The following is a 54810-nucleotide window of genomic DNA, read 5'->3' as shown; positions in this document are numbered from 1 at the left end:
TCGACATCGCGCGCGGCGAGTTCGTCGCGCTGCTCGGCCGCAGCGGTTCGGGCAAGAGCACGCTGCTGCGGGCGCTCGCCGAATTGGACTACGACGTGCCGGGTTCCGGCGAATTGAGCGTGCCCACCGAGCGTTCGGTGGTGTTCCAGGACTCCCGGTTGCTGCCCTGGGTGCGGGTGCTCGACAACGTGACCCTCGGTCTCGGCGGTACGGACGCCGCCGGTCGCGGTCGCGCGGCACTGGCCGAGGTCGGGCTGGCGGGCCGGGAGAAGGCCTGGCCCAAGGAGCTTTCCGGTGGCGAGCAACAGCGTGTCGCCTTGGCGCGTTCGCTGGTGCGCGAACCCGAACTGCTGCTGGCGGACGAACCTTTCGGCGCGCTGGACGCGCTGACCCGGATCAAGATGCACGCACTGCTGCAGGACCTGTGCGCCGAGCATCGGCCCGCAGTGCTGCTGGTCACCCACGATGTGGACGAGGCGGTGCTGCTGGCCGACCGTGTCCTGGTGCTCGACGACGGGCGCATCGCGGTGGACCAGCGCATCGACCTGGAACGCCCACGCCGCCACGGCGATCCCGCCTTCCTGCGGCACCGTTCCCTCCTGCTGGCCAGCCTGGGCGTCGACGTCGTCGACACGCCCACCGACGAGAAGAAAGCCTCATGACCGCACCGCGCCAACTCAGCCTCAACGCCTTCATCTACCCCTCCGGCCACCACGAGGCGGCATGGCGGCATCCGTGGAGCAGTCCCGAACGGATTTACGACGTCGCCTACTACCAGGAGATCGGACGCACCGCCGAAGCGGCGAAACTGGACGCGGTGTTCTTCGCCGACGGACCCGCCCTGCACAACAACGTGAAGCACAACGCGACCTCCGGCCTGGAACCGATCACCCTGCTCACCGCGATCGCCACCGCGACGACGCATCTCGGCCTCATCGCCACCGCGTCGACCACGTACTACGAGCCCTACAACCTGGCCAGGCTGTTCTCCACGCTGGACCACATCTCCCGCGGCCGGGCGGGCTGGAACATCGTCACCACCGGCACCGATCTCGCCGCGGCGAACTTCGGTCTGGACAAGCATCCCGACCACGCCGAACGGTACGCCCGTGCTCGGGAATTCGTCGACGCCGTGGTGGCGCTGTGGGACAGCTGGGAGGACGACGCCGTCGTCCTGGACCAGGCCTCCGGCGTGTACGCCGACCCGGAGAAGATCCACCAGATCGACTTCGCCGGCGAATACCTGCGGGTGCGTGGACCGTTCAACGCGCCGCGCACGCCGCAGGGCCACCCGGTGCTGGTGCAGGCGGGCGCGTCGAACGACGGGCGGGCGTTCGCGGGCAAGTACGCCGAGGCGATCTTCACCGCGCATCAGCGGCTCAGCGACGCCCAGGCGTTCTACGCCGACATCAAGGAGCGGGCCCGTGGCTTCGGCCGCGACCCCGAGCACATCAAGATCCTGCCGGGGATCAGCCCGTTCATCGCCGACACCGAGGCGGCGGCCAAGAAATTGGAGCAGGAGTTCAACGAGCTCACCGTGCCGGAATACGGCCTGGCCCAGTTGGAGGGCATCGTCGGGATCAGCCTGCGGCACCTGCCGCTGGACGAGCCGATCCCGGTCGATTTGTTCGACGCGGCGGGCGACGTGACCGACAACGGGAAGAGCCGCTTGCAGGTCGTGGCGGGCATTGTGCAGCGCGAACGGCCGACCGTGCGCGGCCTGCTGCACCGCCTCGCCGGTGCGCGCGGCCACCGGGTGTTCGCCGGAACCCCCGAGCAGGTCGCCGACACCATCGAGGAATGGTTCCGCAACGGCGCGGCCGACGGGTTCAACGTCATGCCGCCGTACTACCCGGGCGGACTGGAGATCTTCGCCGAGACGGTCGTGCCGATCCTGCAGGAACGCGGCCTGTTCCGCACCGAGTACACCGGCACCACCCTGCGCGACCACTTCGGCCTGCCCCGCCCCGACAGCCGTTTCGCCCCGCAGCCCGCGCTGGCCCGGTGAGCGGCGCCGACGAAAGCGACTGTCCGCCTGAGCGCCGGGCTGTCCGCCACAGGACCGCACCGGTGCATGCGATGGGTCGGCCCCGCGCGTTCGGTGTGGGGCCGGCCGACGCAGTGCCCCGCTCACGGGTCGGGCATTCGAAGTCGGTCGCGCACGCTATCGTGCGCGTCTTCGATCCACACGCTGTGCTGGTCGACGCGAACCAGCGAGTCGGGTTCCAGGGCAATGCGCGCCAGGTGCGCTCCGGGCGCTGGTGGTCGGCCGGTTCCGAGTCTCGTGCTGTCGAGTCGCGGGTTGCCTCCACCACGCCTACCGCGTGCCGTGAACCAGCTGCCTGCGGCCGCCCTCCGGTAGCGAGGTTCGCTGGAAATGGGGAATGGCAATCGGCGCGCGGTCTCGCCTCGGGCGGCGGCTTCGGGCTGGATGTGATCGGGCGGAGCGCGGCCTCGCGGCATCGATCGGCGATGCGATGAGCGAGCGGTCCGTGGTAGCGGGCGACATCGTCGGCGCGGTGCGGTTGCGGTCGCTGACCTGGACGGTGTTCGTGCCGATGGTGGTGTACGGCATCGGGTCCGGCGCGGCGGCGCCGATGTACGCGCTGCGCGCGCTCGACCTGGGCGCGTCGGCCGGGCTGGCGGGGATCATCGTCGCGTTGTCCGGGTTGGGCATGGTGCTCACCGACCTGCCCGCGGGGCGAGTCGTCGCGACCATCGGGGAACGTGGTGCGCTTGCGGTGGGTTCGGTGCTCGGTGCGATCGGCGTGCTCGCGGCGATCGTCGCGCCGAATGTCGGAGTGCTCGCGCTGGGCATGCTGCTGGGCGGCGCGGCGGGCGCGGTGTGGGGCCTGGCTCGCCAAACCTATCTGGTTGCCGTGGTGCCCCCGAACGACCTCGGCCGCGCGATGTCGACGCTGGCCGGTTCCATGCGGTTGGGGTTCTTCTGCGGACCGTTCCTCGGTGCGGCCGTGGTGCATTCGCTCGGTCCCAACGGCGCGTTGTGGTTGCAGTTGGTGACCACGGTGGTGTCCGGCGCGGCCATGGCGGCGATCCGATCGCCGGAGGGATCGGGCGAGGCGGGCGCGGGGCACGCGCTGACGGCGATCGTGGTCGAGCACCGCAGGACCCTCGGCACGCTCGGCCTGGCCGCGCTGCTGGTCGGGGCCGCGCGTGCGGCTCGGCTGGCGCTGCTTCCGTTGTGGGCCGCGCACATCGGACTGAGCGCGTCGACCACCAGTTTGGTGTTCGGCCTGGCGGGCGCGGTGGACGTGCTGATGTCGTATCCGGCGGGCGTGTGGCTGGACCGCTACGGCAGGCGGGCGACCGGCGTGCCGTCGATGGTCCTGTTCGCCGCCGGTTTCGGTGTGCTGCCGTGCACTTCCTCGGTGCTCGGGCTCGGTTGCGCCGCTGTGCTGCTCGGGCTGGCCAACGGCATGAGCAACGGGCTGATCATGACGGTCGGCGCTGATGTCGCGCCCGACGGGCAGCGGGCCGAGTTCCTCGGGGCCTGGCGGCTCACCCACGACATCGGCATGTTCGTCGGACCGGTGGCGGTCGGCGCGATCAGCGCCGTGACCGTGCTCGGCGGAGCGGCCATCGCGCTCGCGCTCACCGCCGCGGCGGGCGCCTACGCGATGCATCGCTGGTTTCCGGGCGTGGTCGGGGCGCCAGGGCGGCGGTCGGCCCGGACCGGGTAGGCGCTCGCACTCGCCGCCGTTGCGCGGGATTCGAGAATTTCCACTGGTGGCACGTGTCGCTAGGGTCTGGTCATCGGCGTGCGTCGGTATGGTGCTGCGGCATGTCCCTATCGTTCCTTCGGCGATCCGGCCTGGTCGCCGCCTCGATAAGTATGTGCGTCGCGGTCACGCTCGGGGTGGCCCCTGCGACAGCGGAAAGCCCGACGACCGGGCAATTGAGCGGGATCGAGCTGCTCGATCCCGCGTGGACTTTCCCCAAGGCCGCGGTGTCGCTCGGGATCGGTTACACCACGACCGATCAGCACGGCGCACCCGCGCAGGCATCCGGTGCGCTCTATCTGCCCCCGGGCCTGCCGCCGCAGGGAGGATGGCCGCTGGTGGTGTGGGCACACGGGACCGCGGGCATCGGCGATGCCTGCGCGCCGTCGCGCCGCCCGCAGTCCGAGCGGAACATCACCTATTTCGACCAGATACTGGAGAACGGGTACGCGGTACTGGCTCCCGACTACCAGGGCCTCGGCACCCGCGGGCAGTTCAGCTACTACAACACGAACGTCGAGGGCATGTCGATAATCGACGCGGTCGCGGCGATGCGCACGACTCCGATTCCGCTGTCGCGCAGATGGGTCTTGGTCGGTCAGTCGGAAGGAGCGCACGCGGTGATGAGCGCGGCCGGTCTGTATGCCGAGAAAGGCGGTTCCGCTACGGGGTTGAGCGGAGTGGTGGCCACCGGGCTGCGCACCGACCCGAGCAAGAGCCTCCCGGAGATGTTCCGGGCGGACTCGACCGGCTCCAAGAACCAGATCGCCTACGCCGCGTACTACCTGGCCTCGCTGGAGGAACTGAACCCCGGCAGCGTCACCCCGTACCTGTCCGATTTCGGCAAGGACTTCGTGGAAAGAGCGGCCCACGAATGCCTTTCGCATCTGGTCGAGCGCGCCGACGGCCGTCGACCGTCGGCGCTCGTCGCCGACCCCGACCGGCCGACGCCCACCTTCGCCGAAGACATCGCCGCCCTGACGGGATATCCGGAAGACCGGTTCACCAGCGATCTCCTGATCGGCTACGGCACCGCGGACATCGATGTGCCTCCCACCGACACCGAGAGCTACGGGAAAGAACTGCAAGAGCTGAACCCCGGAATACGAGTGACGGTCCAGCAGTACCCCGGCAAGGACCACAGCGGCGCGTTCCTGGCATCGCTTCCGGATGCGCTGGGATTCCTGAACACGCACCTGCGCTGACGCTCGGCGCGCACCCGCGAGGGAACAGTCGCTGTCGACTGCTTCGGAAACGGCCGCTACACCTACTGCGGAACCGTGATCGGGACGCCCCCGGCGTCAGCGGACGCGGGTGCCGAGCAAGTGCCGCACGCCCGCGACGAACAATTGCAGGCCGAAGTCGAAACGGGCGGTGGGGTCGGTGGTCTCCTCCAACGGCGAGGCGCCCTCGGGCAGGGCGCCCGCCGAGTCCATCTGCATCCTGGACTGCTCGTCCACGGTCTCGCCGAGGACGTAGTAGAGCAGCGTGAACGCCGCGAGTTCGGCCTCCTGGCGCGGCATGCCCGCGCGGATGGCGGCGCTCACCAGTCGTTCTCGCCCTTTGCTCGTGGTGAGCCGGGACGCGTAGGTCGCCGACACCAATTCGGCGCCGTCGCGATAGGCCAGCAGGCAGTCGCGCAGCCGGTGCGCCAGTTCGGTGATCTGCCCGGACCACTCCTCGGCCTCGATCGGGTCCTCCATGGGCGCGAGGATCTTGTCCGCGACCGCGCCGAGCAGCGCCTGCTTGTTCGGAAAGTGCCAATACAACGCGCCGGGCTGCACCTGGAGCGAGCCGGCCAACCTGCGCATGGTGAGGTCGGCCAGGCCGTATCGGTCCAGAATCGCGATGGCGCCGTCGACCACGTCCGCCCGGTGCAGCTGCACTCGATGCCCTTCCCGTCGTGCTTTGACTCACTCCTACCGCTACCCTAGCCTGAACACCGTTCAAGTTGCACGGCCACCTCGGCCGGACGAAGGGATTCGTGCAGTGACCCAGGCACCTGTAGACACCGAAATCTTGTCGATCGCCCGCGAGCAGGTGCTCGAGCGCGGGGTGGGGCTGACCCAGGAGCAGACCCTGGAGGTGCTACGGCTCGGTGACGACCGGCTGGAGGAGTTGCTCGCCCTGGCGCACGAGGTGCGCATGAAGTGGTGCGGCCCCGAGGTCGAGGTCGAGGGCATCATCAGCCTCAAGACCGGCGGTTGCCCGGAGGACTGCCACTTCTGCTCGCAGTCGGGCCTGTTCCAGTCGCCGGTGCGCGCCGCGTGGCTGGACATTCCCAGCCTGGTGGAAGCCGCCAAGCAGACCGCGAAGACCGGCGCCACCGAGTTCTGCATCGTGGCGGCCGTGCGCGGTCCCGACGAGCGCCTGATGGCCCAGGTGGCCGCCGGTGTCGAGGCGATCCGCAACGAGGTGGACATCCAGGTCGCCTGCTCGCTGGGCATGCTCACCCAGGAGCAGGTGGACCAGCTGGCCGCCATGGGTGTGCACCGCTACAACCACAACCTGGAGACCTCGCGGTCCTACTTCCCGAACGTGGTGACCACGCACACCTGGGAGGAGCGCTGGGACACCCTGCGCATGGTCCGCGAAGCGGGCATGGAGGTCTGCTGCGGCGGCATCCTCGGCATGGGCGAGACGCTGGAGCAACGCGCCGAGTTCGCCGCGAACCTGGCCCAACTCGAGCCCGACGAGGTGCCGCTGAACTTCCTCAACCCGCGTCCGGGCACGCCCTTCGGCGACCTGGAGGTGCTGCCCGCGTCCGACGCGCTGCGCGCCGTGGCCGCGTTCCGGCTCGCGCTGCCGCGCACCATGCTGCGCTTCGCGGGCGGCCGGGAGATCACCCTCGGTGATCTCGGCGCCAAGCAGGGCATCCTGGGCGGCATCAACGCCGTCATCGTCGGCAACTACCTGACCACCCTCGGCCGCCCGGCCGAACAGGACCTGGACCTGCTCGGCGAGCTGAAGATGCCGATCAAGGCGCTCAACGAAACGCTCTGACCGGCTCGGTTGCGACGAAGAGGCAAGCGAGCATGAGTACTGTCATGGACATGGACGAGCGCTACAACCCGTTCACCGGCAAGCGAATCGTGCCGGGCCTCGACGACGCGATCCCGGCCGCCGCCGCGCTGGGCCTGGAGCCGCCGCGCTTCTGCGAACAGTGCGGACGCCGCATGATCGTGCAGGTGAGCCCGGACGGCTGGTGGGCCAAGTGCTCCAGGCACGGCGTCGTCGACTCGGCCGAACTGGAACGCCGCTAGTGGCGTCGCCGTTGCGGGGTGAGGTGCGGGCGGCGGCTGTGGTCGCCGTCGCCGTGGTGGTGGTGAGCGCGCTCGCCGGTGTCGGCTGGGGCCTGCTCGCGCCGACCGAGCGGCTGCTCGTGGTCGAGCCGGGTCGCGGTGTCGGACTGACCGGGGAGAGCGCGCATCAGTTCGACGCGCTGGCGTTGTTCGTCCTCGCGGGGGCGGTGCTCGGCTTGCTGTGCGCACTGGCCGTGTGGCGCTGGCGCTCGGCGCGTGGGCCGCTGTTGCAGCTGGGCCTGCTGATCGGTTCCGGCCTGGGCGCGGTGGTGATGGCCGGTGTGGGGGAGCAGGTCGCCGAGTGGTCGCATCCGCGCCCGCACGACCCGCCGGTGGGCCAGATCGTCACCTTGCCGATCGAACTCGGCAGCGACCTCGCGCTGATCGTGCAGCCGCTGATCGCGTCGTTCGTCATGCTGTTCCTCGCGGCGCTGAGTACCTCGGAGGATCTCGGCAGTGGCCGCCGCGCCGCCCGGAAGGAGGAGGAAGCCTCCTACGACGGCCATGGCGCCTTCATGCCCTATGGTGACGCTGCGAGCAGCGCAGAGCTGCCCTATGGTGGCTACCAGCCTGCCTCAGAGGGATATTCGCTGCCCGAATATCGCCAGCGCCGCTGACGCGTCGTCCGGCACGTCGCCGCGACGGGGAAGGCTTTCCGAACCACTTCGGGGTCGGGAACTCGTAGCGTGCTGGGAAGGAATTGGGACGTGGCCTTCGTGGGTGGCGGTCCGGTCGTCGAAGAGCTCGACGCCAAGTTCTGGCGGGTGACCGAACCGCTCGTCTATCGCGGTGCGAGTGAGGAATTCGTGGTCCCAGCTGGTTTCCGGACGGACTTCGCCTCGGTGCCGCGCCCGTTGATCTGGCTGATTCCCCGTTACGGCAGCTATACCCGTGCCGCCATCCTGCACGACTACCTGCTGAGCACGAACACGGTCGGCGTGGCCGACGCCGACGGCATCTTCCGCCGATGCCTGCACGAACTCGGAGTCTCCCTGCCACGCCGCTGGATGATGTGGGCGGCCGTGCGCGCGGCGCACCGGTTACGCGGCGCGAGTGCGGGCGACGTCGCCCGGTTCGTCGTCGTCGCGGTCCCTTCGGTGTTCTTCCTCGCCGTTCCCGCGACCGTGGTGACGGTGTTCCTCCTGCTGTTCTGGTTGGTGGAGTTGGCCTTCTGGGCCGGGTCGCGCCTAACGCAGCGGACCGAAGCTCCGCCGCCTGGTCCGCAGATGAAGACCGCCTGACCGACCTGGGGTCTCGGTGCGAACTTCGTGCGCGCTGGGCGAGCCTCGCGCCGGCGAGCCCGGCCGGGTCGCCGGATCCGCGCGGGCAACCCGCCACCGGCGCGGACGAGTTCTCGGCTGCCGCAGCGGCGCACGAGTTACGGTGCCGATATGAGCGACGGATCGCCCAGGCTCCCCACCCTCGTCGTCGTCAGTGGCCCGCCGGGGTCAGGCAAGACGACGCTCGCGCACGCTCTCGCCCGGGCGATCGGCTGCCCAGCCATCTGCCGGGACGAGATCAAGGAGGGCATGGTCCACGCGACGGAGAACTACGCCCCGAGCCGCTCGAACGAGCTGAACCTCCGCACGCTGCCGGTGTTCTTCCAGACGCTGGAACTGCTCCTGCGGGCCGGTGTCACGGTGGTGGCCGAAGCCGCCTTCCAAGACCGGCTGTGGCGTCCCGGCCTCACGCCGCTGCGCGCTCACGCCCAGCTCCGCATCGTGCACTGCACGATCGATCCAGCTCTCGCGACACAGCGAATCCACCAGCGCCACCGTTCGAATCCGCTCCGCCGCGCCCACGACGATCCAGACCACCCCGCACCCGCCGCCTTCCAGCGCATCTCCCTCGACGCGCCGACACTCGAGGTCGACACCACCTCCGCCTACCGCCCCGACATCCCGGCGATCGTCGCCTTCCTCGACGCCTCCTCATGATCAACGGCCCATGACGGAGGGGCCTTCTCGCGAAATGCCGCAACCATGTGCCGCTGATCTTGAAAAACCCGTTGGAGCCGACGTGGGCGCGAGGATATGGTGGGCGGCCGGAGTGGCCGAGGGTTGTCGGAAAGGGGCTGGGGTGGTGAAGACCGCGCACGCGGTGGAGGACGGGGCGGCTTCTGCGCGGGGCGAACGGGCCGATCTGGCGGCGTGGCGGCGGCGGGATGCGCTGCGGCGCGGTAATGCGGCGCGGCCCATTCCGAGCAAACGGCAGTACCGTCGCCGGGACAAGCATCGCAAGACTGCGGCAGAAGGCTGAGCAATGCCTGACCGCCGCTTCTGCGGCCGGCATCTGGCCTACCCGCCGAGATCGCCGGCTTTCCGGCCGGTTACGAAGGGCCGGGTGGGCGCAGCGCCGCGAATTCGTCTGTCACGCGCAGGCCGGAGTCGGTGAAGCGGTACACCGCGGCGGGGCGGCCGCCCGCGCGGCCGGGGGCGGCGGTGGCTCCGGTGGGGGTGATCACCTTGCGGCGGGAGAGAACTCGCTGAAGGTTCGTAGTGTCCACGTCGTAACCGAGTGCAGCGCAATAGATTTCGCGCAGGGTCGACATGGTGAACCGGTCCGGCGCGAGGGCGAAGGCGATGTTGGTGTAGGACAGTTTCGCCGCCAGCCGAGTGCGGGCGTGGTCGACCACCGTGCGGTGGTCGAAGGACATGTCCGGCAGCGCCGACACCGGGTGCCAGGCGGTGTCCGGGGGCAGCTGCGGGTCGGCGGTCAGCGGGACGAGTCCGAGGTAGGCCGAGGCGATGCGGCGCGGCTTCGGCACCCGATCGGGAGCGCTGAACACGGAGAGCTGTTCCAGATGACTCAGCTCGCGCACGTCGACCTTCTCGGCGAGCTGGCGGCGCGCGGAGGCGTCGAGGTCCTCGTCGTCGCCGAGGCGTCCGCCGGGGAGCGACCAGGTGCCCTTCTGCGGGTCGAGTGCGCGTTCCCACAACAACACCGCGAGTTCGGCCCGCTGGTCGGGCGGGCACCGTAGCAGCATGCCTTCTGCCCGGTCGGCGAGGGCGTGACCTGCGGCGATGTCCCGGGGAAAGCGACGAACCTGGAACACCGCGGTGAGCGATTCGTGGATGGTGCTACTATGGGCCACGTTTTCGATTATAAGTCGAAAACCTGGTTTGGTGCGAATCGGCGGTGTAGCCGACCGCACGAGGAAGGGAGCCATCCATGGCGACGACGGGTGCGAAACTGGCGCCCCCGCTGATGGGGCAGGTGTTCGACGGACCCTCCGGGTTCGCGGGTGTCGAGGCGACGCCGGAGTGGGCGCAGGAAGTCAAGCGTCTGGCCAGGGAGCGCAACGCGACGATCCTGGCGCACAACTATCAGCTGCCGGAGATCCAGGACGTGGCCCACCACGTCGGCGACTCGCTGGCGCTGTCGCGGATCGCGGCCGAGGCGCCCGAGGACACCATCGTGTTCTGCGGCGTGCACTTCATGGCCGAGACCGCCAAGATCCTGAGCCCGGCGAAGACCGTGCTCATCCCCGATCAGCGTGCGGGATGTTCGCTCGCGGATTCGATCAGCGCCGACGAACTGCGCGCCTGGAAGGCCGAGCACCCGAACGCGGTGGTGGTGTCCTACGTGAACACCACGGCCGAGGTGAAGGCGCTCACCGACATCTGCTGCACCTCCTCCAACGCGGTGGACGTGGTCGCCTCGATCGACCCGGACCGCGAGGTGCTGTTCCTGCCGGACCAGTTCCTCGGCGCGCACGTCAAGCGGGTCACCGGCCGCGCGAACATGCACATCTGGGCGGGCGAGTGCCACGTGCACGCGGGCATCAACGGCGACGAGCTCACCGAGCAGGCGCGTACCCACCCGGACGCGGAACTGTTCGTGCACCCCGAATGCGGGTGCGCCACCTCGGCGCTGTACCTCGCGGGCGAGGGCGCGTTCCCGGCCGATCGGGTGCACATCCTGTCCACCGGAGGCATGATCGACGCGGCCAAGGCGGCGAAGTCGAATCAGGTGCTCGTGGCCACCGAGGTCGGCATGCTGCACCAGCTGCGCAAGGCCGCCCCCGGCATCGACTTCCAGGCCGTGAACGACCGGGCGTCGTGCAAGTACATGAAGATGATCACTCCGGCGGCCCTGCTGCGCTGCCTGGTCGAGGGCCGTGACGAGGTCCACGTCGATCCGGAAACCGCCGCGCTGGGCCGCAACTCGGTGCAGCGGATGATCGCGATCGGCAATCCCGGCGGCGGTGAATGAGTCCGACCGCTGCCCTCGCGGCGGCGGGTCGCTCTCCGGCGCAACGCGCTGACCACAGCGCCCGCGCCGCAGAACGTTCGCGGATCGGAAGACAGAGAGGCGCGGGGCGATGACAACCCGGGTTTCCATCGACTGGGAGGCCGAGGCCGATCTGGTCGTGATCGGCGGTGGCGTCGCGGGACTGACCGCGGCGCGCACCGCGTCACTGCGCGGGCTGCGGGTGCTCACGCTCAGCAAGGGCGGGCCGACGGATACGTCCACCCAGTACGCCCAGGGCGGCATCGCCGTCGTGGCGCCGCACGGTGACTCGGTCGAGTCACACGTGCACGACACGGTGGAGGCGGGCGTCGGCCTGTGCGACGTGGACGCCGTGCGCTCCATCGTCGAGGGCGGGCAGGACGCGGTGGCCGCGCTGACCGACCTGGGCGCGGTGTTCGACCTCGGCCGCGACGGCCAGATCTCGCGGACCCGTGAGGGCGGGCACAGCACCCGCCGGATCATCCACGCCGGGGGCGACGCCACCGGCGCCGAGGTGCAGCGGGCGCTGAACGAAGCCGGCTTGCCGGTGCTGTTCGGCGCGGCCGTCGGCGAGATCGTCACGGGGCCGAACGGTGTGCGAGGCGTGGTCGCGCTGTCGGACCGGGGTTTCGGTGTCGTGCACGCGCCCGCTGTGTTGCTGGCCACCGGCGGGCTCGGCCAGTTGTACGCGCTGAGCACCAATCCGCCGGGCGCCACCGCCGACGGCATCGCGCTCGGGCTGTGGGCCGGTGCCGCCGTCGCCGACCTCGAATTCGTGCAGTTCCACCCGACGGTGCTGTACACCCCGGGAGGTATCGGGCGCAGGCCGCTGATCAGCGAAGCGGTGCGCGGCGAAGGCGCGACATTGGTCGACACCGAAGGCAACCCGGTGACCGAGGGGGTGCATCCACGGGGCGATCTCGCCCCTCGCGATGTCGTCTCCCGCGCCATCGCCGCGCGCATGCGGGCGCTGGGCACCGAGCACGTCTATCTCGACGCCCGCTCGATCGACGGTTTCCCGCAGCGGTTTCCGACGATCACCGCCTCGTGCCTGGCGGCGGGCATCGATCCGCGCACCGACCTCATCCCGGTCGCGCCTGCCGCGCATTACCAGTGCGGGGGAGTCGTCACCGACACTCACGGCCGTACCGGAGTGCCCGGCCTGTACGCGGCCGGAGAGGTCGCGCGCACCGGACTGCACGGGGCGAACCGGTTGGCGTCCAACAGTCTGCTGGAGGGGCTGGTGGTCGGCGAGCGTGCCGGAGCCGCCGCCGCCGAGCGGCTCGGTGAGCGAGCCCGGGTGAGCGAGATCCCCACTCGCGTAGCCGAATACGTCGACCGCGACGTGGTGCAGCACCTGATGACCACGCACGCCTCGGTGGTCCGCGACCGCGCCGGACTCGCGGAAGCGCTCAAGCGACTCGACGACGTGGTCACCAACCGCGACACGCTCGCCGCCGCCACCCACCCGATCGCCGGAATCGAGGACGCCGCACTCACTCTCGCGGCCCGCGCGCTGCTGCTGGCCGCGCTCGCCCGCACCGAGAGCCGCGGCTGTCACACCCGGTCCGATCACCCGGACGCATTGCCCGAACTCCGCCACAGCCTCCCGATCCGGCTCAACGGCGACGGCGTCCCCGAGTACGCCCCCATTCCCTGACCACACGCACCGAGCGCGGCATCCGGTGGACCGCGAGAACCCCGCTCGGTCAGAGAGGAACGCTTCGATGGCTCTGGACGACGCCCTGGATCGCGACGAGGTGCTGCGCGTCATCCGCGCCGCGCTGGACGAGGACCTGCGCTACGGCCCGGACGTCACGACGACGGCCACCGTGCCCGCGGACGCGGTGATCAAGGCATCGGTGGTGTCGCGGGAACCGGGAACCGTGGCCGGGCTGGACGCCGGGCTGCTGGTGCTCGACGAGGTGATCGGCGCGGACGCCTACGAGATCACCGACCGCGTCGCCGACGGCACCCGGGTGTCGCCCGGACAGTCCGTGCTGACCTTGATCGCGCCCACCCGTGGGCTGCTCACCGCGGAGCGCACCATGCTCAACCTGGTGTGCCATCTGTCCGGCATCGCGACGGCGACGGCCGCCTGGGTGGACGCCGTCGCGGGCACCCGCTGCCGCATCCGGGACAGCCGCAAGACGCTGCCCGGACTGCGCGCGCTGCAGAAGTACGCCGTGCGGGTCGGCGGCGGCGTCAACCACCGGATGGGTCTCGGCGACGCCGCCCTGATCAAGGACAACCACGTGGTCGCCGCGGGGTCGGTGGTCGAGGCGCTGCGCGCGGTCCGCGCCGCAGCCCCCGATATCGCCTGCGAGGTCGAGGTCGACAGCCTCGAACAGCTCGACGCCGTGCTCGCCGAGAACGTGGAACTGGTACTGCTGGACAATTTCCCGCTCTGGCAGACCCAGGCGGCAGTGCAGCGCCGCAACGCCGCGTCACCGCGGACGAAACTGGAGTCCTCCGGCGGCCTGAGCCTGGACGTCGCCGCCGACTACGCCCGCACCGGCGTCGACTACCTCGCCGTCGGCGCGCTCACCCACTCGGTCCGCGTCCTCGACCTCGGGCTGGACATGTAGGTACCGCCCGAACGCACAAGCCGCGCAGGTGGCTCGGTCGGGCTCGGCGAATGCGCGAATCTCCATGTCGCCCGAGCTACCCGGCGGTGCGTGCCGGGGCGCTCGGTCAGGCGGTGAGTTCCCGTTCCAGCGGCGTCCGGAAACGGGGAATGGCGCGCACGTCGCCGTACCATTCGGCGACTCGCTGCGCCTGCGCGGCGATCATCGCCTCGGCGTCGGTCCCCACGTCTTCGAGCAGGCGGTAGACGATCTCGCCGTCACCGCGCTGCGCCCAGCCGCCCACGATGCGCCCGTCCCACCAGACGGTGGGCCCGATGTTCCCGTTGCGGTCGAACAGGTTCGGCGCGTGGGGGCCGAGGAACCATTCTCGAGCCTGCCAGCCCATGGGCGTCGGATCGAGCGCGGGAAGCAATGCCGCCCATGGCTCCGGGGCGGCGACCGGCTCCACGTCGTCGGCCAGTAGTACGCCCGTCATGCCGTCGAGGTCGACCTCGATCAGCTCGAGCGCCCCGAGCGCCGCGCGCACCTCGCCCAGCGTCCACCCGGTCCACCACTTGATGTCGGACACCGGCGCGGGGCCGAACGCGCGCAACCAGCGGCGGACCAGCTCGGCGCGGGCTTCGGCGGCGGGCATCACGGGGACGGGGTCCGGCAACCACGATTCGATCGGCGCCCAGGTGTACTGGCTGCTGGTCCAGCTGCCGTTCGGCCGTCCGCGCACGATGCGGCCTTCGCAGCCGAGCGTCACCAGTACCCAGGTGGTGATGTTCGTCGGCTTCGAATACGGCTTGTCCGGCGCGGTGTTCACCTGGGTGCGCAAGCGGGGGACGTCCTTGCTCAGCTGCGCGCCGGTCGCCGCGCCGCGATCGAGCAGCGCCTTGTGCGTCTCGGTCTCGACTTCGGCCCACCAGCGCCGCACATCGCCGTCCCCGATGCCCGCCTGTTCCAGGTACTTGCCGTAGGTGCGCCGCTGTTTGTGCGCCAGCGCGTCCGCGCACGAACCCTGCAGGATCGCGACCAGCTCCACCGGCACGACGAACATGGTGCGGCGCATGGCCAGCATCCGCAGCAGCGAACGGTCGTCGTAGAGCGCCTGTTCGACATCCGCGGGCGCCAGCCCCTCGGCGCGGGCCGCGACGGAGAGGAAGACAGTCGCCGGATCGGTCGCGTGCAGGGCGACCAGCGAGCGGGCGATCTCCGCGACCTGTCCGGCCCGCTCCGGGGTGGCCAGCCGGTGTCGCACCGCCAGCCGGGCGCGCCGCTCGGCGACATCAATCGAACGCATAGGCGAATCGTAGCGTTCGCGCCGTCGGGTCAGAGGCCGAAGCGCTCCGGAGCCGGGCGCAGCGTCCGGCAGGCGTCGCGGACGGCCTCGGTCGCCGCAGGGCCGCACGCGCCCGCCTCGCCGCCGATCAGGATGCCGGTGCGGACGACCGCGTCCGCCTCGGCCTGCTTGTGCATCGCTTTGGCGATCTGCCGCAGCACGTGCGCGCAGCCGAGGACCGGATCGTTCGCCAGCCGATGGCAGTTGTCCTCGAACAAGGCGCGCAAGTCGTGGACCGGGAAGTTGCGCAGCACCGGATCCGCCGCGACCAGTTCGGCGACGGCGCCGCGGTCCGCCGCCGACGTCGCGTCGTCGGCCACGGCGACCAGCGCGCGCAGGACCACGGCGGCGTCGCGAAAGGACGCGCCGCGCAATTCGTTCCGCTCGGCGAGCAGTTGTTCGCGCCAGGTCCGGGCGGTCTCGGGCGCGCTGATCATGGCTGACTCCATGAGAAGGCGTCCGAACGCGCGGACCCGTGCCATCCGGACTCGGAATGAATACCGGGACCGTAACAGGGCTCGGGCGTCGGGTCCTGCCCCCAAAGTTCTGGATCAGTCGGCGGGCTCCCAGGCGCGGACCAGGTCGAGCAAGCCGGGAAAGCGCGCCTCGAGATCGTCGACGCGGACCTGGCTGCGGCGTTCAAGTCCGTAGCGCCGCTGCCGGGTGACGCCCGCCTCGCGCAAGACCCGGAAGTGGTGCGTCAACGTGGATTTGGGGCGATCGATGCCGAACCAGGAGCACGACCGGTCGGTGTCGGGGGAGTCCAGTAGCAACCGGCGGACCATGGTCAGGCGCAGCGGGTCGCTCAGCGCGGCCAGCACGTGATCCAGTCGCAGGTCGGCGCGGTCCGGCTCGGGCAGCACGGAGGTGGCATCGGCGGTGTCGGTGGCCGCTGGCATCGCGTTCTCCTCGAATTTCGGACGGCTTGTACGACTTCTATCGTACTATGCGCTAAGTTCGATTACTGTCGTACCAGTACGAGAAATTTCGAACCAAGGAGTGGTGATGGGATCGACGGTGACGGTGCCACGTACGGAAGCACCACGGACGGGCGGACGTTCGGTGTGGGCGGCGGCGTGGCCGGTGTTCGCGGTGTTCGTGTTGTCGAACGCGCCGACCCCGCTGTACGTGGTGTGGCAGCGGGCGATCGGCTTCTCCGCCGGGACGCTGACCGCGGTGTTCGCCTGCTACATCGCCGGATTGCTGGGTGCGCTGCTGGTCGCGGGCGTGGTGTCGGACCGGGTGGGTCGCAAACCGGTGCTGCTGCCCGCGGTGGCGGCGGCGGTGGCGGCCTGTGTGTTGTTCGCGGTCGCGCAGTCGGTCCCGCTGCTGGCCCTGGCGCGGCTGCTGACCGGTCTGGCGGTCGGCGCGACGGTGTCGGCGGGAATGGCGGCGGTCACCGATGTGGGCGGGTCCGACCGCAAACGGGTCGCCGCGCTGGCCGCGTCCACGGCGATGGTGCTCGGAGCCGGGAGCGGGCCATTGCTGGCAGGCATCCTGTCCGAAGCGCTGCCCGGCCCGACGGTGACGGTCTTCCTGGTCGAGATCGCCGTGCTCACTACGGCTTTCGCGGTAGTAGCCCGGTTGCCTCTGCCCGCCGGTGCCGGCGGGCGCGGACCGTGGATCCGGATCCCGTCGGTCGTAAGGGAAGGCCGCACCGCGGTGCTGCTGGGGATCGCGGTGTTCGGACCGGGCATCACCGCGACGTCGTTCGTCCTGTCGCTGGGGCCGTCGGTGCTGGCACATCTGCTCGGTGTCGCCGACCGGGTGCTCGCCGGTGCGGTGGCGTTCGCGATGTTCCTGGCCGCGACCGGAGTCCAGTTCGCGGCCAGGCGGTTCGGTGTGGGCGTCATCCTGCTCGGCGGCACGATCGCGACCATGACGAGCATGGCCGCGCTGGTGCTCTCACTGGTCGCGACCTCGCTTCCGCTGTTCGTGACGGCGGCCGTGCTCGCCGGTGCCGGTCAGGGGCTCGGCCAGTTCGGCGGACTGACGGCGATCAGCGCGAGCGTGCCGGGCGAGCGGCTGGCCGAGGCCAACGCCGCGCAGAACGTCGGGGGGTATCTCCCCGCCGCGGTGCTACCGCTGGCCGCCGGGTTTCTCGGCGACGCTTATGGATTGAGCGCAGGTGTGATCGCGTTCGGCGTGGTGGTCGGCCTCGCGGCCGCAGCGGGCGGACTACTCGTCGTGGCGCGCCTGCGTCGCGATGCCGCGCTGACGGCGTGACATCATCCGGGGATGCGATGGGCATCTCTCGTATCGTGCTGCGCGTTGGCCGGTGCGCTCCTGACGACAGTTCTTGTGGCGCCGAGGGTTTCGGCGGATGGGGACTGCGCCGGGGATGTGGCGGTGCGCAGTGTTTCGCTGACCGTGGACGGGGAGGAGGCGACCGGCCGGGTATACGAGCCCTATCGGTGCGCCGAGGGCGACGCGACCGCGCAGGCGCTCGTGGTCGCGGTGCACGGGCACGACGGGTCGTCGGCCGATTTCGCGGGCTACCTCGAGTCGATCGCCCGGCGCACCGCGACGCCGATCCTGTCGATGGATCTGCGCTCGGCGCAGAGCATGTGGCGCACCGGAGAATGGAATCTGTGGGCAGGGTGGCGCGACATCGTCGCCGCGACCACGTGGTACAGGGATACCCATCGCTCGATCACCCGCACGGTGCTGTGGGGCTGGAGCCAGGGCGGCATCACCAGTGGTCTCGCGGTGGCGCACGGCCCGCGCGGGATGTTCGACTACTGGGTCGACAATTACGGTCCCGCCGACGATTTCACGATGTGGTTGGGCGCCGGGTCCGTGGATCCGGCGCTGCCCGCGCAGATCGAGCGCGACGCGGGTGGTTGCCCGCCCGGCACCTGCCCGCTCGCCTACGCCGAACGCTCGCCCGCGCTGCTGGCGACCCGGATGGACGTGCGGCGGGCGTTTCTCGTGCACGGCACCGCCGACGACGTGGTGCCGTATGCCACCAGCGTCGAGATGCGCGCGGGGCTGCTCGCCGCGGGCCGACCCACCTCGATGTACACCGTCGTGACCGGGCGCGATCTGAACGGGCGGGTGGTTCCCGGCGACCACAGCGTCGGACCGGCCTTCTTCGAGGGCGGTTGCGTCGTCGAGCGCCTGCTGCTCGGCGCGGAGCCGGTCGACGGCCCGGATCGCGACTACCTCGTGGACGTCGCGCACGACGTCGTCACCGCACCGGCCGCCCCGCCGGGCGCGAAGTGCGCGGCGTGAGGGAACACGATCGCCGTTGCGCGCAGTTGACCGAGAAGAACCGACGACGAAGTGAGGACGCGATGAGCAAACCCGCCGACCCGGCTTACCACTGGAACGGAGCGGATCTCGATCTGGACGCCTACCTGGCCCGGATCGGGTTCGACGGCGAGCGCGCCCCCACCGTCCGGACGCTGCACGAGCTGGTGCGGGCGCACACCACCGCGATCCCGTTCGAGAACCTGGAGATCATCCTGGGCCGGTCGATCCCCCTGGATCTGGCGACCTTGCAGGACAAACTCGTGCGGCGCCGCCGCGGCGGTTACTGCTACGAGAACGTCGGACTGTTCGCGGCCGCGCTGGAACGGCTCGGATTCGGTGTCACCGGCCTCAGCGGTCGCGTGAGCATGGGCGCGGGCACGGCCCTGCGGCCGGCCACCCATGCCTTGCTGCGCGTGACGACCGCCGACGACGACCGCGTCTGGCTGTGCGACGTCGGCTTCGGCGCCGGACCGCTGGTGCCGTTCGAGTTGTCCGCGGGCGAATTCACCGGCGGCGACTGGCAGTTCCGTCTGGAGAGCGGGCGCGGCGAGCTGGATTCCGACCTGTGGGTACTGCACCAATTCGGCCGGGACGGGTGGATCGACCGGTACAGTTTCACCTTGAATCCGCAGTACGGCATCGACTACGCCGTCGGCAACCATTTCGTGTCGACCTCGCCGCGTTCCCCGTTCACCACCCGGCCGTTCGTGCAGCGTTTCCACCCGGAGGTCCACCACGTGCTGGACGGCACCACGCTCGTCACCGAGTACCCCGACGGCACCAGCAACACAAGGGAACTGGAGCCGACCGAGCTGCCCAAGGTCCTCGCGGAGGTGTTCGACATCGACCTCACCGAGGCCGATGCCGCCGCACTCGCGAATACTCCGTGGATACGCGACTGACCCCGCGAGCGGGCTGTTGACGGACGATGTCCGGCTGCGCCCATTATGGTCGTCGGGTGCGTACCAACCGGAAAGCCCTTGTCCTGTTCGCCGCACCGCTGCTCGTGGTCGCCGCCTGCTCGTCCGGGCCGGACCAGCCCGACACCGTGGCAGGGCAGTTCGCCGAGGCGTTGAACCGCGACGATATCGCCGCCGCGGCCGCGCTCACCGACAATCCGGCCGAGGCCGCCGACACCCTCGGCGCGCTGTACGACGGCCTGGGCAAGGACGTGCGCTTCGACGTCCGCTCGGTCGACGACAACCGCTTCGCCCTGGCCGCCACCTGGAAGCTGGGCGCGGACGGCAAGTCGGAGTGGACCTACAGCACCAACGGCGCCGCGCACGACGACGGGAACGGATGGCGGGTGAAGTGGGATCCCGCCACGGTCGCCCCCGGGCTCGCGGCGGGGCCGTTGAGCTACGGCAGGGTCTATCCGCAACCGGCCCGCATACTCGATGCCGCGGGGGGCGAGCTGATGACTGAGCAGACCGTCACGCTGGTCAATGTCGGACCCGGAGCCGACCTCCCCGCGGTCGCGGATCTGCTCGGCCCTCTCGCGCTGGGTCTCACGGCCGGGTCGGTGCAGACCGAACTGGCGGCGGCGCAAGGAAAACCGATCACCGCGATCACCTTGCGCGAGAGCGATCTCGCCCCGATCCGAGACCGCCTGGCCGCGCTGCCCGGTGTCACCCTCGCGCCGCAGACCCGCCTGCTGACGACCGACAAGGCGTTGGCCGCCCCGACCCTGTCCGGACTGGCCGAGTTGTGGCAGCAGTCCGCCGACGCGCACGCCGGGTGGGCCGTGCGCGCCCAGACGCCGCAGGGCACCGAGCGGGTCGCGGGAACGGATCCCACGCCCACCGCCGACATCGCGACCACGCTCGATCTCGGCTTGCAGCGCGCGGCCGAGGCGGCGCTCGCCCCGATCGCGCAGCCCGCGGCGATCGTCGCCCTGCGTCCGTCGACCGGCGAGGTCGTCGCGATCGCGCAGAACGCCCCCGCCGACGCGCAGGGCCCGATCGCGCTGACCGGGCTCTACCCGCCGGGTTCGACGTTCAAGACGGTCACCGTCTCCGCCGCGTTGCAGGCGGGGACGGTCACACCCGACACCGTGCTGCCCTGCCCCGGCACCGCCGACATCGAGGGTCGCCGCATCCCCAACGACAACAATTTCGATCTCGGCGCGGTTCCGCTGCACACCGCGTTCGCCCGCTCGTGCAACACCACGATGGGCGCCCTCGCCGTGCGATTGCCCGCCGACGCGCTGACGAAAGCGGCCACACAACTCGGCCTCGGCATCGATTACGTCACACCGGGCCTGACCACGGTCACGGGGAAGGTGCCCGCGGCCGATACCTCCGCGTTACGTGTGGAGTCGGCGATCGGTCAAGGGCAGGTGACAGCGTCGCCGTTCGGCATGGCTCTGGTCGCCGCGTCCATCGCTCGCGGCTCGGTGCCCGCGCCCACCCTGGTCGGGGGCAAGCCGGGCACCCCGGACCGCACCTCGGACGCCCTGCCGCCGCAGGTCGACGACCAGCTGAAAGCCATGATGCGCGAGACCGTCACCGGTGGCACCGCGACCCAATTGCGCGACATTCCCGGCCTGCTCGGCAAAACGGGCACCGCGGAGTACATCGATGACGCCCACGCCCACGGCTGGTTCGTCGGCATCGACGGCGACCTGGCCTTTTCCGTGTTCATCAGCGACGCGGGCAGTTCGGCTCCCGCGGTGGACGCGGCGGGCCGGATGCTGCGTGCCCGCGGTTAGTCCCTTTCGGGCGATTCGAGGCAGTGTGAAGGCCCGGCTGACGCGTGCGAGCATTCCTACGCCCGCTACACTCATCCCCGGACCGCGTGAGTAATCAATATGCGGGATGTCACGATTTCGAGAAGGTTCGGAGTAGGCGCCATCGATACCGGTCAGTTGATCGCGGAGCATTACCGCCTGGTCGAGCGGATTGGTAGCGGCGGCACGGGCGTGGTCTGGCGTGCCGTCGACGAACGCCTCCAGCGCTCCGTGGCCGTCAAGCAGATCCACATCCAGCCGAGCCTGCCCGAGGCCGAACGCGACGTGGTACGCCAGCGCGCGATCCGGGAGGCCCGCAACGCCGCCCGCTTCCAGCATCCGAACGCGATCGTCGTGTTCGACATCACCGAGCACGAGGGCGACCCCTGCCTGGTGATGGAGTACTTGAAGTCCAAGAGCCTGGCCGCGGTGATCGCCGCGCAGGGCACCTTGCCGCTGACCCAGGTCGCGCGGATCGGCGAGCAGGTCGCCTCGGCGCTGATCGCCGCGCATCAGGCGGGCATCGTGCACCGTGACGTGAAACCGGGCAACATCCTGCTCGACGATCACGGCACGGTGAAGATCACCGACTTCGGCATCTCCCGCGCCACCGGCGACGTCACCCTCACCGAGACCGGGCTGATCTGCGGCACCGCCGCCTACCTCGCGCCCGAGGTCGCCCGTGGCTCCGATCCGAGTCCCGCCTCCGATGTGTTCGCGCTGGGCGCCACGCTGTTCCACGCGCTCGAGGGCGAACCGCCCTACGGTGCGGGCTCCAATCCGCTCGCGGTGCTCTACGCGGCCGCGAACGGTCAACTGAGCGAACCGCGCAACGCGGGCCCCGCCACGGACTTCCTGCTCGACCTGCTCAGCCCCGAGCCGCGCGAGCGTCCGAGCATGCGGGCGGCGCGCGAGCACCTCGCCGCGTTCGCCGACGCGGGTCCGGCCCCGGTGGCCGCCGGATTCGTGCCCGCCAGCGAGGCGTTCGCCCGGCCGAGGGCGGGTCAGCCCGAATCGGCGACCCGCGAGCTGCGGCCTTCGGCGATGGCGTCGACGCCTTACACGCCGACCGAGCGCCAGCCGCGCTCCCGTCCGGTCCCCCCGCCGCCACCCGCCCACCCGGACACCGCGACGCACCCCCGCACCATGGCCCAGCCGCGGCCGCAGTCCCGGCAGGGCTCGGGCGGCAAACGGCGCGCGATCTTGATCGGCGCACTGATCGGCGCGGTCGCCGTCGTCGGGGCCATCGTGGTGAACATGATGAGTTCGTCGGGTTCGGGCACCAGCACGGCCCAGGGCAGCACGTCTTCCGTGGTCGCGTCGACGCGCCCGGGCGCGAACACGACGTCGGCCGCCGCCTCGGTCGGGGAGACGAAGAGCGTCGGCAAGGCCGACTCGCGGCAGTCCATCGATCTAGTGGTGAACTTCTACAACAATCTGACGTACTCGAGCTTCTCCGCTGCTTGGAAACAGCTGACCCCCGCTGCCCAGCAGGTATACGGCAGCCAGCAAGCCTTCGAGGACTATTGGACGCAGAATCGGGTGTCGACGTTCAACACCGTCGACACCGGCGGCGGTTCGGGCGTCAACGCGGACGGTTCGGTGGACGTCAACGTGGCCAGCGTGTCCTACGGGAGCCGGAACAAGTCGGTGACGCTCCGGTTGATCAATCCCGGAAACGGGTCCGTGCTCATCGACAGCGACACCCGCTGACGCGTGAGCCTGGCCCACCCCCGCGATAGATCGAGAGCGGTGCCGGACTCGGCGCGCCGCGAGAACACCCCCGCCGCCCGGACCTGCGCACATGGGTCCACTGCCGCCCCGCCGCCCGGACCACGCGGATAACGGCTGGCGTCGGCCCATTAGGCTGGTAACGGCAACTTTCCTGTTGCGGAATCAGCTGGAGACAAGGACCGACACCACATGACAACCCGCATCGAGCTCGCCCGCGTCGATCTGCGCGGTCGTACTCCCTCCGTCGCCGAGCTGCGCGCCGCGCTGCCGCGCGGGGGAGTCGACGTGGACTCGGTGCTGCATCAGGTGCGCCCGGTGGTCGAGGCGATCCGTGATCACGGTGTGTCGGCGGCGCTGGAGTTCAGCGAGCGCTTCGACGGGGTCATCCCGGCGACGGTGCGGGTGCCCGCGGCCGAGCTGGAAGCCGCGCTGGAGCGGCTGGATCCGGCGGTCCGCGCCGCGCTGGAGGAATCCATCGCCAGGGCGCGCAAGGTGCACGCCGACCAGCGGCGCGCCGACAAGACCACCGAGGTGGTGCCGGGCGGCACCGTCACCGAGCGCTGGGTGCCCGTCGAGCGGGTCGGCCTGTATGTGCCGGGCGGGAACGCCGTCTACCCGTCCAGCGTCGTGATGAACGTGGTGCCCGCGCAGACCGCGGGCGTCGGCTCGCTGGTGGTGGCCTCGCCGCCGCAGGCCCAGTTCGGCGGGCTGCCGCACCCCACCATCCTGGCCGCCGCGCAACTGCTCGGCGTCGACGAGGTGTGGGCGGTCGGCGGCGCCCAGGGCGTCGCGCTGCTGTCCTACGGCGGCGTCGACACCGACGGCGCGCAGCTGGAACCGGTCGATCTGATCACCGGGCCGGGCAACATCTACGTCACCGCTGCCAAGCGGCTGTGCCGCGGTTTGGTCGGCATCGACGCCGAGGCGGGGCCCACCGAGATCGCCATCCTCGCCGACGCGACCGCCGATCCGGTGCACGTCGCCGCCGACCTGATCAGCCAGGCCGAGCACGATGTCCTCGCCGCGAGCGTGCTGGTCACCGACAGCGCGCACCTGGCCGACGCGGTGGACGCCGCGCTCACCACGCAACTGGCCGTGGTCAAGCACGCCCACCGGGTGACCGAGGCGCTGCGCGGCAAGCAGTCCGGCACCGTCCTGGTCGACGACATCGAGCAGGGCCTGCGCGTGGTGAACGCCTACGCCGCCGAGCACCTGGAGATCCAGACCGCCGACGCGCCCGCGGTCGCGGCCAGGGTGCGCAGCGCGGGCGCGGTGTTCGTCGGCGCGTACGCGCCGGTCAGCCTCGGTGACTACTGCGCGGGCTCCAACCACGTGCTGCCCACCGCGGGCTGCGCGCGGCACTCCTCCGGCCTGAGCGTGCAGACCTTCCTGCGCGGCATCCACGTCGTGGAGTACACCGAAGCGGCGCTGAAGGACGTCGCAGGCCACGTGGTAGCGCTGGCGAACGCCGAGGACCTGCCCGCACACGGCCAGGCCGTGCAGGCGCGTTTCGAGGCCCTGTCGTGACGCGCGCGGTGAACGCGCCCGGCGCGGACCTGACCCTGGAAGATCTGCCGCTGCGGGAGAACCTGCGTGGCAAGAAGCCCTACGGCGCACCGCAATTGACGGTCCCCGTGCAGTTGAACACGAACGAGAACCCGCATCCGCCGAGCCGGGCGCTGATCGACGATGTCGCCGAATCGATCCGGGCGGCCGCCGCGGACCTGCACCGCTATCCGGACCGCGACGCCGTCGCGCTGCGCACCGACCTGGCGCGGTATCTGACCGCGCAGACCGGTGTCGCGGTGCAGTCCGGCAACGTCTGGGCGGCCAACGGCTCCAACGAGATCCTGCAGCAGCTGCTGCAGGCCTTCGGCGGACCGGGCCGCAGCGCACTGGGTTTCGTGCCCTCTTACTCGATGCACCCGATCATCTCCGAGGGCATCGACACCGAGTGGATCGAGGCCAAGCGCAACGCCGACTTCTCCCTCGACATCGAGCACGCGCTGGCCGCCATCGCCGAGCGCAGGCCGGACGTCGTGTTCGTGACCAGCCCGAACAATCCCACCGGGCACAGCATTCCGCAGGACGACCTCGCGCGCATCCTCGCGGCCGCCCCCGGCATCGTGGTGGTCGACGAGGCCTACGGCGAATTCTCCGCGCAGCCGAGCGCCATCGGGCTGATCGACCGTTTCCCCGCGAAGCTCGTGGTGACCAGGACGATGAGCAAGGCCTTCGCGTTCGCCGGTGGGCGTCTGGGCTATCTGGTCGCCGCACCCGCGGTGATCGACGCGATGCTGTTGGTGCGGCTGCCCTACCACCTGTCGGTGGTCACCCAGGCCGCCGCGCGCGCCGCCCTGCGGCACGCCGAGGAGACCCTCGGCAGCGTCGCCGAACTGGCCGCGCAGCGCGACCGGGTGGCGGCGGCGCTGCGAGAGCTCGGCTACGACGTGATCCCCAGCGACGCCAACTTCTTGCTGTTCGGCCGCTTCACCGACGCGGCGCGCAGCTGGCAGCGCTACCTCGATCACGGCGTGCTGATCCGTGACGTCGGCCTGCCCGGCTACCTGCGCACCACGATCGGCCTAGCCGCCGAGAACGACGAACTGTTGCGGGTCAGCGGACTGCTGGCGGGCACCGACCTGGCACCGCGATGAACCGGCGCCGGACATCCCTAGGCGACAATTCGATTGGACGTGAGCATGAGTAGGACCGCCCGGGTGGAGCGGGTCACCAAGGAATCCAGCATCGTGGTCGAGCTGGATCTCGACGGCACCGGCAAGACCGAGATCGCCACCGGCGTCCCCTTCTACGACCACATGCTGACCGCGCTCGGCGCGCACGCGAGCTTCGACCTGACCGTGCGCGCGGAGGGCGACATCGAGATCGAGGCGCATCACACGGTCGAGGACACCGCGATCGTGTTCGGTCAGGCACTGGGCAAGGCGCTGGGCGACAAGGCGGGCATCCGCCGGTTCGGCGACGCCTACATCCCGATGGACGAGACGCTGGCGCACGCCGCGGTCGACGTGTCCGGCCGCCCCTACTGCGTGCACACCGGGGAGCCGGATCACCTGCTGCACACGGTGATTCCCGGTTCCGGGCCCGGCGCGCCGTACTCCACGGTGCTCAACCGCCACGTCTTCGAGTCGATCGCGCTGAACGCGCGCATCGCGCTGCACGTGCGGGTGCTCTACGGCCGCGACCAGCACCACGTCACCGAGGCCGAGTTCAAGGCGGTGGCGCGTGCGCTGCGCACCGCGGTGGAACTCGATCCCCGGGTGAGCGGGATTCCGTCGACGAAGGGAACCCTGTGAGCGGCAAGTCCGTGGCCCTGCTCGACTACGGCTCCGGAAACCTGCACTCCGCCGAACGGGCGCTGGCGAGGGCGGGCGCGCGGGTGGAGGTGACCGCCGACCCCGAAGCGGTGCTGGCGGCCGACGGCCTGGTCGTGCCCGGCGTCGGAGCGTTCGCCGCGTGCATGGCGGGACTGCGCGGGGTGCGGGGCGAGCGCCTGATCGGTCAGCGGCTGGCCGGCGGGCGGCCGGTGCTCGGCATCTGCGTCGGCATGCAGATCCTGTTCGAGCGCGGCGTCGAGTTCGGCGAGGAGACCGACGGGTGCGCCGAATGGCCCGGCACGGTCGAACGGCTGTCCGCGCCGGTGCTGCCGCACATGGGGTGGAACACCGTCTCCGCCCCGTCCGACAGCGTGCTGTTCGCGGGCCTCGACGCCGACACCCGGTTCTACTTCGTGCACTCCTACGCCGCCCAGACGTGGGATCTGCCGCCCAGCGAGCACTTCGCCGCACCCAAGCTGACCTGGGCCGAGCACGGAGTGCCGTTCCTGGCGGCGGTGGAGAACGGTGCGCTGTCGGCGACCCAGTTCCACCCGGAGAAGTCCGGTGACGCGGGTGCACACCTGCTGCGCAACTGGGTGAACGCGCTGTAGGCCGGTCCCGCGCACGGAGCGCGCGAGACCAGCCGTCCGGTCAGTGCTTCCTGACCTTGCTGACCAGCCAGCGCCCGTCGACCCGGTCCACCGTCACGGTCATCGACATGCGGCTGGTCTGCGGGAGACCGTCGGTCTCGTCGCTGGTCACCGTCCGTACCACGTCGACGTCCACCTCGGCCCGGTTGTCGTCACCCGAGACGATGCGGCAATCGGCCGAGTTGGCCTCGGCGCGGATGTGCGCGGCCTCCGCGCTCGACTGGATGTTGGCGCGGAAGTTCTCGAACTCGGTCCGGAATTCCCCGGTGCTGAGGTCGAGCATCCGCCGCGCGTGGTCGCCGAACCGCGCGTAGTCGTAGGTCGCTGCGGCGGAACCGAATTCGCATCCCGCCAGCCGCGCCTCCTCGGGCGGGGCGGCGGTGGCGGCGGGAGCGGCGACGAAGGCCGCGGAGCAGGCAGCTGCCGAAAGAGACAGGGCGGCAGCGATTTTGGATCGTGACATGCACTTCCTCGGTGCGAAATGGAAGCGGCGACCGGGGGTGATCGCCGAGCGGAGACGATACCGCCCGCGCCACCGGGGATCGCGGCGATCTCGCGGCGGATCACGACATCCCGGCTCCCCTGAAACCATCGAGCGATTCGCGAGCGCCGTCCCCGGCGGGGACCTCACGCTCGGCGCAGCGCCGACCCTGTGCCCTGATCGCGGGCACGGTGTCGCCCGCGCCACCGGACCGGGCGGCAGTAGCTCGGCGCTATTCCTGACCGCGGGCCTCGATCCTGTTCGACCGCCGGAGCACGCCCACGCTCACCGAGATCGAACGGACGGCGAAGGGAGTTCCAGGTCGACCGGGGTGCGCGGATCGCGGCGGCCGTGGTGACGGCGGTGCTCGCCGCTACGGCCCGGAACCGCTCCCGCGTGTTCGACGGGCCCTGATCACGGGCGCGTGCCGGTGGACCAGATCGGGGTCGTTTGCACCCGGGACAGACGCCACCCTTCGCCGGTGCGGACCGCGTCGAAACGGTAGACCTCGCCGAGGGTGTAGACCGGCTGCGGAGGTGTGCCGTCGGAGGCGGCGAGCGCGAAGGTGGCGATCAGGTTGGCCCGGACGTCCGCCGTGTCGCCGCGCAGGTCTATCAGCACATTGCCGATGACGTGCTGGATGCGCAGATGTTCGCCGTGGTTGCGGCTCGCCTGGGCGATCAGCGCGTCGCGGCCCTCGGCCGTGCCGCCGGGTGTCTTCGCGGTCGCGTCGGGGGTGTAGATCGTCCGCAGGTCGTCGAATCGTCCCTCGTCCAGGGCGCGACCGAGCCGGTCGACCAAGGCGGTGATCTGCCCGCGGTCCAGCAGTTCGCGCACCTCCGCCGTCGGCGTCGCGGTGGCCGAGGCGCAGGCGGCGGTGAGTGCGGCCAGCGGGAGGGTCAGCAGGGGGAGGGTGAGCCGGACTTTGCGCATCGAACGCACCTTTCAGAATAACGTTGGCGACTCCAACATTGGCTCCGCCAACTTAACAGATTGTGGGCGCAGCCAACAAATTTTGGGGCAGTGGCCGCGTGGACGTCGCGCAGGTGAAGGTTCGCGGGGTACCCGCCAGGCTGGGGCGCGCACCGGCGGCCACCGGCTCACGTCGATCGGCCCGAATCCGTGATCGAGCTCCCATCCGCCCAGGCCCTGCACTCGGACGCGGCCGGGTAACCACTAGGCTGCTCTCGTGAGTCTTGTGCTGCTACCCGCCGTCGATGTCGCTAACGGAGAGGCCGTGCGCCTCGTGCAAGGAGAAGCCGGGAGCGAAACCAGCTACGGCTCGCCTCGTGAGGCGGCGCTGGCCTGGCAGGAAGCCGGCGCGGAATGGGTGCACCTGGTCGACCTGGACGCGGCCTTCGGGCGCGGCTCGAACCGGGAACTGCTCGCTGGCGTCGTCGGCGAACTCGACGTCAAGGTGGAACTGTCCGGAGGCATCCGCGACGACGAGAGCCTGGAAGCGGCCCTGAGCACCGGTTGCGCCCGGGTCAACCTCGGTACCGCCGCGTTGGAGGACCCGGTCTGGTGCGCGAAGGCCATCGCCCGCCACGGCGAGCGCATCGCCGTCGGCCTCGACGTGCGCATCGTCGACGGCGAACACCGATTGCGCGGACGCGGCTGGGTGAGCGACGGCGGCGACCTGTGGGAGGTGCTCGAGCGCCTGGAGCGCGACGGCTGCTCGCGCTACGTGGTGACCGACGTGACCAAGGACGGCACGCTCACCGGCCCGAACCTGGACCTGCTGCGCGAGGTCTGCGCGGCCACCGACGCCCCGGTGATCGCCTCCGGCGGCGTCTCCACCATCGCGGACCTGGTCGCGATCGCCGAACTGGTGCCGGAAGGCGTCGAGGGGTCGATCGTCGGCAAGGCGCTCTACGCGGGCCGGTTCACCCTGCCCGAGGCGCTGGCCGCGGTGAGATGACCCAGGAGCTGTCGGCACTGCTCGCGGAGGCGAGCGAGATCCTGGACTCGGTCCGCCCGCGGTTCATCGAGGGCATCGGCGCGCCGAGCGCGGTCGCCAAGGGCCGCAACGACTTCGCCACCGAGCTGGACCTGGAACTGGAACGCACCGTCTCCGCCGAACTGCGCAGGCGCACCGGCATCGAGGTGCACGGTGAGGAGTTCGGCGGACCGCAACTCACCTCGGGCACCGCATGGGTGCTCGACCCGATCGACGGCACCTTCAACTACTCGTCCGGGCATCCGCTCTCCGGCATGTTGCTCGCGCTGGTTCGCGACGGCGAGCCGGTGCTCGGGCTGACCTGGCTGCCGCTGCTCGACCGCCGCTACGCCGCCATGACCGGAGGCCCAGTGCTGCTGGACGGGCGACCGCTGCCGCCGCTGCCGCGGGGCAAACTGGCCGAGGCGATGATCGGTTTCGGCGCGTTCAACGTCGACTCGCACGGCCGCATCCCCGGCCAGTTCCGCTTCGACCTGCTCGGCCCGCTGAGCAGGCTGTCCTCCCGGGTGCGCATGCACGGCTCGACCGGCATCGATCTGGCGTTCACCGCCTCGGGCGTGCTCGGCGGCGCGATCGTGTTCGGGCACCATCCCTGGGACAACGCGGCGGGCGTCGCGCTGGTGCGCGCGGCGGGCGGAGTGGTCACCGACCTGGTGGGCGAGCCGTGGACCATCGCCTCCGGCTCCGTGCTCGCGGCCGCGCCCGGCGTGCACGAAGAACTGCTCGACATGATCTGCACGGTCGCCGATCCGGCGGCCGCGGAGAAAGGGTGAGGCAATGACGTTGGCCGTACGGGTGATCCCGTGTCTGGACGTCGACGCGGGACGCGTGGTGAAGGGCGTCAACTTCGAGAACCTGCGGGACGCGGGTGATCCCGTCGAACTGGCCGCGCTCTACGACGCGCAGGGCGCCGACGAGCTGACCTTCCTCGACGTGACCGCCTCCACCGGCGACCGCGGCACCATGATCGACGTGGTGACCCGCACCGCCGAGCAGATCTTCATCCCGCTCACCGTGGGCGGCGGGGTGCGCACGGTCGAGGACGTGGACCGCCTGCTGCGCGCGGGCGCGGACAAGGTCTCGGTGAACACCGCCGCGATCGCGCGGCCGGAGGTGCTGCGCGAGATGTCCGAGCGATTCGGTTCCCAGTGCATCGTGCTTTCGGTGGACGCGCGCACCGTGCCGCAGGGGCAACCCGACACCCCCTCCGGGTGGGAGGTGACCACCCACGGCGGCAAACGCGGTACCGGCATCGACGCCGTCGAATGGGCCGTGCGCGGCGCCGAACTCGGTGTCGGCGAGATCCTGCTCAATTCCATGGACGCCGATGGCACCAAGGCCGGTTTCGACCTGTCGATGATCCGTGCCGTGCGGGCGGCGGTCACCGTCCCGGTGATCGCCAGCGGCGGCGCCGGCGCGGTCGAGCACTTCGCCCCTGCGGTGCACGCGGGCGCCGACGCGGTGCTCGCGGCCAGCGTGTTCCACTTCGGCGATCTGACCATCGGCCAGGTCAAGGATTCGATGCGGGCGGAGAAGATCGTCATCCGGTAGCGACTGGCGGAAATTCGCCGACCAGGAAGGCAGGTCGAAGCGGCGCGGTTGCATCGGGCATGACCATCGGAATCGCGCTGTCGCCGTTCGCCCTCGACGCCCCCGGCAACGCCGTGGACCCGGCCGTGTCGCTGGGTGAGTCGGCGCTCGCCGCCGGAGTGTCGTCCGTGTGGTTCGGCCAGACGCTCAGCTACGACGCCATCGCGCTGGCCGGGATCGTCGGCCGCGCCGTGCCGGGACTCACGGTCGGCACGTCCGCGGTGCCGATCACGGCGCGTCATCCGCTGCTGATCTCCAGCCAGGCGCAGACCGCGCAGGCGGCCACCGGCGGCCGGTTCACCCTCGGGCTCGGTCTGGGCGCGAAATTCCTCGCCGACCCGGTCTTCGGCGGATCCTTCGACCGGCCGATCACCCGGCTGCGCGAGTTCCTCACCGCGCTGCGCACCGTGTTGCACACCGGCACGGTGGATTTCCACGGTGAGACGCTCACCGCCGCCACGCCGCTGCCCGCCGCGGTGGCCGGCGCACACCCGCCGGTGCCGATCCTGGTGGCCGCCATGGGCCCGCAGGCCGTGCGCGTCACGGGTGAACTGGCCGACGGCACCCTGCCCTTCCTGGTCGGCCCGAAGGCGCTGGCCGAGCACATCGTCGCACCGCTCACCGCCGCGGCCGAGCGGGCCGGGCGGCCCGCACCCCGGATCACCGTCCTGGTGCCCGGCGTGATCACCGCCGACCTCGATGCCGCCCGTGCGGCCGCCGCTGCCCAGACGACGTTCTACGACGACATCCCCTCCTATGCGCGGGTGATCGAGCTGTCCGGTGCCTCGCGGGCGGCGGAACTCGTGGTGATCGGCGACGAGGACCTGATCGCGGCCCGCGTCGCGGAGTACTTCGCGGCGGGCGCGACGGAGGTCGTGTTCTCGCAGACCGATCTGACCACCCCGGAGGACCAGCGGCGCACCTGGGCGGTGCTCGGCGAACTCCAGCGCTCCCAGGTGGGCTGATCGTGCACTCCGGGCGCGCTCGGTCGCGGGCGCCCCTGTTATAACGGTGCTATGAGTCTCGACCCCGCCATCGCCGCCCGTCTCAAGCGCAACGACGCCGGATTGGTCTCGGCCGTCGCGCAGGAACGCGCCACCGGTGACGTGCTGATGGTCGCGTGGATGGACGACGAGGCGCTGGCGCGCACGCTGGAAACCCGTAAGGCCACGTACTATTCGCGTTCCCGTCGGCAGTACTGGGTCAAGGGGGAGACTTCCGGCCACACCCAATACGTGCACGAAGTACGACTCGACTGCGACGGCGACACGATCCTGCTGATCGTCGACCAAGAAGGCGCGGCCTGCCACACCGGCACGCACACCTGCTTCGACTCGGACGTGCTCCTGGCCGCGCGATCCTGAACCGGGGATGCCCCGAATGGGCGCTGTCGGACGTCGTTCGTCCTCCGCCCGCGCATGGCCGCAGTGAAGGCGAAGGTACGTTCAGGAGCCGTTCGGTTGCTGGTCGTCCCGGCTCGCGGGCGTGAGTTCGCCGAGCCGGTCGAGTGCGTCGGCCAGCCGCTCGGCCAGCAGTTCGCCGAGTTCGGCGACCTGTGCCTTCTGCGCCTCGTCCAAGCCGTCGAAGACCAAGTGCCGCACGGCTTCCAGATATCCCGGTGCGGCCTCGACGACCTTCAGGTACCCGTCGTCGGTGAGTACCGCGTGCACGCCGCGCCGCCCCGCCGTCGCCGAACGCTGTGCCCAGCCCATGCGCTCCAATTTGGACACCACATGCGACAACCGCGATAGCGATGCATTTGCCTTGTGGGCAAGCTCACTCATCTGCAGGCGATGGCCCGGTTCCTCCGACAGCAGCGTCAGTACCCAGTACTCGAAATGCGTCACGCCGGACTCGCGCTGCAGCTGGGTGTCCAGGGCTCCTGGCAGCCGCGTCATCAGCGCCACGATCGCACGCCACGCGCGTTGTTCGACCGGGTCGAGCCACTTCGTCACTGTGTGCCTTCTTTCAAGCCAAGTGACGTGGTTTTGTTCGTTGTCCTAGTGATTGTCGAAAATCTTGTGCACAGTCACCCGCGACATTGAGTTTGCCACGACTTCGCTCGACCGTCATAAAGATGCCGCATGACGTGAGTTCACTCACACGTGGCGCGGCGGCGTGTCCTCGGCCTTCGGTTTCGGCGGGTGGGTGCGCCGCCACCTGCGCAGCAGCAACAGCGCCACGGCGACGAGGAACAACAGCGTCGCGATGACGGCGCCCGTGAGCGCGGCGCCACGGAAGGCGGGCGCGTCGACATCCAAGATCCGCTGACCCGCGTGGGCGGCACTGCTGCTGCCCAGCACGATGGTCAGCGTCATCAGGTTGGGGATGGCGCACAGGATCGCGACCACCGCGGCTGCTCCGGCCAGGAACCTGCCTGCCTTACGCCGCCACACCAGCACGGCGAACAGCAGCAGGAAAAGCGTGACGACGGTGCAGAATCCGCCGTAGAACAGCCCCCAGCCGATGCCCTTGGCGAAGCTTCCGTGCACCATCGACCCGACCCGCTGCGCCCACCAGCGCGGGACGAACGCGGACAGGACGAAGTACGAGACGACCAGCACCGCGAGAATCGCCGCGCCGACGATGATCCGCGTGCGCCAGACGGCTGCCGCGGGTTTGCGCTCGCCCGGCTGCACGTCGGTCGAAGTCATGCGTCCAGCCTAGGCCGCGCCGTCATCGGGAAGCGGTCACGGCGCGCGCTCTGTGCGTACCTCCGCCTTCGCTGCGGCCGCGCGCTCTTTACGTACCTCCGGCCTTCGCTGTCTGTGGCCATGCGAAGGGCTTGCCCGGCAGCGCTCGTCTACCGGTTGCGCAGGTAGTTCAGCGCTTCGTCGGCGTGGACGGCTGCGCGCAGCTCGCCGGTGATGATTTTGCGGATGGTGCGGTCGGTGTCGATGACGAACGTTTGCCGCTTCACCGGTGCGAGTTTGCCCAGCAGCCCGCGCTTGACGCCGAACTTCGCGGCGACGGCGCCGTCGGCGTCGGAGAGCAACGGGTAGCCGAGGCGCTGTTTCTCGGCGAACCCGGCCTGGGTGTCCACGTTGTCGGTGCTGATGCCGACACAGGTGGCGCCGAGTGCGGCGAATTCGGCGGAGAGGTCGCGGAAGTGACAGGCCTCGGCCGTGCAGACGGGCGTGTTCGCCGCGGGATAGAAGAACAGGACCAGAGGGCCGTCCGCCAGCAGCGCGTCGAGCGCGCGGGGAGTGCCGGATTGATCGGGAAGCTCGAAATCAGGGGCGAGCTGTCCTTGCTGCATACCCGGGAACACTACCGCGCGGTCGGTCGAATCGGGTATTTCGTGCGCGCCGGACCTGGTGCTCGTGCCCGCCGTGCGCTGTCCGCGATCCGATCGCGGCGCCGGTCATCGGGCACGAGCCGAGGGGCAGGGCGGCTACGCGCCGATGAGCGCCGCCACCTCAGGGTTCTTGATCGCCATCACATCGAGGATGCCGTGGGCCCGCAGGAACGGCCTCAGCTCTTTGATGCGGTCGCTGTGGACGGCGTATTCGTCGGGGAAGCGGTTCTTGTCGAGGGACTCCAGTGCTTTGACGTAGGTGACGAAGGACGCGAGCGCGTTGGCCGGGGCGCTTTGCTGGTAGGCCGGATGACTCGTGCCCCCGGTGCGCGGGGCGTGCAGGCGCGGGACGCTGTGGTTCGGGATGTGCCGAGAACCCTCGGGCGCTACCGATTGCGAGGGGTACATCAGTTGTCTCCTCTCGAGATGGATACCGCATGCGACGTGGAACGCCGCGAGTGTAGTGAGCCTCGCCACACCTTCGGCGACCGCGTGGGAACCGGACGGTCGACCTGATTTGTCGGGTTTGTCGCGCCGGGTCGCCGCGTCGGCGGCACCGCTCAATCGCCGGTCGGTCCGGCCTGGGATGATGAGTACATGGCAGGCGCGTCCACTCCCACCACCACGACCCGCGAGCAGTTCCATCAGCTGGCCGCGGAGCACCGGGTGGTCCCGGTCACCCGAAAGGTACTGGCGGACTCGGAGACTCCGCTGTCGGCCTACCGCAAACTCGCGGCCGACCGGGCGGGCACCTTCCTGTTCGAGTCCGCGGAGAACGGCCGGTCGTGGTCGCGCTGGTCGTTCATCGGCGCGGGCAGCCCCTCGGCGCTGACCGTCGTGGACGGCGAGGCGGCCTGGCTGGGCAATGTCCCGGCCGACGCGCCCTCCGGCGGCGATCCGCTGGTCGCGCTGCGCGAGACGCTGGAGCTGCTGCGCACCGAGCGGCTGCCCGGGCTGCCGCCGCTGACCGGCGGCATGGTCGGCTACCTCGGCTACGACGCGGTGCGCCGGATCGAGCGGCTGCCCGCCCTGGCGCTGGACGACCTGCGACTGCCGGAGATGGTGCTGCTGCTCGCCACCGATCTGGCCGCGTTCGACCACCACGAGGGCGCGATCACGCTGATCGCCAACGCGGTGAACTGGAACGGCACCGCCGAGCGCGTCGACGAGGCCTACGACGACGCGGTGGCCCGGCTGGACCGGATGACCGCCGCGCTCGGCGCGCCCGCCGACTCCACCGTGTCGGTGTTCGACCGGCCCGAGCCGCGATACCGGCGCAGGCGCACCACCGAGGAGTTCGGCGCGGGCGTGCGCCGCCTGGTCAAGGAGATCGAGGCGGGCGAAGCGTTCCAGGTGGTGCTGTCCCAGCGTTTCGAGATGGACTACGACGGCGCGCCGATCGATCTGTACCGGATGCTGCGCGCGTCGAATCCGAGCCCCTACATGTACCTGCTGCACATCCCCGACGGCGCTGGCGGCACCGCGTTCTCCATCGTCGGCTCCAGTCCGGAATCGCTGGTGACCGTGAAAGACGGTGTGGCGACGACACATCCGATCGCGGGCACCCGCTGGCGCGGCGGCACCGAGGAGGAGGACCTGCTGCTGGAGAAGGGCCTGCTCGCCGACGAGAAGGAGAACGCCGAGCACCTCATGCTCGTCGACCTCGGCCGCAACGACCTCGGCCGGGTGTGCGAGCCGGGCACCGTGCGGGTCACCGAGTACCGGCACATCGAGCGCTACAGCCATGTCATGCACCTCGTGTCGACGGTGTCGGGCCGGTTGGCGCCCGGACGGATCGCGCTGGACGCGGTGCGGGCGTGCTTCCCGGCGGGCACCCTGTCCGGCGCTCCCAAGGTGCGCGCGATGGAACTGATCGAGGAACTCGAGCCGACCCGGCGCGGCGTCTACGGCGGCGTCGTCGGGTACCTGGACTTCGCCGGTGACGCCGACACCGCCATCGCCATCCGCACCGCGCTGCTGAAGGACGGCACGGCCTACGTGCAGGCGGGCGCGGGCATCGTCGCGGACTCCGACCCGGAGTACGAGGACGTGGAGTCCCGCAACAAGGCGATGGCGGTGCTCAAGGCGATCGCGGCGGCCGGAACGGTGCGGGCCTACGGCACGGAACCCGGCGCGGCGGACGGCGGCACGCGATGACGGCTGCCCATCCCGGAGACGAGCCGGACCGAGCGCGAGAACCGACCCCGGACACCGCGGGGCCACAAGCCGTTCCAGCGGGCGACGGCTCGGCCGGATCGGCGAGCGCGGAAGGCCATTCGCGCCGCAACTACCCCGTCGCTCCAGTGGCGTTGCTCGCCCTCGCCGCCGCCGCGCTGTGGGCGTCGTCCCGGATGACCTGGGTGACGGTCACCTCGTCGGACGGTCTGACCCAGCCCCGCACCGATCATCTGAACGGCGGCGTGTGGTTCGGCGCGCTGACACCGCTGGCGCTGGTCCTGCTCGCCTCGATCGCGGCCGTGCTGGCCACCAAGGGCTGGTTGCGTCGCGTGGTCGGCGTGCTGATCGCGTTGGTCGCCGCGGTGGCCGCGGTACCCGCGTTCGCGTTGCTGACCGATTCCGGCAAGACCGCCGAGCGGGCCGCGAAGCTCGCGGAGCTCCCGGCGCGCGCGCAGGTCGAGACGGCGACCACCTCGGCGTTCCCCGCCGTGCTCGCGCTGCTCGGCGCGGTCGCCGCGTTCGGCGCGGGCGCTCTGCTGGCCCGCATGCCCGCCGAGACGGCGCGGCTGTCCGGCAAGTACGACAACCCGGTCTTCCGGCGCGCCGCCGCCACGGCGGAGGTCACGCAGCGGCGCGCGCAGTCCCCGGACGACCGGTCGGCACCTCAGCTGTCCGAGCGCGTGCTGTGGGACGCGCTGGACGCGGGCACCGACCCGACCGACGAACCGCAGGCCGGGCAGGCGTCCCCAGAAGATTCCGACCCCGGCGAGGCGGGCCGACGTGGCCGCTGAGCTGTCTCCGCGCGGCGGGTGTGGCGGGTGCCACCTTGCGCGGAGCCCTTCCGCATGGTTCAACCCCAGCCCCGGCGCGAACGCGCCCGGTAGGTCCATTTATTCTTTGACAGCATCGGTGAGACAGCGCCTGGGGGGATTCTCAGGTAGCAAGTCCGTCTCCCCAGAAAGGATTCGAGCCAGATGACGGTACTCGACTCGATTCTCGACGGGGTCCGCGCGGATGTGGCCGCTCGGGAAGCCCTGCTGGACTTCCAGGCGGTCAAGGCGGCCGCCGCGGCGGCTCCCGCGCCGCTGGACGCCCGCGCGGCGCTGCTCGAGGACGGCATCGGCGTGATCGCCGAGGTCAAGCGAGCAAGTCCGTCCAAGGGCGAGCTGGCGGACATCCCGGACCCGGCGAGTCTGGCCAAGGCCTACGAGGACGGTGGCGCGCGGATCATCAGCGTGCTCACCGAGGGCCGCCGCTTCAACGGGTCGCTGGACGACCTGGACGCGGTCCGCGCCACGGTGAGCATCCCGATCCTGCGCAAGGACTTCGTCGTCGGCCCGTACCAGATCCACGAGGCGCGCGCGCACGGCGCGGACGTCATCCTGCTGATCGTCGCGGCGCTGGAACAGGACGTGCTGTCCTCCCTGATCGACCGCACCGAGTCGCTGGGCATGACCGCGCTGGTCGAGGTGCACACCGAGGAGGAGGCCGACCGCGCGCTGGAGGCGGGCGCGTCGGTGATCGGCGTCAACGCCCGCAACCTCAAGACACTCGAGGTCGACCGCGACGTGTTCGCGCGGATCGCGCCCGGATTGCCCACCGAGGTCATCCGGATCGCCGAGTCCGGCATCCGCGGCACCGCCGACCTGCTGGCCTACGCGGGCGCAGGCGCGGACGCCGTGCTCGTCGGCGAGGGGCTGGTGACCAGTGGCGACCCCCGCGCGGCGGTCTCCGAGCTGGTGACCGCGGGCACCCACCCGTCCTGCCCGAAGCCGGCACGGCGGGGTCGGTGACCGGCGTGGCGGCGGTACCTCAGGCCAGCGACGGCGTCGCCCAGCGCAGCGGCCACGAGCCCGACGTGGGCGGGCACTTCGGCGTCTACGGCGGCAGGCACGTGCCGGAAGCGCTGATGGCCGTCATCGAGGAGGTCACCGCCGAGTACGAGAAGTCCCGGCTCGACGACTCCTTCCTCAACGAACTCGATCGGCTGCAGCGCGACTACACCGGCCGCCCGTCGCCGGTGTTCGAGTGCAAGCGGCTGTCCGAGCAGGCGGGCGGCGCCCGCATCCTGCTCAAGCGCGAAGATCTCAACCACACCGGCTCGCACAAGATCAACAATGTGCTCGGCCAGGCGCTGCTCGCCAAGCGGATGGGCAAGACCAGGGTGATCGCGGAGACCGGCGCGGGCCAGCACGGCGTCGCCACGGCGACCGCCTGCGCGCTGCTCGGCCTGGACTGCGTCGTCTACATGGGCGCGGTCGACACCGCGCGCCAAGCGCTCAACGTGGCCAGGATGCGCCTGCTCGGCGCCGAGGTGATCTCGGTGACCTCCGGTTCGCAGACGCTCAAGGACGCCATCAACGAGGCGCTGCGCGACTGGGTGACCAACGCCGACGACACCTACTACTGCTTCGGCACCGCCGCGGGCCCGCACCCGTTCCCGATGCTGGTGCGCGATTTCCAGCGCATCATCGGCCTGGAGGCCCGCGCCCAGGTGCAATCCACCACCGGCCGGTTGCCCGACGCGGTCGTCGCCTGCGTCGGCGGCGGATCCAACGCCATCGGTATCTTCCACGCGTTCCTCGACGACCCCGAGGTCCGGCTGATCGGTTACGAAGCGGCCGGTGACGGCGTCGACACCGGCAGGCACGCGGCCACGTTCACCGGCGGGACGCCGGGAGCGTTCCAGGGCGCTTACTCGTACCTGCTGCAGGACGAGGACGGGCAGACCATCGAGTCGCATTCGATCTCGGCGGGCCTGGACTATCCGGGCGTCGGACCCGAGCACGCCTACCTCAAGGACGTCGGCCGCGCCGAATACCGGCCGATCACCGACACCGAGGCGATGGACGCCCTGCTGCTGCTCAGTCGCAAGGAGGGCATCATCCCCGCGATCGAGTCGGCGCACGCGGTGGCAGGCGCCCTGCAACTGGGCAAGGAACTCGGCGAGGGCGCGATCATCCTGGTGAACCTCTCCGGCCGGGGCGACAAGGACATGGACACGGCAGCGCGGTGGTTCGGGCTGTTCGACGAGCCGAAGGAGGAGGGCCGGTGAGCCAGCAGTCCCGCTTGGCGAACACCTTCGCCGCTTGCCGAGCCGAGGGCCGCGCGGCACTGATCGGCTACCTGCCCGCGGGCTACCCCGACCTGGCCGGTTCGATCGAGGTCGTGCGCGCGATGATCGAAGCCGGATGCGACATCGTCGAGGTCGGCGTCGCCTACTCCGATCCCGTGATGGACGGCCCGACCATCCAGGCCGCCGCCGAACAGGCGCTGCGCGGCGGTGTGCGGGTGCGCGACGTATTCGCGGTGGTCGAGGCGATCACCGAAGCCGGGGGCAAGGCCGTCGTGATGAGCTACTGGAATCCCGTGCTCCAGTACGGCGTGGATCGCTTCGCGCGGGATCTGGCCGCGGCGGGCGGCGCGGGCATCATCACCCCGAACCTGATTCCGGAAGAGGCCGACGACTGGTTCATCGCCTCGTCCACGCACAACCTGGACCGCATCTTCCTGGTCGCGCCGTCCTCCACCGAGGAACGCCTGGTGAAGACGCTCGAGGCCAGTCGCGGCTTCGTCTACGCGGCCTCGACCATGGGCGTGACCGGCGCGCGGGACGTGGTGTCCTCGGCCGCACCCGCCCTGTGCGCGCGGATCCGGGCCCACTCCGATATCCCGATCGGCGTAGGCCTCGGCGTCCGCTCGGGCGAGCAGGCCGCCGAGATCGCGTCCTACTCCGACGGCGTCATCGTCGGCTCGGCGCTGGTGAGCGCGGCGGGCCGAGGGCTGGACGCGGTGCGAGCACTCACCGCGGAGCTGGCCGAAGGCGTGCGGTCGGCGACCGTCGCGTCCTAGCAACCGGTCGGAGTCCAGCGCACGGTTCCGAAGCGCGTCCGACGGGCTCCGACTTCCGGACTCCGGACCCGGTAGCCGCCGAATCGCCATGATCGGGCTCGGCACGGGCCTGCTCTGGGCGTCTTCGGCGAACCCCGACGCGGCGAGGGCGGTGCGGTGGTGGCGGGCCGGTCGAGCATCTCCGCTACGGTGGCCCCGTGACGTTACGAGTCCTCGCAGACAGTGTCCTGGCCGACGGCGGCGTCAGCGGCGCCGTGCTGGCCTACCTCCCCAGCCCCGCGCGCGGCGTCTGGCAGCTCGGTCCGTTCCCGCTGCGGGCGTATGCCCTGTGCATCATCCTCGGCATCATCGTCGCGATCTGGTGGGGCGAACGGCGCTGGCGCGCTCGCGGCGGCCAGCCCGGCGCGATCCTGGACGTCGCGATGTTCGCGGTGCCGTTCGGCCTGGTCGGCGGCAGGCTCTACCACGTGGCCACCGACTGGCAGAAATACTTCGGCGCGGGCGGGCACCCGGTCGACGCGCTGAAGATCTACCAAGGCGGGCTCGGCATCTGGGGTGCGGTGCTGCTGGGCGGCATCGGAGCGTGGATCGGCTGCCGGGTATACAAGATCCCGTTGCCCGCTCTGGGTGACGCGGTCGCGCCGCCGATCCTGCTGGCGCAGGCCATCGGCAGGCTCGGCAACTACTTCAACCAAGAGCTCTACGGGCGCGAGACCGACCTGCCGTGGGGCCTGGAGATCTACCGGCGGGTGGGCGACGACGGTCAGCTCGACATGATGAACGGCGCCTCCACCGGCGTGGTCGAAAAGATCGTGCACCCCACCTTCCTGTACGAGCTGCTGTGGAACCTGCTGGTCGTCGTGCTGCTGGTGTACGTGGACCGACGTTTCCGGATCGGTCACGGACGCCTGTTCGCCCTGTACGTCGCCGGCTACTGCTTCGGACGGTTCTTCGTCGAACTGATGCGCGCCGACGAGGCGACGAAGATCGCGGGCATCCGGATCAACTCGTTCACCTCCGCCCTCGTGTTCCTGGCCGCGATCGCCTACTTCGTGTTCGCCACCAAGGGACGCGAGACGCCCGAGCAGTTGCAACCCGGCGCGAGCCCCCGGCCCTGGCCGTGGCAGCTCCGCGCGCTGCGTGCCGCCGCAGCGGCGCCGACCGAGAAGTCCTCGGGTACCGGCGAATTCGAGAAGGCCGGGTCCACCGCCGACGCAGCCGACACCGGGACGTCCGCTGCCGAGCTGGGCGGACATCCCGATGGCTCCGAAAACGGTTCGGCGAAAACGAATTCCGGCACGGCCGCGTCGGACAAGGGCTGATCGCCGCCGGTCGCCGCGACGGCCCGATCCGTCGCGGGCGGCCTCGACTCTCCTCCGCGGCAACGATCGGGCGATCCGCCGCGATAACCACTGGTAGCGCCGAACGCTCCGGAGGCGACAACCCGGTCGTTCCCGGTGACAATGACTCGTGATCGTCACGAGCCGCGGTTCGGCGATCCAGTGAGGCCGGGGGCCGACAAGAGGGTGCCCGCACTAATGAGGAGGACATGAGTGACCGACCCTTACCAGCAGAATCCGGGCGCCGGGGGCCCGCAGTACGGTCCGCCGGGCACCGGCCCTGATCTGACCAAGCCGCTGGAGGAACAGAGCCAGCCGCAGTACAGCCCGCCGTCGGACCCTTACGGCCAGCAGCCCCAGTACGGCCAGCCCGTCGGAGCCTACGGCCAGCAGCCCGGTGGCTACCCGGCCGCGCCGTACCCGGTCGGCCCGCAGGGCTACAACCCGAACGACCCGGAGGCGCCCTGGGGCCGCGACCCGTTCGGTGTTCCGCTGTCGGACAAGCAGAAGCTGGTCGCGGGCCTGCTGCAGATCTTCCTCGGCAGTTTCGGTGTCGGCCGTTTCTACCTCGGGTACACCGGCCTCGGCATCGCCCAACTGGTGGTCACGATCCTGACCTGTGGTCTCGGCGGCATCTGGGGTCTCATCGACGGCGTCATGATCTTGGTCGGCAAGGTTCCCGATTCGCAGGGCCGTCCGCTGCGCGACTGACCGCCGCGGTATCGACTGTGCCGGGAGGTGGGGATACCCGCCTCCCGGTCGTTCGGGCGAAATCAATGAGCACAACCTTTTCGAGCGTGGTGATCGCGATACTGTCGCGCGCACGGGTCCGGGCGTAGCATGACCGGACTCGCGTGCCGTGTGTGGAGTTCCACGCACCGAAGAGAGGATTTCCGTGCGTCGCAAGCTGTTCGCCGCCGCCATGCTCGCCATCGTCGCCGCCACCGGACTGAGCGGGTGCGGTGACAGCGACCCGAACGTGCTGAAGGTCGGCACCGAGGGCACCTACTCCCCGTTCAGTTTCCAGGGCTCCGACGGCAAGCTCACCGGCTACGACGTCGAGGTGATCCAGGCGGTCGGTGCCAAGCTCGGCAAGAAGGTCGAGTTCGTGCAGACTCCGTGGGACGCCATCTTCGCGGGCCTGGAATCCAAGCGCTTCGACCTGGTGGCCAACCAGGTGACCGTGAACGACGAGCGCACGGTCAAGTACGCGCTGTCGGCGCCCTACACCACATCGGCGGGCGTGATCGTCACCCGCGCCGACAACAACGCCGTCACCGGCCTCGCCGATCTCAACGGGAAGACCTGCGCGCAGTCGGCCACCAGCAACTGGAGCAAGGTCGCCACCGACGCGGGTGCGAAGGTCGAGGCCGTCGAAGGTTTCGTGCAGGCCATCCAGCTGCTGAAGAACGGCCGCGTGGACGCCACCGTCAACGACAACCTGGCAGTCGCCGAATACACCAAGAAGACCGGCGACACCAGCGTGAAGATCGCGGGCCGGACCGGATCGGTGAGCAAGCAGGCGTTCGCCGCGCGCAAGGGCGACGCGCTGATCACCGACGTGGACAACGCGCTGAACCAGCTGCGCGCCGACGGCACCTTGGCGAAGATCTCCGAGAAGTATTTCGGGACAGACGTCAGCCAGTAGCCGACATCGTTCATGGACGCCGCCACCCGGGACCTCATCTGGCACAACCTGTGGCCGATGCTGCAGGCCACCGTCACCAAGACCCTTCCGCTCACCGCCATCAGCTTCGCCATCGGCCTTGCGCTCGCGTTGTTCGTCGCGCTGGCCAGGATGTCGCCGGTGCGGCCGTTGTCGGCGGCGGCCCGCTTCTACATCTCCCTGATTCGCGGCACACCGCTGCTGGTGCAGCTGTTCATCGTGTTCTACGCGCTGCCGCAGTTCGACATCGTGATAGACCCCTTTCCCGCCGCGGTGATCGCGTTCAGCCTCAATGTCGGCGGGTACGCGGCCGAGGTGGTGCGCGCCGCCATCCTGAGCGTCGCCACGGGGCAATGGGAGGCGGCGCAGGCGCTCGGCATGTCGTACCCGATGATGCTGCGGCTGGTCATCCTGCCGCAGGCTGCGCGCATCGCCGTGCCGCCGCTGTCGAACACCTTGATCTCCTTGGTGAAGGACACCTCACTGGCCTCCACCATCCTGGTGACCGAACTGCTGCGCGTCGCCCAGCTCGCCGCCGCCCCCACTTTCGACTTCTTCGCGCTCTACGGAGTCGCGGCGCTGTACTACTGGGTGATCTGCCTGATCCTCGGGTTCGGGCAGACCCGGCTGGAAACGAGGTTGGCCCGTCATGTCGCTCGCTGAATATCCGTTTGTACCTGCTATGGAGCTGTCGTTCATTTTTTTCACCAAGGATTCACCATGGCCACGGCGGGACCTGCCCACCGAGCGGGACTAGGCTCTACCCGTGATGCGACGGACGAAGATTGTGTGCACGCTCGGACCGGCCACTGCCACCGAGGACCGTATCCGCGAACTCGTCGAGAGCGGCATGGACGTGGCTCGGCTGAACTTCAGCCATGGCGAGCACGCCGACCATGCCGAGAACTACAAGAAGGTGCGCCAGGCCTCCGACCACCTCGGCCGGGCGGTCGGCATTCTCGCCGACCTGCAGGGTCCCAAGATCCGCCTCGGCCGCTTCCTGGAAGGCAAGACCGTCTGGGCGACCGGTGAAGAGGTCCGCATCACCGTCGACGACATCGACGGGACCCACGACCGCGTGTCCACCACCTACAAGGAACTCGCGCAGGACGCCAAGCCCGGCGATCGCCTGCTGGTCGACGACGGCAAGGTCGGCCTCATCGTCACCCGCGTCGATGGCAACGACGTGGTCTGCCGGGTCACCGAGGGTGGGCCGGTCTCCAACAACAAGGGCGTCTCGCTGCCGGGCATGGACGTGTCGGTCCCCGCGCTCTCGGAGAAGGACATCGAGGACCTGGAATTCGCGCTGAAGCTCGGCGTGGACTTCATCGCGCTGTCGTTCGTGCGGTCCCCGTCCGATGTCGAGCTCGTGCACGACGTGATGGACCGGGTGGGCCGCCGGGTGCCGGTGATCGGCAAGCTGGAGAAGCCGGAGGCGATCGACAACCTGGAGGCCGTCGTCCTGGCCTTCGACGCGGTCATGGTCGCGCGCGGCGACCTCGGTGTCGAGCTGCCCCTGGAGCAGGTTCCGATCGTGCAGAAGCGCGCCATCCAGATGGCCCGCGAGAATGCCAAGCCGGTCATCGTCGCCACGCAGATGCTGGAATCGATGATCGAGAACTCCCGCCCCACCCGCGCCGAGGCCTCCGACGTCGCGAACGCGGTGCTCGACGGCGCCGACGCGGTGATGCTGTCGGGCGAGACCTCGGTGGGCAAGTACCCGATCGAGACGGTGCGCACGATGGCGCGCATCGTGCACGCGGTGGAGACCGAGTCGACCCGGGTGCCGCCGCTGACCCACGTGCCGCGCACCAAGCGCGGCGTGATCTCCTACGCCGCCCGCGACATCGGCGAGCGGCTCAACGCCAAGGCGCTGGTCGCGTTCACCCAGTCGGGCGACACGGTGCGCCGCCTGGCCCGCCTGCACACCCCGCTGCCGCTGCTGGCGTTCACGCCGCTGCCCGAGGTCCGCAGCCAGCTGGCGCTCACCTGGGGCACCGAGACCTTCATCGTGCCGACCGTGAGCAGCACCGACGCGATGATCCACCAGGTGGATGTAGCACTTCTGTCGATGGACCGATACCAGAAGGGTGACCTGGTGGTCATCGTCGCCGGGTCGCCGCCCGGTACCGTCGGTTCCACCAACCTGATCCACGTTCACCGAATCGGTGAGGAGGACCATTAGTGAGTGCTTCCCTGAGCAGCCCCGTCGACGTCGCGGACGGCACGCAGCGTTCCGACCTGGATGTGCTGCTTGCCCTGCTCGATCTCGAGCAGATGGACGAGGACGTGTTCGTCGGCCAGCACCCGGAGAAGGTGTGGAGCCGTACCTTCGGCGGTCAGCTCGTCTCGCAGGCGATCATCGCCGCGGGCCGCACGGTCGGCGACCGGCCGGTGCACGCGGTCAACGCGCACTTCGTGCGCGGCGGCGATGTGAAGAAGCCGATCGAGTACCGGGTGGACCGTCATCGCGACGGCCGGGCGTTCGCCAACCGCACGGTCACCGCCAGCCAGGACGGCCAGGAGCTGTTCGTCATGCTCGCCGCGTTCCAGGACTGGGGCAGGGGACTCGAGCACGCGCATGCCCAGCCGGAGGTGCCGGACCCGGAGACGCTGCCGCGGGTCGAGGAGAGCTTCGAAGGCTTGGAGGACAAGCTGGAGATGTTCGTCAAGGCGCCGCATCCGATCGACATGCGCTACACCAACGATCCGGCGTGGATCCTGAAGGGCACGGGGGAGCGGCTCAACCACAACCGGGTGTGGATGCGCGCGGACGGCAGGCTGCCCGACGATCCGCTGATCCATGTGGCGACGCTGGGCTACTCGTCCGACACCACGGTGCTGGACTCGATCATCACCACCCACGGGCTGTCGTGGGGTCTGGACCGCATCGTCGCGGCCACGGTCAACCACTCGATCTGGTTCCACCGCCCGTTCCGTTTCGACGAGTGGGCGCTGTACTGCACCGAATCGCCGGTGGCCGCGGGCTCCCGTGGCCTGGCGACCGGCCGCTTCTACTCCCGCAGCGGCGATCTGCTGGCCACCACGGTGCAAGAGGGACTCATCCGCCACTTCCCCTCGCGGCGCTGAGGTCCGGAGTTACAGCAGTTCGAGATCGCGATCGATGTCGAGATCGACGTCGGTGCGTTGCGACGCGCGGATCGAGACCGGGATATCCGATCCCGGCTCGGTTCGCGCCAGCCCTGAGATGCGCTGCAGCAGTTGGCGTTCCAGTGCGGCCATATGGTCGTCGGTCAGCTGGTCGGGTGCGCCGACCAGACTGAGCGCGATCTCGTAGGTGCCGCGACGGTCCGAGCGGTCGCCGGGCGGATCCGCGGGGCAGCGGCTCTCGAGAGCCGCGTGGGCCGGGTCGTCGGCGTCGACCGGCAGGGTGAAGCGCCAGGCGAACACGTCCCGGTCGGTGAGATGGTCGTCGACCACCTCGCGCACGGTGTCGACGACGCGTTCGAGAGTTTCCGGTGTCACATAAACATGGAGCGAAACATCCGAAATGCGTTTCGGCATGTCTGATTCCTGTCCTGTGTCGAACCAGCAACGGCGGAGAGTGTTGTCCGGCGGGAGTTTAGTGCGTCCGACGCGGAAATGAACACAGCCCGTTGATAACAGGTTCGATACGCGACGGCTGCGTGCGCTGTCGCGTGCGGTTTTCGCCCGCGGTCACCGGGTGCGTTGGGCGGCGAGGAATGTCGCCAGCGGCGCCGGTGCGCCGCCGGGGCGGATCACCAGTCCACGGCGCTCGTCGTGCGGCCAGCGCGGCTGCTCGTGCGGGGCGAGCGCGAGCAGCAGCGGCACCATCGCCTCGGCGATGCGGTCGCCGACCTCGCAGAACGCCTGGGGGGACAGCCCGACCGGGTCGGCGATGTTCTCCCGGCCGACCAGCGACAGATCGTTGCGGGCCCGGTGCAATTCGGCGACCGTGCGCGCGCCGGTGACGTGCGCGATGCGATGGGCCTCCAGCAGCGTGAAGGTGCGCGCTCCGGCGCCGAAGGCCAGGTCGACCACCTGGTCGCGGATCTGCTCGGTCATCGTGAGCACCAGGTCGGCCTTGTCGACCAGCTCCGGCTTCAGGCGACGTGCCCGGAAGTTGCTCGCGTCGGCGCCGAGCCCGGTGATGGTCTGCGCGGCCAGTGGCTCGACGGGAAATCCCACCAGCGCACGGGTTCCCGCGCTTTCGGCGGTGAGGTAGGGGAGATCGTGTTCGACCGCGAGGGCGCGCGTGAGCCGCTCGGCGATCACCGAACGGCAAACGTTGCCGTTGCAGACGAACAAGACGTGCATACCGATAACGATAAACGGCGCAGAGGCTATCAGAAGGTCATGAGTCGTTAGTCCCACATGTGGGAACAACATATTCATCTGCTCGTAGCGCGCCGTACACGAAGTACGCCGCTTCCGGCCTCTGGCCTGCGACGTACGTCACTCCGAGGAGTGGTGCTGTTCGATTCTCCTTCTTGCTGTACCCCGGCGCGCAGGCATTCAAACGCTGCATTGTGATTGCTTCGTGATATGACAGCGCGCGCAGGCTACTCGGATTCGCTGCCGTAGTAAACGTTTTCGCTCACCACGGGCTCGACCCCGGCCGGTCTGCCCTGGACTCGACCGCGAGTGGAGAAGCGCTGACCGCGCGAAGCGACCACGGGCGCGAACCGCGCGAGTCCTGTCGCGGGGTCCATGTCGTCGTACATGGCATCGATGCCGCCACGAGCGAAGTACGCCTCGTGCCAGAAGCCGGTACCGCCGGAGTCGCGCAGGAACTCCCGCCACCAGTCCCGATGTGGCGCCGTCCGGGTCCAGGCTTCGAGGCTCTCGAGATCACGCCAGTACTGCCGTGCGCCCCAATGCGGCGGGAACAGCGCCCACACGAGATCTTCGTGCAGCAGCAACCCGTCCGGACGATCCTTGTGCGAGCGATAGAGTTTCGGCCCCAGCCCGAGCAGCCGTAGCATCCCCCGAGGCCGCCGCACCCGCATGCCGATATAGATGACCACCAGATCCGGATACTCCGACAGATCCACGGTGGTCCTGTTCACTCGCATTGCATACCTCCGCTGGCCCCGGATGTCGAATGCCGCTACAGGGACAACGATTCGGCACTCGGATCGGTTCGATGAGGACGCATGCTCGCCATCCGCGATATCGCCCCGGCCGTCGAGTACCCATCGCCATCCGCTGGTACACGGTTGGCTGCGACAGTGGCCGGGGCGTATCGATCACGGCTTCGGCGGGTGTCGGCGGTAGCCATCGCAGTGACCGGTCGGCGTCAGAGTTCCAGTAGCCGGGCGATGGTTCCCCCGAGGACACTTTCCCGCACTTCGCCCGAAGCGGTGACGCGTTCCACCGTGGCGCGGGCCAGGAAGGGGTCGCCGTAGGGAGCGTCCGAGCCGAACAGAGTGCGGTCGGGAATCTCGTCGATCGCGAGCCGAACAGCGAATATGACGTTGGCGGTGGACAGTTCGAGGTACATGTTCGGAATTTCACGGACCAATTCGATGGCCGACAGCCAGTTGAGCCCGCCCATCTGGCTGATGATCAGTGGCACGGTCGAATGCCGACGTGCGAGGTCCGCCAGAGTTCTCAAGTCCCGGGCCGTGGTCGGGGCGAATCCATGGACCACCACCGGAAGGCCCCCGTGGTCGGCGGCGGCTCGCAGGACCGGTTCGATCCGCGCCGCGTTGTCGGGCTGTGGTGTCAGTTCGCCGATGCCGCGCAGGCCTCGGCCGACCACCTCGTGGCACACGTACTCGGCGATCTCCGACGCGGGCAGATCGAGCCGCACCGTGCCGAAGCCGATGAAACGATCGGGATATGCCGCGAGCGCCGCGTCGAGTTCCTGCCACGCCAGGCGGTAGCTGTCGGCGTCTTTCCCACGCCCGTCGAGGGCGGCGGTCAAAGCGCTCATCTCGTTTCGGAGCGACACGAGATCGGTCGCCCGTTCCGGATGTGGACGTGTGGCGAACAGCACCGCCCGGTCTACTCCCGCTTCGTCCATGAGTTCGATATGAGTCCGCACCGGGTCGTGAACATGGCTGTGCGCGTCGATGATCAAGGGATGCCTCCCGTGGCGTTCGAGGAATAGGGCCGCGGGTGCAGTGTTGAAGGTTGACGCAGTGCAAGGTCAAGAGATCGGGAGTGACGTCGCATGTTGATCGGAGAATTGGCCGAACGCACCGGCGCCAGCGAACGTCAGCTGCGCTACTACGAACACGCCGGCTTGCTCACACCGCAGCGGCAGGCCAACGGCTACCGCGACTACGACCGCACCGCGGAACAGACCGTCCGACAGATCCGGGCCTTACTGGCCGCGGGCCTGTCGACGCGCTTGGTTCGACAAGTGCTGCCCTGCGCTCTGGACGAGGGCTCTCTGCGTCCTTGCCCCGGCGTGCTGGACAAGCTACGCACTCAGCTGGTCCGGCTCGATCACCGTGCGACCGACCTGGCGCAGGCCCGGGAAACCCTTCGCGAGGTGATCAGAACCGCCGAAGACGCCGAAGCACGGCAACCACGACCGAAGCTGCGGCAGCCGACGGTGCCGGACGTTTAGGCGGAGGCGTGGCCGTGGCATCACGTGGTGTGGCACCGCGCTTGCGCTCGGCGGGGGCCGCGTGACGGGATCAGGGAGCGGCAATCGCGGAGATTGCGTTCCACCTTGGTGCCGAGTGTGGGACTCGAACCCACACGTCCTTTCGGACAACGGTTTTTGAGACCGTCGCGTCTGCCAGTTCCGCCAACTCGGCGCACCGGGTGGAACTATAGCGGGTCGGGTGGCGTGGACGGAAATGGGTTGGCCCGAACGGCGCGGAGGCGCGGTTTGCGCAGGGTATATGCGTTCTATGCCGAAGTGAAAGGTACTCTTTACATCACTCGACAGCCCGAAGGATGGCCGGAGCTCGCCCCGTGCGAGCGCGGCTTTCCTTTGGTTGGGTCGGGTACAGGGCATCGGAACCAGAGGGGTCTACCTATGAGCACAGCAGCTGGGGGCGCCGGCACCAAGAAGGACGCCGGGGCGAAGCGGGTCGTCGTCGCCGAGGACGAGGCGCTCATTCGCATGGATCTGGTCGAGATGCTGACCGAAGAGGGCTATCAGGTGGTCGGCGAGGCGGGTGACGGCCAGCAGGCGGTGGACCTCGCCGTCGAGCACCGGCCCGATCTGGTCATCATGGACGTGAAGATGCCGCGCCGTGACGGGATCGACGCGGCGGCGGAGATCGCGTCGAAACGCGTTGCCCCGGTGGTCATCCTGACCGCGTTCAGCCAGCGCGATCTGGTGGAGCGGGCCCGTGACGCGGGTGCGATGGCCTACCTGGTGAAGCCGTTCACGAAATCGGATCTGGTGCCCGCCATCGAATTGGCCGCCAGTCGCTTCCACGAGATCACCGCGCTGGAGAGCGAGGTCGCGAATCTCGCCGAGCGACTCGAGACGCGCAAACTGGTGGAGCGTGCCAAGGGTGTGCTGATGCAGACGCAGGGCCTTTCGGAGCCGCAGGCGTTCAAGTGGATTCAGCGCACCGCAATGGACCGCCGCACGACGATGAAGGCGGTCGCCGAGGTAGTGCTGGAGAACCTGACACCGAAGTGACGGCGCCGTTCGCGGGAAAATTTACGCGAACGAAACGTAGTCGTGAACAAGAATTCGAAACGATGTCGCGCGCATGATCCGAATGTGATGCGGAACTAACGTACCGACGCTATGTTCTGACCGGGCTGAAGTGAGTCGGCCTCCTCGGCGATCCCGGGGGAGCACAGAACTTAGATGAGGTGAAACGTGCTTAGTTCGACATGGCGCAGTCGCTCGACGCGAGCTGTTCTGGCCGTCGGCGCCGCCGCCGCGCTGGTGCTGACGGGTTGTAGCGACAAATCCACCAGCAGCGGTTCGGATTCCTCGGGTACCAGCGGGGCGGGCGGCCTCTCCATCCAGCCGGTTCTGCAGGTCGACCAGCAAGGCAAGGAAGTGCCGAAGGCCGACGCGGCAACAGCGGCCGATCCCGCGGGCGACGGCAAAGCGACCTGCGCGCCGGGCACGGCCATCGCGATGGCGGGCGCGCTGACCGGCCCCGACGCCGCGCTCGGCATCAACATCGTCAACGGCGTCAAGCTGGCCCTGGACAAGCACAACAAGGCCAACCCCGGCTGCAAGATCGAGCTCAAGCAGTTCGACACCGAGGGCGACCCGCAGAAGGCCACCCAGGTGATCCCGCAGATCGTCAACGACCGCTCGATCATCGGCCTGGTCGGTCCCGCCTTCTCCGGTGAGACGAAGGCGACCGGCAAGATCCTCAGCGACGCGGGCCTGGTGTCGGTCACCTCCTCGGCGACCAACGCGACGCTGACCCAGAACGGCTGGACCACCTTCTTCCGCGGTCTGGCCAACGACGACGTGCAGGGTCCCTCGGTGGCGAAGTACCTGGTCAACAGTGCCGGCTACAAGAAGGTCTGCGTCATCCAGGACAACACCGACTACGGCACCGGCCTGGCGAAGTCCATCACCGAAGGCCTCGGCGCCGCCGCCGACCCGGCGTGCGCGGCCAGCATCAAGAAGGGCGACAAGGACTTCTCCGCGACGGTCACCAAGGTGGCGGCGGCGAATCCGGACGCCATCTTCTACTCCGGCTACTACTCCGAGGCCGCGCCGCTGGCCCAGCAGTTGAAGTCCGGTGGCGTGAAGGCGGTCTTCGTCTCCGCCGACGGCACCAACGACCCGCAGTTCGTCGCCCAGGCGGGCAGCGCGGCCAAGGGTGCGAAGCTGTCGTGCCCGTGCGGTCCCGCCCCGGAGAAGTTCGCCAAGGACTACGAGGCGCTCAACGGTCAGGCGCCGGGCGTCTACTCGGTCGAGGCCTACGACCTCACCACGATCCTGGCCAAGGGCATCGACGGCGGGAAGGTCACCCGCCCGGACCTGCTCGACTATGTGCGGACGTACGACGGTGCCGGCCTCGCGCGTCAGTACAAGTGGAACCCGAACGGTGAACTGTCGAACGCGCTGATCTGGGTGTACGAGGTCAAGTAGCCCCGGATCCCGGGCGCACGGCACGTACGGGGATTCGGGCGAATCCCCGTACGTGCCGTTGTTCGGTGGGCGAATGGATGAGGGCAGAAATAAATGAAACAAACGGCATTGGCCGCCGGGGTACAACTCGCGGCCGGCTCGGTCGACTTCAACTACGAGGGGCTGATCGATAATTTCTGGCGGCTGACCGTCGACGGCGTGACCTATGGCGCCATCTATGCCTTGGTCGCCGTGGGCTACACCTTGGTGTACGGCGTATTGCGGCTGATCAATTTCGCCCATTCGGAAATTTTCATGCTCGGGTTGTTCGGCCAGTTGATCGGATTGATGATCTTCGGATTCACGGCAGGCCCCGACGCCTACACCCAGGGCGTGGCGCTCACGGTCGTGTACCTGGGCTTGGCGATGGTGGTGGGCATGCTCGTATCCGGCGGCGCGGCCGTCGGATTGGAACGGGTGGCCTATCGTCCGCTGCGCAAGCGCGGCGCCAAACCGCTGGCCTTCCTGATCACCGCGATCGGCATGTCGTTCGTCCTGCAGGAACTGGTGCATTTCGTGCTGCCGAAGATCCGCCCCGATCTCGGCGGCACCAACGCGCAGCAGGCCATCCGGCTCGTCGAGCCCACCGTGCAGTTCAGTTTCGGCGGCGCGGATGTCACCAACATCATGCTGCTCATCGTGATCGCGGCCGTGGCGCTGGCGATCGTCACCGAAGTCCTGATCAACCGGACCAAGTTCGGGCGCGGTATCCGCGCCGTGGCGCAGGATCCCGACACCGCGACGTTGATGGGCGTTTCGCGGGAGCGGGTCATCATGCTGACCTTCCTCATCGGCGGTGTGCTCGCGGGCGCGGCGGCGATGCTGTACACGCTGAAGATCCCGAACGGGATCATCTACTCCGGTGGATTCATCCTCGGTATCAAGGCGTTCAGCGCCGCGGTGCTCGGCGGCATCGGCAATCTGCGCGGCGCGCTGCTGGGCGGTCTGGTGCTCGGCGTGGTGGAGCAGTACGGCCAGATGCTGTTCGGCACCGAGTGGCGTGACGTGGTCGCGTTCGTGGTGCTCGTTCTGGTGCTGATGGTTCGCCCGACGGGCATCCTCGGCGAGAGTCTCGGAAGGGCGCGCGCATGACCGACACGACTACGACGGCGTCCACGCCGGACCCCGGGCGCCGCGGCCTCGGGGACGCGATCCGGACCTGGTGGGACGGCTTGAGCAGGCCCGCGCAGTGGGGCGTCGGCGTCCCGATCCTGCTCCTGCTCGCCTTGCTCCCGCTGTTCCCGCCGCCGCTGCTGAACACCCCTTCCTACAATTTCGGCCTGGTGATGGCGCAGGTCGCGATGTACGCGCTGCTGGCCATCGGCCTCAATGTCGTGGTCGGGCAGGCGGGCCTGCTCGATCTCGGCTACGTCGGCTTCTACGCGGTCGGCGCCTACACCGTCGGCCTGCTCACCAGCCCCAACAGCCCGTGGAACCAGACCGACGGCGGCTGGCTCGATCCGAAATGGGCGTGGCTGGCGTGCCTGCCGATCGCGGTCGCGGTGACCGCGGTGTCCGGTCTGATCCTCGGTTCGCCGACGCTGCGCCTGCGCGGCGACTACCTGGCGATCGTGACGCTTGGTTTCGGTGAGATCGTCCGGTTGCTCGCGGAGAACCTCACCGAGATCACCAACGGCAGCCTCGGCCTGTCGGGTGTCGCGTATCCGCACGTCGGCGAGTCCGCGAGCAGACCGGAAGGCGTGTTCTCCGGCGGCAACAGCGGCAACCCGGACAGCGCCGACCTGCTCGACCGCGCCGGCTACGGCACCTATTGGTACTGGCTCGGCATGGTGCTGGTGGTGATCGTGCTGCTGGTGGTCGGGAACCTGGAGCGCAGCCGCGTCGGCCGCGCTTGGGTCGCCATCCGCGAGGACGAGGACGCGGCCGAGATCATGGGCGTGCCGACGTTCAAGTTCAAGCTGTGGGCGTTCATGATCGGCGCCGCGGTGGGCGGCATGTCCGGCGCGATCTACGCCGGACAGGTGCAGTTCATCAATCCCACCGGGTTCAACATCATCAACTCGATGCTGTTCCTGTGCGCGGTGGTCATCGGCGGGCAGGGCAACAAGCTCGGGGTGATCTTCGGCGCGTTCGTGATCGCCTATCTGCCCGCAAGGTTGCAGTCGGTGAACCTGGTGAGCAACGAGTCGACCGGGTACGTCCTGCTGGCGATCGATGTCGCGGTGTTCGTCGCGCTGATCGTCGCGTGGCGGCTGTGGTCGGGCCGGCTGAGCGTGTGGCCGCGGCGCGGCGTGATCACCGCGATGGTGGTGACCGGCGTGCTGGCATTGCTGCTGCTCGGCAGTGTGCTGCTGTTCCGCAAGGGCGGCGCGCAGTCGCTGGGCGACCTCAAATATCTGTACTTCGGCATCGCGTTGGTGGTGATGATGATTCTGCGTCCGCAGGGTCTGTTCCCGGTGCGGCAGAAGCTGCTCACCTACGGCAGGCAGGTGTACCAGGCCGTGCGCAGACCGGCCCCCGTCGAGCCG

Annotated in this window: 58 protein-coding genes and 1 tRNA gene (2 of these 59 running past the window's edge); 43 read left to right on the top strand and 16 right to left on the bottom strand. The window is 69.6% G+C overall.

What is annotated here, in order from left to right:
- The 4 genes from ACFV2O_RS33660 to ACFV2O_RS33645 all read left to right on the top strand — a co-directional run.
- Positions 1-662: the 3' portion of an ABC transporter ATP-binding protein gene (locus tag ACFV2O_RS33660; protein ID WP_379255650.1), read on the top strand. Its footprint begins 91 nt before the window's first position; only the last 662 of its 753 coding nucleotides appear in the window; its start codon lies beyond the left edge, outside the window; it ends in the stop codon at positions 660-662.
- Complete coding sequence (locus ACFV2O_RS33655) at positions 659-2008, top strand: LLM class flavin-dependent oxidoreductase (protein ID WP_379255648.1); 1350 nt, start codon at positions 659-661, stop codon at positions 2006-2008. Before ACFV2O_RS33660 ends, ACFV2O_RS33655 begins: the two co-directional genes overlap by 4 nt.
- A 469-nt stretch (positions 2009-2477) precedes the next feature.
- On the top strand, positions 2478-3701 hold the full coding sequence (locus ACFV2O_RS33650; RefSeq protein ID WP_379255646.1) for an MFS transporter: 1224 nt from the start codon (positions 2478-2480) through the stop codon (positions 3699-3701).
- 101 nt (positions 3702-3802) lie between these two features.
- Positions 3803-4945, top strand: coding sequence for an alpha/beta hydrolase family protein (locus tag ACFV2O_RS33645; RefSeq protein ID WP_379255644.1), 1143 nt, complete (start codon positions 3803-3805; stop codon positions 4943-4945).
- Between the two features lie 96 nt (positions 4946-5041).
- Here the strand turns inward: ACFV2O_RS33645 and ACFV2O_RS33640 are convergent, their stop codons facing one another.
- Positions 5042-5626, bottom strand: a complete 585-nt coding sequence (locus tag ACFV2O_RS33640; protein ID WP_379255643.1) for a TetR/AcrR family transcriptional regulator C-terminal domain-containing protein — start codon at positions 5624-5626, stop codon at positions 5042-5044.
- Between the two features lie 103 nt (positions 5627-5729).
- Between ACFV2O_RS33640 and bioB the strand changes: the two genes are divergently transcribed.
- The 6 genes from bioB (at position 5730) to ACFV2O_RS33610 (ending at position 9301) form a co-directional block, all read left to right on the top strand.
- Positions 5730-6743, top strand: coding sequence for a biotin synthase BioB (gene bioB / locus ACFV2O_RS33635; protein ID WP_355078291.1), 1014 nt, complete (start codon positions 5730-5732; stop codon positions 6741-6743).
- A 32-nt stretch (positions 6744-6775) separates the two neighbouring features.
- Entirely contained in the window at positions 6776-7003 is a 228-nt protein-coding gene (locus ACFV2O_RS33630) for a hypothetical protein (RefSeq protein WP_355078290.1), read from the top strand.
- Complete coding sequence (locus ACFV2O_RS33625; protein WP_379255640.1) at positions 7003-7659, top strand: DUF2567 domain-containing protein; 657 nt, start codon at positions 7003-7005, stop codon at positions 7657-7659. Before ACFV2O_RS33630 ends, ACFV2O_RS33625 begins: the two co-directional genes overlap by 1 nt.
- A gap of 90 nt (positions 7660-7749) precedes the next feature.
- Entirely contained in the window at positions 7750-8283 is a 534-nt protein-coding gene (locus ACFV2O_RS33620; protein ID WP_355078288.1) for a DUF1353 domain-containing protein, read from the top strand.
- A gap of 150 nt (positions 8284-8433) precedes the next feature.
- Positions 8434-8979: an AAA family ATPase gene (locus tag ACFV2O_RS33615; protein ID WP_379255639.1), complete on the top strand. Its 546-nt coding sequence runs from the start codon at positions 8434-8436 to the stop codon at positions 8977-8979.
- Positions 8980-9121: 142 nt separating this feature from the next.
- Positions 9122-9301 carry a hypothetical protein gene (locus ACFV2O_RS33610; protein ID WP_364430515.1) on the top strand — a complete coding sequence of 60 codons (180 nt, stop codon included), beginning with the start codon at positions 9122-9124 and terminating at the stop codon, positions 9299-9301.
- A gap of 70 nt (positions 9302-9371) precedes the next feature.
- Here the strand turns inward: ACFV2O_RS33610 and ACFV2O_RS33605 are convergent, their stop codons facing one another.
- Positions 9372-10136: an NUDIX domain-containing protein gene (locus ACFV2O_RS33605; RefSeq protein WP_379255637.1), complete on the bottom strand. Its 765-nt coding sequence runs from the start codon at positions 10134-10136 to the stop codon at positions 9372-9374.
- A gap of 77 nt (positions 10137-10213) precedes the next feature.
- Here ACFV2O_RS33605 and nadA point away from each other — a divergent pair, with 77 nt between their 5' ends.
- From nadA to nadC, 3 genes are all read left to right on the top strand, one after another.
- Positions 10214-11257, top strand: coding sequence for a quinolinate synthase NadA (gene nadA, locus ACFV2O_RS33600; RefSeq protein WP_379255635.1), 1044 nt, complete (start codon positions 10214-10216; stop codon positions 11255-11257).
- A gap of 109 nt (positions 11258-11366) precedes the next feature.
- Positions 11367-12935 carry an L-aspartate oxidase gene (locus tag ACFV2O_RS33595; protein ID WP_379255634.1) on the top strand — a complete coding sequence of 523 codons (1569 nt, stop codon included), beginning with the start codon at positions 11367-11369 and terminating at the stop codon, positions 12933-12935.
- A gap of 67 nt (positions 12936-13002) precedes the next feature.
- Positions 13003-13863: a carboxylating nicotinate-nucleotide diphosphorylase gene (gene nadC / locus ACFV2O_RS33590; RefSeq protein WP_355078283.1), complete on the top strand. Its 861-nt coding sequence runs from the start codon at positions 13003-13005 to the stop codon at positions 13861-13863.
- Between the two features lie 106 nt (positions 13864-13969).
- Here the strand turns inward: nadC and ACFV2O_RS33585 are convergent, their stop codons facing one another.
- The 3 genes from ACFV2O_RS33585 to ACFV2O_RS33575 all read right to left on the bottom strand — a co-directional run bounded on the left by ACFV2O_RS33585 (position 13970) and on the right by ACFV2O_RS33575 (position 16086).
- Entirely contained in the window at positions 13970-15148 is a 1179-nt protein-coding gene (locus tag ACFV2O_RS33585; protein ID WP_379255632.1) for a winged helix DNA-binding domain-containing protein, read from the bottom strand.
- Between the two features lie 29 nt (positions 15149-15177).
- Positions 15178-15624 (bottom strand): TerB family tellurite resistance protein, encoded by a 447-nt coding sequence (locus ACFV2O_RS33580; protein WP_379255630.1) that lies wholly within the window; start codon positions 15622-15624, stop codon positions 15178-15180.
- A gap of 114 nt (positions 15625-15738) precedes the next feature.
- On the bottom strand, positions 15739-16086 hold the full coding sequence (locus tag ACFV2O_RS33575) for an ArsR/SmtB family transcription factor (RefSeq protein ID WP_379255628.1): 348 nt from the start codon (positions 16084-16086) through the stop codon (positions 15739-15741).
- 106 nt (positions 16087-16192) lie between these two features.
- On the opposite strand from ACFV2O_RS33575, the gene ACFV2O_RS33570 reads away from it, so the two are divergent.
- The 9 genes from ACFV2O_RS33570 to hisH all read left to right on the top strand — a co-directional run bounded on the left by ACFV2O_RS33570 (position 16193) and on the right by hisH (position 26853).
- Positions 16193-17413 (top strand): MFS transporter, encoded by a 1221-nt coding sequence (locus ACFV2O_RS33570; RefSeq protein WP_379255625.1) that lies wholly within the window; start codon positions 16193-16195, stop codon positions 17411-17413.
- 123 nt (positions 17414-17536) lie between these two features.
- Complete coding sequence (locus ACFV2O_RS33565) at positions 17537-18421, top strand: alpha/beta hydrolase family protein (RefSeq protein ID WP_379255623.1); 885 nt, start codon at positions 17537-17539, stop codon at positions 18419-18421.
- 62 nt (positions 18422-18483) lie between these two features.
- Positions 18484-19344, top strand: a complete 861-nt coding sequence (locus ACFV2O_RS33560; RefSeq protein WP_379255621.1) for an arylamine N-acetyltransferase — start codon at positions 18484-18486, stop codon at positions 19342-19344.
- Positions 19345-19370: 26 nt separating this feature from the next.
- The gene (locus tag ACFV2O_RS33555) at positions 19371-21152 is read left to right on the top strand and encodes a penicillin-binding transpeptidase domain-containing protein (protein WP_379255619.1); all 1782 of its coding nucleotides are present in this window, start codon (positions 19371-19373) and stop codon (positions 21150-21152) included.
- A gap of 99 nt (positions 21153-21251) precedes the next feature.
- On the top strand, positions 21252-22883 hold the full coding sequence (locus ACFV2O_RS33550) for a protein kinase (RefSeq protein WP_379255617.1): 1632 nt from the start codon (positions 21252-21254) through the stop codon (positions 22881-22883).
- 210 nt (positions 22884-23093) lie between these two features.
- Complete coding sequence (hisD, locus tag ACFV2O_RS33545; protein WP_379255615.1) at positions 23094-24431, top strand: histidinol dehydrogenase; 1338 nt, start codon at positions 23094-23096, stop codon at positions 24429-24431.
- Positions 24428-25561, top strand: a complete 1134-nt coding sequence (locus ACFV2O_RS33540; RefSeq protein WP_379255614.1) for a histidinol-phosphate transaminase — start codon at positions 24428-24430, stop codon at positions 25559-25561. The genes hisD and ACFV2O_RS33540 overlap by 4 nt, the downstream gene beginning before the upstream one ends.
- 45 nt (positions 25562-25606) lie before the next feature.
- Positions 25607-26221, top strand: a complete 615-nt coding sequence (hisB, locus tag ACFV2O_RS33535; protein ID WP_039797249.1) for an imidazoleglycerol-phosphate dehydratase HisB — start codon at positions 25607-25609, stop codon at positions 26219-26221.
- Positions 26218-26853, top strand: coding sequence for an imidazole glycerol phosphate synthase subunit HisH (gene hisH, locus ACFV2O_RS33530; protein ID WP_355078272.1), 636 nt, complete (start codon positions 26218-26220; stop codon positions 26851-26853). The genes hisB and hisH overlap by 4 nt, the downstream gene beginning before the upstream one ends.
- Before the next feature lie 40 nt (positions 26854-26893).
- Here the strand turns inward: hisH and ACFV2O_RS33525 are convergent, their stop codons facing one another.
- Together ACFV2O_RS33525 and ACFV2O_RS33520 are read right to left on the bottom strand one after the other, a co-directional pair.
- Entirely contained in the window at positions 26894-27355 is a 462-nt protein-coding gene (locus tag ACFV2O_RS33525; RefSeq protein WP_355078271.1) for a hypothetical protein, read from the bottom strand.
- A gap of 432 nt (positions 27356-27787) precedes the next feature.
- The gene (locus ACFV2O_RS33520) at positions 27788-28306 is read right to left on the bottom strand and encodes a nuclear transport factor 2 family protein (protein WP_379255613.1); all 519 of its coding nucleotides are present in this window, start codon (positions 28304-28306) and stop codon (positions 27788-27790) included.
- Between the two features lie 256 nt (positions 28307-28562).
- Between ACFV2O_RS33520 and priA the strand changes: the two genes are divergently transcribed.
- From priA to hisI, 5 genes are read left to right on the top strand one after another with little or no spacing between them, the layout of a single operon-like run.
- Complete coding sequence (gene priA, locus ACFV2O_RS33515) at positions 28563-29294, top strand: bifunctional 1-(5-phosphoribosyl)-5-((5-phosphoribosylamino)methylideneamino)imidazole-4-carboxamide isomerase/phosphoribosylanthranilate isomerase PriA (RefSeq protein ID WP_355078269.1); 732 nt, start codon at positions 28563-28565, stop codon at positions 29292-29294.
- Positions 29291-30106: an inositol monophosphatase gene (locus ACFV2O_RS33510; protein WP_355078268.1), complete on the top strand. Its 816-nt coding sequence runs from the start codon at positions 29291-29293 to the stop codon at positions 30104-30106. The genes priA and ACFV2O_RS33510 overlap by 4 nt, the downstream gene beginning before the upstream one ends.
- A gap of 4 nt (positions 30107-30110) precedes the next feature.
- Positions 30111-30884 carry an imidazole glycerol phosphate synthase subunit HisF gene (gene hisF / locus ACFV2O_RS33505; RefSeq protein ID WP_379255610.1) on the top strand — a complete coding sequence of 258 codons (774 nt, stop codon included), beginning with the start codon at positions 30111-30113 and terminating at the stop codon, positions 30882-30884.
- Between the two features lie 59 nt (positions 30885-30943).
- A complete protein-coding gene (locus ACFV2O_RS33500; RefSeq protein WP_379255609.1) occupies positions 30944-31888 on the top strand; it encodes a TIGR03564 family F420-dependent LLM class oxidoreductase in 945 nt (314 codons plus the stop codon).
- Positions 31889-31939: 51 nt separating this feature from the next.
- The gene (gene hisI, locus ACFV2O_RS33495) at positions 31940-32287 is read left to right on the top strand and encodes a phosphoribosyl-AMP cyclohydrolase (RefSeq protein ID WP_195082714.1); all 348 of its coding nucleotides are present in this window, start codon (positions 31940-31942) and stop codon (positions 32285-32287) included.
- Between the two features lie 81 nt (positions 32288-32368).
- Here hisI and ACFV2O_RS33490 read toward each other — a convergent pair whose 3' ends face one another.
- From ACFV2O_RS33490 to ACFV2O_RS33475, 4 genes are all read right to left on the bottom strand, one after another.
- A complete protein-coding gene (locus tag ACFV2O_RS33490; protein WP_356967890.1) occupies positions 32369-32821 on the bottom strand; it encodes a MarR family transcriptional regulator in 453 nt (150 codons plus the stop codon).
- Between the two features lie 201 nt (positions 32822-33022).
- Positions 33023-33577 (bottom strand): permease, encoded by a 555-nt coding sequence (locus ACFV2O_RS33485; RefSeq protein ID WP_379255607.1) that lies wholly within the window; start codon positions 33575-33577, stop codon positions 33023-33025.
- A gap of 149 nt (positions 33578-33726) precedes the next feature.
- Entirely contained in the window at positions 33727-34182 is a 456-nt protein-coding gene (locus ACFV2O_RS33480) for a peroxiredoxin (RefSeq protein WP_379255606.1), read from the bottom strand.
- 135 nt (positions 34183-34317) lie between these two features.
- Positions 34318-34629 (bottom strand): hypothetical protein, encoded by a 312-nt coding sequence (locus ACFV2O_RS33475; RefSeq protein ID WP_379255605.1) that lies wholly within the window; start codon positions 34627-34629, stop codon positions 34318-34320.
- Between the two features lie 189 nt (positions 34630-34818).
- On the opposite strand from ACFV2O_RS33475, the gene ACFV2O_RS33470 reads away from it, so the two are divergent.
- The 11 genes from ACFV2O_RS33470 to ACFV2O_RS33420 all read left to right on the top strand — a co-directional run bounded on the left by ACFV2O_RS33470 (position 34819) and on the right by ACFV2O_RS33420 (position 46347).
- Positions 34819-36378, top strand: a complete 1560-nt coding sequence (locus ACFV2O_RS33470; RefSeq protein ID WP_379255604.1) for an anthranilate synthase component I — start codon at positions 34819-34821, stop codon at positions 36376-36378.
- Positions 36375-37190, top strand: a complete 816-nt coding sequence (locus tag ACFV2O_RS33465; RefSeq protein WP_379255603.1) for a TIGR02234 family membrane protein — start codon at positions 36375-36377, stop codon at positions 37188-37190. Before ACFV2O_RS33470 ends, ACFV2O_RS33465 begins: the two co-directional genes overlap by 4 nt.
- 183 nt (positions 37191-37373) lie before the next feature.
- Positions 37374-38192 (top strand): indole-3-glycerol phosphate synthase TrpC, encoded by an 819-nt coding sequence (gene trpC / locus ACFV2O_RS33460; protein ID WP_039797261.1) that lies wholly within the window; start codon positions 37374-37376, stop codon positions 38190-38192.
- Positions 38189-39454, top strand: coding sequence for a tryptophan synthase subunit beta (trpB, locus tag ACFV2O_RS33455; RefSeq protein ID WP_379255601.1), 1266 nt, complete (start codon positions 38189-38191; stop codon positions 39452-39454). The genes trpC and trpB overlap by 4 nt, the downstream gene beginning before the upstream one ends.
- A complete protein-coding gene (gene trpA, locus ACFV2O_RS33450; RefSeq protein ID WP_379255599.1) occupies positions 39451-40251 on the top strand; it encodes a tryptophan synthase subunit alpha in 801 nt (266 codons plus the stop codon). The genes trpB and trpA overlap by 4 nt, the downstream gene beginning before the upstream one ends.
- Positions 40252-40448: 197 nt before the next feature.
- Positions 40449-41573, top strand: a complete 1125-nt coding sequence (gene lgt, locus ACFV2O_RS33445; protein ID WP_379255598.1) for a prolipoprotein diacylglyceryl transferase — start codon at positions 40449-40451, stop codon at positions 41571-41573.
- A 231-nt stretch (positions 41574-41804) separates the two neighbouring features.
- Entirely contained in the window at positions 41805-42302 is a 498-nt protein-coding gene (locus ACFV2O_RS33440) for an NINE protein (protein WP_379255596.1), read from the top strand.
- A 211-nt stretch (positions 42303-42513) separates the two neighbouring features.
- Positions 42514-43239, top strand: coding sequence for an amino acid ABC transporter substrate-binding protein (locus ACFV2O_RS33435; RefSeq protein WP_379255703.1), 726 nt, complete (start codon positions 42514-42516; stop codon positions 43237-43239).
- A 12-nt stretch (positions 43240-43251) separates the two neighbouring features.
- Positions 43252-43920: an amino acid ABC transporter permease gene (locus tag ACFV2O_RS33430; RefSeq protein ID WP_355078255.1), complete on the top strand. Its 669-nt coding sequence runs from the start codon at positions 43252-43254 to the stop codon at positions 43918-43920.
- A gap of 103 nt (positions 43921-44023) precedes the next feature.
- On the top strand, positions 44024-45442 hold the full coding sequence (pyk, locus tag ACFV2O_RS33425) for a pyruvate kinase (RefSeq protein WP_355078254.1): 1419 nt from the start codon (positions 44024-44026) through the stop codon (positions 45440-45442).
- A 92-nt stretch (positions 45443-45534) separates the two neighbouring features.
- The gene (locus tag ACFV2O_RS33420; RefSeq protein WP_355078346.1) at positions 45535-46347 is read left to right on the top strand and encodes an acyl-CoA thioesterase II; all 813 of its coding nucleotides are present in this window, start codon (positions 45535-45537) and stop codon (positions 46345-46347) included.
- Positions 46348-46356: 9 nt separating this feature from the next.
- Here the strand turns inward: ACFV2O_RS33420 and ACFV2O_RS33415 are convergent, their stop codons facing one another.
- The 4 genes from ACFV2O_RS33415 to ACFV2O_RS33400 all read right to left on the bottom strand — a co-directional run bounded on the left by ACFV2O_RS33415 (position 46357) and on the right by ACFV2O_RS33400 (position 49324).
- On the bottom strand, positions 46357-46782 hold the full coding sequence (locus ACFV2O_RS33415; RefSeq protein WP_379255594.1) for a hypothetical protein: 426 nt from the start codon (positions 46780-46782) through the stop codon (positions 46357-46359).
- 153 nt (positions 46783-46935) lie between these two features.
- Positions 46936-47556 (bottom strand): low molecular weight phosphatase family protein, encoded by a 621-nt coding sequence (locus ACFV2O_RS33410; RefSeq protein ID WP_379255592.1) that lies wholly within the window; start codon positions 47554-47556, stop codon positions 46936-46938.
- Between the two features lie 245 nt (positions 47557-47801).
- Positions 47802-48314, bottom strand: a complete 513-nt coding sequence (locus ACFV2O_RS33405; RefSeq protein WP_364430433.1) for a monooxygenase family protein — start codon at positions 48312-48314, stop codon at positions 47802-47804.
- 224 nt (positions 48315-48538) lie between these two features.
- Positions 48539-49324, bottom strand: coding sequence for an amidohydrolase family protein (locus ACFV2O_RS33400; protein ID WP_379255591.1), 786 nt, complete (start codon positions 49322-49324; stop codon positions 48539-48541).
- 93 nt (positions 49325-49417) lie between these two features.
- On the opposite strand from ACFV2O_RS33400, the gene ACFV2O_RS33395 reads away from it, so the two are divergent.
- Positions 49418-49819, top strand: coding sequence for a MerR family transcriptional regulator (locus tag ACFV2O_RS33395; RefSeq protein ID WP_379255590.1), 402 nt, complete (start codon positions 49418-49420; stop codon positions 49817-49819).
- A 106-nt stretch (positions 49820-49925) separates the two neighbouring features.
- Here the strand turns inward: ACFV2O_RS33395 and ACFV2O_RS33390 are convergent.
- Positions 49926-50012 (bottom strand) — tRNA-Leu (locus ACFV2O_RS33390).
- 224 nt (positions 50013-50236) lie between these two features.
- On the opposite strand from ACFV2O_RS33390, the gene ACFV2O_RS33385 reads away from it, so the two are divergent.
- The 4 genes from ACFV2O_RS33385 to ACFV2O_RS33370 form a co-directional block, all read left to right on the top strand.
- Positions 50237-50854, top strand: a complete 618-nt coding sequence (locus ACFV2O_RS33385; RefSeq protein ID WP_039797267.1) for an ANTAR domain-containing response regulator — start codon at positions 50237-50239, stop codon at positions 50852-50854.
- 186 nt (positions 50855-51040) lie between these two features.
- Complete coding sequence (locus tag ACFV2O_RS33380) at positions 51041-52282, top strand: branched-chain amino acid ABC transporter substrate-binding protein (protein ID WP_379255589.1); 1242 nt, start codon at positions 51041-51043, stop codon at positions 52280-52282.
- 93 nt (positions 52283-52375) lie between these two features.
- A complete protein-coding gene (locus ACFV2O_RS33375; protein WP_355078248.1) occupies positions 52376-53413 on the top strand; it encodes a branched-chain amino acid ABC transporter permease in 1038 nt (345 codons plus the stop codon).
- Positions 53410-54810, top strand: partial view of a branched-chain amino acid ABC transporter permease gene (locus tag ACFV2O_RS33370; protein WP_379255587.1) — the 5' portion only. The gene runs 18 nt beyond the window's last position; 1401 of the gene's 1419 nt are visible here — the first part of the coding sequence; the start codon lies at positions 53410-53412; the stop codon falls past the right edge of the window. The genes ACFV2O_RS33375 and ACFV2O_RS33370 overlap by 4 nt, the downstream gene beginning before the upstream one ends.

This window comes from Nocardia sp. NPDC059691 (assembly GCF_042733915.1).
Classification (GTDB): Bacteria; Actinomycetota; Actinomycetes; order Mycobacteriales; family Mycobacteriaceae; genus Nocardia; species Nocardia sichangensis.
The sequence above is the reverse complement of the archived record's forward strand: the minus strand, read 5'-3'. Positions and strand labels throughout refer to the sequence as shown.

What these genes read in the sequence shown, in the direction of transcription:
- nadA (WP_379255635.1), top strand. Translation starts at nt 10,214, where the DNA reads ATGGCGACGACGGGTGCGAAACTGGCGCCCCCGCTGATGGGGCAGGTG.
- ACFV2O_RS33375 (WP_355078248.1), top strand. Translation starts at nt 52,376, where the DNA reads ATGAAACAAACGGCATTGGCCGCCGGGGTACAACTCGCGGCCGGCTCG.
- ACFV2O_RS33550 (WP_379255617.1), top strand. Translation starts at nt 21,252, where the DNA reads ATGCGGGATGTCACGATTTCGAGAAGGTTCGGAGTAGGCGCCATCGAT.
- hisD (WP_379255615.1), top strand. Translation starts at nt 23,094, where the DNA reads ATGACAACCCGCATCGAGCTCGCCCGCGTCGATCTGCGCGGTCGTACT.
- ACFV2O_RS33645 (WP_379255644.1), top strand. Translation starts at nt 3,803, where the DNA reads ATGTCCCTATCGTTCCTTCGGCGATCCGGCCTGGTCGCCGCCTCGATA.
- ACFV2O_RS33395 (WP_379255590.1), top strand. Translation starts at nt 49,418, where the DNA reads ATGTTGATCGGAGAATTGGCCGAACGCACCGGCGCCAGCGAACGTCAG.
- ACFV2O_RS33405 (WP_364430433.1), bottom strand. Translation starts at nt 48,314, where the DNA reads ATGCGAGTGAACAGGACCACCGTGGATCTGTCGGAGTATCCGGATCTG.
- ACFV2O_RS33615 (WP_379255639.1), top strand. Translation starts at nt 8,434, where the DNA reads ATGAGCGACGGATCGCCCAGGCTCCCCACCCTCGTCGTCGTCAGTGGC.
- ACFV2O_RS33650 (WP_379255646.1), top strand. Translation starts at nt 2,478, where the DNA reads ATGAGCGAGCGGTCCGTGGTAGCGGGCGACATCGTCGGCGCGGTGCGG.
- ACFV2O_RS33595 (WP_379255634.1), top strand. Translation starts at nt 11,367, where the DNA reads ATGACAACCCGGGTTTCCATCGACTGGGAGGCCGAGGCCGATCTGGTC.
- ACFV2O_RS33580 (WP_379255630.1), bottom strand. Translation starts at nt 15,624, where the DNA reads ATGATCAGCGCGCCCGAGACCGCCCGGACCTGGCGCGAACAACTGCTC.
- trpC (WP_039797261.1), top strand. Translation starts at nt 37,374, where the DNA reads ATGACGGTACTCGACTCGATTCTCGACGGGGTCCGCGCGGATGTGGCC.
- ACFV2O_RS33435 (WP_379255703.1), top strand. Translation starts at nt 42,514, where the DNA reads ATGCTCGCCATCGTCGCCGCCACCGGACTGAGCGGGTGCGGTGACAGC.
- ACFV2O_RS33575 (WP_379255628.1), bottom strand. Translation starts at nt 16,086, where the DNA reads ATGCCAGCGGCCACCGACACCGCCGATGCCACCTCCGTGCTGCCCGAG.
- ACFV2O_RS33630 (WP_355078290.1), top strand. Translation starts at nt 6,776, where the DNA reads ATGAGTACTGTCATGGACATGGACGAGCGCTACAACCCGTTCACCGGC.
- ACFV2O_RS33500 (WP_379255609.1), top strand. Translation starts at nt 30,944, where the DNA reads ATGACCATCGGAATCGCGCTGTCGCCGTTCGCCCTCGACGCCCCCGGC.
- ACFV2O_RS33480 (WP_379255606.1), bottom strand. Translation starts at nt 34,182, where the DNA reads ATGCAGCAAGGACAGCTCGCCCCTGATTTCGAGCTTCCCGATCAATCC.
- hisI (WP_195082714.1), top strand. Translation starts at nt 31,940, where the DNA reads ATGAGTCTCGACCCCGCCATCGCCGCCCGTCTCAAGCGCAACGACGCC.
- ACFV2O_RS33560 (WP_379255621.1), top strand. Translation starts at nt 18,484, where the DNA reads ATGAGCAAACCCGCCGACCCGGCTTACCACTGGAACGGAGCGGATCTC.
- nadC (WP_355078283.1), top strand. Translation starts at nt 13,003, where the DNA reads ATGGCTCTGGACGACGCCCTGGATCGCGACGAGGTGCTGCGCGTCATC.
- ACFV2O_RS33475 (WP_379255605.1), bottom strand. Translation starts at nt 34,629, where the DNA reads ATGTACCCCTCGCAATCGGTAGCGCCCGAGGGTTCTCGGCACATCCCG.
- ACFV2O_RS33570 (WP_379255625.1), top strand. Translation starts at nt 16,193, where the DNA reads ATGGGATCGACGGTGACGGTGCCACGTACGGAAGCACCACGGACGGGC.
- ACFV2O_RS33655 (WP_379255648.1), top strand. Translation starts at nt 659, where the DNA reads ATGACCGCACCGCGCCAACTCAGCCTCAACGCCTTCATCTACCCCTCC.
- ACFV2O_RS33430 (WP_355078255.1), top strand. Translation starts at nt 43,252, where the DNA reads ATGGACGCCGCCACCCGGGACCTCATCTGGCACAACCTGTGGCCGATG.
- hisB (WP_039797249.1), top strand. Translation starts at nt 25,607, where the DNA reads ATGAGTAGGACCGCCCGGGTGGAGCGGGTCACCAAGGAATCCAGCATC.
- ACFV2O_RS33520 (WP_379255613.1), bottom strand. Translation starts at nt 28,306, where the DNA reads ATGCGCAAAGTCCGGCTCACCCTCCCCCTGCTGACCCTCCCGCTGGCC.
- ACFV2O_RS33410 (WP_379255592.1), bottom strand. Translation starts at nt 47,556, where the DNA reads ATGCACGTCTTGTTCGTCTGCAACGGCAACGTTTGCCGTTCGGTGATC.
- ACFV2O_RS33525 (WP_355078271.1), bottom strand. Translation starts at nt 27,355, where the DNA reads ATGTCACGATCCAAAATCGCTGCCGCCCTGTCTCTTTCGGCAGCTGCC.
- ACFV2O_RS33510 (WP_355078268.1), top strand. Translation starts at nt 29,291, where the DNA reads ATGACCCAGGAGCTGTCGGCACTGCTCGCGGAGGCGAGCGAGATCCTG.
- ACFV2O_RS33465 (WP_379255603.1), top strand. Translation starts at nt 36,375, where the DNA reads ATGACGGCTGCCCATCCCGGAGACGAGCCGGACCGAGCGCGAGAACCG.
- ACFV2O_RS33555 (WP_379255619.1), top strand. Translation starts at nt 19,371, where the DNA reads ATGTCCGGCTGCGCCCATTATGGTCGTCGGGTGCGTACCAACCGGAAA.
- ACFV2O_RS33415 (WP_379255594.1), bottom strand. Translation starts at nt 46,782, where the DNA reads ATGCCGAAACGCATTTCGGATGTTTCGCTCCATGTTTATGTGACACCG.
- ACFV2O_RS33385 (WP_039797267.1), top strand. Translation starts at nt 50,237, where the DNA reads ATGAGCACAGCAGCTGGGGGCGCCGGCACCAAGAAGGACGCCGGGGCG.
- ACFV2O_RS33585 (WP_379255632.1), bottom strand. Translation starts at nt 15,148, where the DNA reads ATGCGTTCGATTGATGTCGCCGAGCGGCGCGCCCGGCTGGCGGTGCGA.
- ACFV2O_RS33490 (WP_356967890.1), bottom strand. Translation starts at nt 32,821, where the DNA reads ATGACGCGGCTGCCAGGAGCCCTGGACACCCAGCTGCAGCGCGAGTCC.
- ACFV2O_RS33420 (WP_355078346.1), top strand. Translation starts at nt 45,535, where the DNA reads ATGGACGAGGACGTGTTCGTCGGCCAGCACCCGGAGAAGGTGTGGAGC.
- ACFV2O_RS33470 (WP_379255604.1), top strand. Translation starts at nt 34,819, where the DNA reads ATGGCAGGCGCGTCCACTCCCACCACCACGACCCGCGAGCAGTTCCAT.
- ACFV2O_RS33485 (WP_379255607.1), bottom strand. Translation starts at nt 33,577, where the DNA reads ATGACTTCGACCGACGTGCAGCCGGGCGAGCGCAAACCCGCGGCAGCC.
- hisF (WP_379255610.1), top strand. Translation starts at nt 30,111, where the DNA reads ATGACGTTGGCCGTACGGGTGATCCCGTGTCTGGACGTCGACGCGGGA.